This is a genomic window from Protofrankia sp. Cas8, assembly GCF_963555845.1.
Taxonomy (GTDB): Bacteria; Actinomycetota; Actinomycetes; order Frankiales; family Frankiaceae; genus Protofrankia.
This window is the reverse complement of record NZ_CAUVXI010000014.1, coordinates 1-44,052: the sequence shown is the minus strand read 5'-3', so window position 1 is coordinate 44,052 and position 44,052 is coordinate 1. Positions and strand designations below refer to the sequence as shown.

Sequence of the window (44,052 nt, the reverse complement as noted above, 5' to 3'; positions counted from 1 at the left end):
AGGCGCGTGCCATGGGAGCCACGTGAGAACCTTTCCAGGACGGCCAGGTTGTCACGCCGCCGCACCTCGTCCCGCACGATGTCGAGGAGATAGGTCTGCAGTGACTGACCGCGTGCCAGGGCAATCGCGGCCAGACGGTCGCGGATCTCTTCCGGAACATCACGAATCTGCAGAGCCACCATACATGCAAGTATGCATGCAATCGGAGAGCGCAGCCTCCTAACTGCAGCCGCTGGTGGAGCCGCACTGCTCGCAGACGTAACAGCTACCCGCCGGGCGCATGGTCACCCCGCAGGTGAAGCACAGCGGCGCGTCGACCACGTTCTGCGCCGACAGCGACTCCCCCGATGGGATCTCCGCGGCCTCGACGATGCCGGACCCGCCATGCTGTCCGGTGAGCTGCTGTGTCCGTTCCTGGGCGCTCAACACGCCGAGCTCCACCCGGGTCTCCTCGGGTAGGTAGTCCAGCGCCAGGCGGCGGAAGAGGTAGTCCATCACAGACTGGGCTATTCGGACATCAGGGTCATCGGTCATGCCAGCCGGCTCGAAACGCATGTTGATGAATTTGCGGACGTAGGTCTCCAGCGGGACTCCGTACTGGAGCGCGATCGAAATCGCGATGGAAAACGCGTCCATCACGCCGGACAGGGTCGAGCCCTGCTTCGACATCTTGATGAAGACCTCACCAAGACCGTCATCGGGGTAGGACCCGGCGGTCATGTAGCCTTCTGCGCCGCCGACCGAGAAGGACACGGTCTGCGACGGCCGGATCTTCGGCAGGCGACGGCGGACGGGCCGGTACTCTTCCTGCGCTGTGCCGGCTGTGCCCGCGGCCGCGGAGTCGAGGCCCGCGGCGGCACCCGCGGACCTCCGCGCGCCACGCAGGTCGGACAGCGGCTGGCCGACCTTGCAGTTGTCGCGGTAGATGGCCAGCGCCTTCAGCCCAAGCCGCCAACCCTCCAGATAGATCCCCTTGACATCCTCGACGGTCGCAGCCGCCGGCATGTTGACGGTCTTCGAAATGGCTCCGGACAGGAATGGCTGGACTGCCGCCATCATCCGGATGTGTCCCATCGGGCTGATCGCCCGTTCGCCGATCGCGCAGTCGAAGACCTCGTAATGCTCATGACGCAGGCCCGGCGCGTCGATGACATGGCCGTGCTCGGCTACGTACTCGACGATCGCCTCAACCGTCTCGTCGGTGTAGCCAAGCGCCCGCAGTGCGGCGGGAACCGTCTGGTTGACGATCCGCATGCTGGATCCGCCCACCATCTTCTTCATCTTCACCAGTGCGAGGTCGGGTTCGATGCCGGTGGTGTCGCAGTCCATCGCCAACCCGATCGTGCCGGTCGGGGCGAGCAGACTGACCTGCGCATTGCGCCACCCGTGCTTCTCGCCCACGGCGTGCCCGCGGGCCCATTCGCTGGCGGCCAGGGCGAGTATCCGGGCATCGTCCGCTCCGACCGTGCGGACCGTGTCGGCCGCGGCCGCGTGCTTACGGATCACCCGGCGATGGGCGTGGGCGTTGGCCGCGAAACCGTCGTAGGCCCCGACCGTGCCGGCGAGCTGCGCGGAGCGTCGGTAGGCCACGGCCGTCATCAGCGCGGTGATCGCGGCCGCCATCGCCCGGCCTCCCTCGGAGTCGTACGCGCGTCCCGTCGCCATGAGAAGCGCGCCGAGGTTGGCGTAGCCGATCCCGAGCTGGCGGAACGTCCGGGTCACCCGGGTGATCTCCGGGGTCGGGAAGTCAGCGAAACAGATCGAGATGTCCATCGCGGTGATGACCAGCTCGATGGCGGCGATGAACGCCTCACCATCGAAGGTCAAATCGTCGCGCAGGAACCGCATCAGGTTCAGCGAGGCCAGGTTGCAACTGGAGTTGTCCAGGTGCACGTACTCACTGCACGGGTTGCTGGCACTGATCCGGCCGGAGTCCGGGCAGGTGTGCCAGTCATTGATCGTGTCGTCGTACTGGATCCCCGGATCCGCGCAGTCCCACGCGGCGTGCGCGATCGTATGGAACAGCGACCGCGCCGGGACGGTCTCGATGATCCGTCCGTCGATCCGGGCCCGCAGGTGGAAGTCGGTGTCGTCGACGACCGCCCGCATGAACTCGTCCGTCACCCGGACCGAGTTGTTGGCGTTCTGGTACTGCACCGAGACGATGTCGCGGCCGCCGAGATCCATGTCGAAGCCGGCATCCCGCAATGCCCGGATCTTGCTTTCCTCACGTGCCTTGCTCTCGACGAAGTCGACGATGTCTGGATGGTCGACGTCGAGCACAACCATCTTCGCGGCCCGTCGGGTCGCACCACCCGACTTGATCGTCCCAGCCGAGGCGTCGGCTCCGCGCATGAAACTCACCGGTCCGGACGCGGTGCCGCCCGAGGACAACAGTTCCTTGGACGAGCGGATGCGCGACAGGTTCAGCCCGGCACCCGACCCGCCCTTGAAAATCAGCCCCTCTTCCCGGTACCAGTTGAGAATCGACTCCATCGTGTCGTCGACCGCGAGGATGAAACAGGCTGAGACCTGTTGCGGCGCCGCGGTGCCCACGTTGAACCACACGGGACTGTTGAAGCTGAAGACCTGGTGCAGCAGCATCCACGCCAGTTCATGCTCGAAGACCTCGGCGTCGGCCTCCGAGGCGAAGTACCCGTTCTCCAACCCGGCCGCCGCGTAGGTGCGCACGACCCGGTCGATGAGCTGGCGCAGGGACCATTCGCGGGTGGCGCTGCCCAACGCACCACGGAAGTACTTGCTCGTGACGATGTTCGTGGCGTTCACCGACCAGAAGTCGGGGAACTCCACCCCGCGCTGCTCGAAGTTGACCGAACCGTCCCGCCAGTTGGTCATGACGACGTCCCGCAGCTCCCAGGTGACCTCGTCGTAGGGATGCACGCCGGGCGACGTGTGGACACGTCCGACCGTCAGGCCGCTGGTCTTACCAGCGGGCCGGCTCGACTTCGTGCCACGGGTCTCGGTCATGGCGCTCCTCGTCTGGCGGGTACGGCGTCTGGCGGGTACGGCGTCTGGCGGGTACGGCAGGGACGACAACTCGCCGACCCGTGAACTATCTGGCCTGCGCCCGAAGGCCCGCGATCGCGGTCTCGAAGTCCGCCAGGGACTCGAAGGCCAGATACACCGAGGCGAACCTCAGGTAGGCGACCTCGTCAAGAACTTGCAGTGGGCCGAGAATCGCCCGGCCGATCTCGTCCGAGGGAATCTCGGCCGCTCCCGACGCACGCAACCTGTCCTCGACCAGCTGAGCGAGCTGGGCCAGCGCATCGGCCTCGACCGGTCGGCCCTGACATGCCCGGCGCACACCCGCGACCACCTTCGCGCGGCTGAACGGCTCGGTCACACCGCTGCGCTTAATCACCCTCAGCGATGCCTCCTCGATCGTCGTGAACCGACGGCCGCAGGACGAACATGATCGCCTACGGCGGATCGCGGCACCTTCCTCAGCCTCGCGGCTGTCGACAACCCTGCTGTCCGGGTGTCGACAGAACGGGCATCGCACGGACGATCCCCCAAGATCTTGATGACTTACAACTCCACAACTACCACATGTTGTGGTTAACCATAGGGCTCACCACCATGAACTGGCAAACCGTCGGCGCGTCCGACGGTCACGGCAGGCGAAGCGCCTGCCCGGGAACAAGATCGATGGTGGCAAGCTGATTCATACCGGCCAGCCGCGCCACGATCACCCGAGTGTCACCCTCAGGAGCCAGCGCACGCGCTATGCCCCATAAGGTCTCTCCGGACCGGACCACGTGAACACGACTGGAACCCGCACCGCCGCGCGGTGCGGCCAACGATGTGACCCGCGCGAGGGACAAGATCAGACAGAAGGCAATCGCGACGAGCGCAACCAGGACCATCCGGCCTCGCCGGGTCAATCTCAGTGGAGGCAGCGCCGGCCGCTCCACCACGCACCCCTTCAACACGGCCCTTCACCCCTTGAGATCACGAACTACGAACAACCGTTCGATCGAACGTCTGATCGAGTTTGTACCTCATGACTCCGACAGAATCGCCACGACACGCTCGAACAGACGTTTGAAAAATCCGGTCGCTGCGGTTACGGTCGTACCGATGAGATGTCGGTCGTGGCCACCGGCTCCGGTTCCTGGCGAAAACACCAGGTCTACCGGGAGCGGAGTCTGTCACGACCGCAAAACGAAGGAGAACGGCAGGTATGACCACCGACCCCAACCGCACCCGACGTGGCCGGCCACCGCGCGGTACCGTGCGCGACCTGCCGGATGGGCCGGCGGACGCGTCGGGCCTGACCCCCCGCCAACGCAAGGTGTTGGAGGTGATCCGCAATGCCGTCGAGCGCCGCGGATATCCGCCCAGTGTCCGCGAGATCGGCGAAGCGGTCGGGCTCACCAGCACGAGCAGCGTCGCGCATCAGCTCAAGATGCTGGAGGAGAAGGGCTTCCTGCGCCGTGACCCCCACCGTCCGCGGGCCATGGAAGTGCTCTCAGCGGACGCGCCGGTACGGCCGACGGCACGCGACAGCCTTCACCTCGGGCCGCCACTGGCCCTGACGGCCGGCACCGGGGAGTCCACCGCCGCGCCGGAAGCCCGCCGTGAAGCGGCCTACGTGCCCGTCCTCGGTCGTATCGCGGCGGGTGGGCCGATCCTTGCCGAGCAGGCGGTGGAGGACATCTTCCCGCTTCCCCGTGAGATCGTCGGTGAGGGCACGCTGTTCATGCTGAGAGTTGTCGGAGACTCCATGGTCAATGCCGCGATCTGCGACGGGGACTGGGTGGTCGTCCGCCAGCAGCCGGTCGCGGACAACGGCGAGATAGTCGCCGCGATGATCGACGGCGAGGCAACGGTCAAGACGTTGCGTCACCGTGACGGCCACGCATGGCTCCAGCCGCAGAACCCGGCCTATGCCGAAATTCCGGGCGACGAAGCGTCGATCCTCGGTCGGATCGTCGCGGTACTACGCCGGGTCTGAACATGGATGGTTGTGCCGACCGGGACAGGGCCGACCGCAAGCAGGCCGGGCGAGTGGTGGCGGTCGTCGGTCCGACCGCGGCCGGCAAGAGCGAGCTCGCGATCGATCTCGCCGCCACCCTCGGCGGTGAGATCGTCAATGCCGACTCCATGCAGCTCTACCGCGGCATGGACATCGGCACAGCCAAAGTGCCGCCACGGGACCGCAAGGGCATCCCGCACCATCTGCTTGACGTCTGGGACGTCACCCACACCGCCGACGTGGCGTCGTACCAGGCAAGGGCACGAACAGTCATCGACAATCTTCTGCTTGCCGGTCGGACCCCGGTACTCGTCGGCGGCTCCGGGCTCTATATCAGGGCTGTCATCGACGACCTCAGGTTTCCCGGCACCGACCCGGCGGTGCGAGCACGCCTTGAACGGGAGCTGTCCGAACGTGGGGCTGCCGCGTTACACGCCGACCTGACCGCACGCGCGCCGCAGGCAGCTGCGGCCATACTGGTCGGCAACGGTCGTCGCATCGTGCGCGCGCTGGAAGTGGTGGAGCTTACCGGCGGCTTCACCGCCTCCCTACCGGAGCACCGCGCGGTCTATGACGTTGTTCAGATCGGTCTCGATCATCCCCAGCTCGACGCCCGGGTCGCTGACCGCGTGGCGGAGATGTGGGCTGCCGGCATGGTCGAGGAGGTCCGGACGCTCGCCGACATGGGGCTTCGGAGCGGATGCACCGCTTCGCGGGCGCTGGGTTACGCCCAGATTCTGGCCTGGCTGGATGGCACGATCGAATCAGACGAATCCGCCCGACTTGCAACAATTGCCGCGACGCGCCGATTCGTCCGCCGACAACGGTCGTGGTTTCGCCGCGATCCCCGCATAATTTGGCTGGACCGTCCTGACGTCGAGCAGGTGGCGGGCATGGTCCGCTCAGCCTGACGGGCGATGGGTACCGGCGACCCGTTCATCCCGGCGTCTGGAGACATCTGTGACCGCGCTCGAGCTGAACCTCGTCCCGGCCCTGTGTGCCGCGTTTGACGACGGGTCGTTGCAGCTGCATTACCAGCCCGAGGTGGACCTGCGCAACGGGTCGGTTCCGGCGATGGAGGCGTTTCTGCGCTGGCAGCATCCCGACCGTGGCCTGCTGAGCCCGGCGCAGTTCATGCCGGTCGCCGAAGCCGCAGGCCTGTCCGAACAGGTCGGCCGCTGGGTGCTTCGAACCGCCGTTGCGGAGGCGCGGACGTGGCACGAGATGGCATCGGGGACCGCCATCCGCCCGCCCCGGCTGTGGGTGAACGTCACCGCCGACCAGCTGACCCGGCCGGACTTCGCCGTCGAGGTGGCAGGCCTCGTGTCTGGCCGCGGGCTGCCACCGGGAGCCCTCGGGCTGGAGTTCACCGAACAGACTCTTGGGCTCGCGCACATCGGGGTACCCCGTCTGTTGACCCACCTACGTTCGTTCGGACCAGCGATCGGCGTCGACGGCTTCGGCACCTGGTATGCTTCAATGTCGACTCTTGACGTCCTGCCACTGGACATGGTGAAGATCGACGGTCGCTTCCTCCACGCAATGCAGCGGGATCTGGAAGGTGAAGCCGTACTGGCCTCGATCATCACGCTGGCTCACCGACGTCGGCTGGTGGTGACAGCGGAGGGCGTTGACAGCATGGTCATCGCGTCCAGGTTGGCCGCGATGAGCTGTGACCGCGGCGCCGGCCGGTTGTTCTGCCCGCCCGTTCCCACTGACGACGCCCGGATGATCGCGCTCGGCCGTGGCCGACCGGACCGCCGGCATGGGCGCTCGGGTCCCACCTCCCACGCCACCTCCCACCCCCCCGCCACCGTACCGATACGCACCCCGGCCGGCGCCGGCTGATCAGGGATCGACCGCCGGCATCCAACCGCGTCAGAGAAGGGCGATATGACGCTTCCCGCCATTGAGGACTCCATCCGCGACCACGTCCGCAACCACTTCTTCGACGCCACCGGTGAGGGACACGATCTCGCCGACCGGGCGGCCCTGCGCCGGGTACCGGGTCTGACAACCGAACTGGATGACGTCACCGAGGTCGAGTACCGCCAGCTCAGGCTGGAACGGGTCGTCCTCATCGGCGTGTGGACCGCCGGGACCGCAACGGACGTCGCGACCTCCATGACCGAGCTCGCGGCCCTTGCGAACACGGCCGGCTCGGTCATCCTGGACGCACTCGTCCAGCGACGCGACACCCCCGACGCGGCCACGTACGTCGGTTCCGGCAAGGCACGGGAACTGTGCGAGGTCGTTGCCGCCGTCGGCGCCGACACCGTTGTCTGCGACGGTGAACTGACTCCCGGCCAGCTGCGCCAGCTGGAGGACGTCGTCAAGGTCAAGGTCATCGACCGGACCGCGCTGATCCTGGACATTTTCGCCCAACACGCGACATCCCGGGAAGGCAAGGCGCAGGTCGAGCTTGCCCAGCTGCAGTACATGCTGCCGCGGCTGCGTGGCTGGGGTGAGTCGATGTCGCGGTCCGGCGGTGGGATCGGGACCCGGGGCCCTGGCGAAACGAAGATCGAAACTGACCGGCGACGGCTGCGCGCGCGCATGGCCAGGCTCCGCCGCGAGCTCGCCGACATGAAGACGATCCGGGCGACGAAACGGTCGTCGCGCCAACGCAGCGGGGTCCCCGCGGTCACGATCGCCGGCTACACCAACGCCGGCAAGTCCTCGCTGCTCAACCGCCTGACGGGCGCGGGCGTACTCGTCGAGGATGCGCTGTTCGCCACGCTGGACCCGACGGTGCGACGGGCCACGCTCCCCGACGGTCGGACCTTCACCCTCGCTGACACCGTCGGTTTCGTCCGCCACCTGCCGCACCAGATCGTCGAGGCGTTCCGCTCGACGCTGGAGGAGGTCGCGGACGCCGATCTCCTCCTGCACGTGGTCGACGGTTCGCATCCCGATCCGCTGTCGCAGATTTCGGCTGTCCGCATGGTGGTCAACGACGTCGACGCCGGGGACGTCCCCGAGCTGGTCGTGGTCAACAAGATCGATACCGCCGACCCGGAGGTCCTGGCCGGGCTGCGCCGAAGCATCCCGAACGCGGTATTCGTGTCCGCACGCACGGGCGAGGGCCTGTCCACCCTGGTGGAGGCGCTGACCGAACGTGTGCCCCACCCGGCGGTGGAGGTATGCGTGCTCGTACCGTTCGCCCGCGGGGATCTGGTGTCACGGGTCTACGCCGACGGCGAGGTCCTCGATCTGCGGCACACCGCGGACGGCACCGAGGTGCGGGCCCGGGTACCGGTCGGCCTCGCCGCTGCGCTCGCCGTGTTTCAGCCAGAAATCGATCAACACAGCCTCGGTAGCCCGGGGACTCTCGGCCGCAGGTGAGTGCGCGGCCCCAGGGATCACTTCGTAGCGGGCACCGAGGCGCGCCGCCATGTCCGCCTGCAAATGCGGCGGCCAGGCGTCATCGGCGATGCCGTGTGCGACCAGAACAGGCGTGTCGACCGCGCCGGTCGCGGCGGCGAGATCGCCGACCCGGTCAGGCTCGTCGAGGAGCTGTTCGCTCATGACCCGTAGCCCGACATCGCTGCTGGCGAAGAAGCGATGCTCGAGGAACTCCCGGCCGCCGGGCGGGTAGACGGCGGTGTCCGCAGCGCGCACCGCGGCCCACACCGCGTCGCGACCGCTGCGGTCGTAGACGACCCGCATGGCTCGCAGCGCGATCCGGCGGGCGCCGACGATGCCGGCGGGGCCGGAGCAGAGCAGCACCAGGCTCGCCGCGGACGAGGGCCGGCTGATGACCGCGGCGCGGGCGACGAGACCGCCGAAGGAATGGCCCAGCAGATGCACCGGCTGGCCGATGTCGTCAACCACCCGTCCGACATCCTCGGCAAGAGCCGTGACCGTGCAGTCCCGTTCCGGATCGGCGGCAGACGACTCGTACTGGCCGCGCTGATCGACCGCGATGACGTTGAACCCGGCCTGCGCCAGCCCTGTCATGATCATCAGATAGTCCTCTTTGCTCCCGGTGTAGCCGGGCAGCAGGACGACCGGTGGGTCCGCCGGGGAACCGGCTCGCAGCGCCGCGAGACCCGCACAGGTCAGGCGCCGCACCCCTGGTGGCAGTTCCGTCGGCGTCGAGAGCATGGCTAGCGACTCCCCCATTCCCAGAAGGCGACCACGTACCCCACACCGTAGGGTGCATCAACGTACTCAGCGCGAGACACACATGACCGTACGTGCGTGTTGCTCGATCCGGCAACCAGGCTCGCGCCGGCCAGCACCTGCCACGACGCACGCCCCGCCGCCATCAGCTCACGGGAGAGGTCGGGCTCGAGCCGCAGCAGCGCGGACGCGTCGGCGGCGGCCAACGCCGCCGCCACCGTTGCGTCATGGGCCGCGGCGCGCTCGTCGAATCCCCCGGGTGCAGCGGCCGTCCGCCTGGCGCTGCCGTCCGCCATCACCAACAACGCGACCCGGGCCGCCCAGCGGGCCAACGCGACGCCGATCTGCACGGCATCCCGCACGGCGGTCATCGCGCTCACACCGAAGCCGGCGACGTCCCCCCGCCACGACGTCTGTTCGAGCAGCCAGGCTCCGACCGTCAACGACAACGACAACGACGATGTCGGCTGGCCACCGCATTGCCGACCATGGTGGGTCGTCCGCCCCAGCGTAACCGATCGTGGTACCCCGAAACCGGCCAGCGATCCCGACTGACCGGCCGCGTAGGCTGCGGTCCGTGGGGCGTCGCCGACAACGACGAGGACGTCCGGGTTCCACCCGACCAGCCGGCGGATGGCCCGGATCGCCGCCTCTCGCACCGCCACGGGTTCGCCTCGCGCAACCTCGGGGATGAGCAACGGTGGATGCGGGCAAACCGCCGCCGCGACCAGCGTCACCGGCGGCGCGTAGGCATGCCGAGGTCGGTCGACCGGCGAGTCATCCCGGCGTCGCCGTCGTGACTCGGCGAGCGCTGTGCGGCCTGCCAGACGTCACCCGCCCTGGTCCGCCGGTGGGTCAACGGCGGCCCGTCCGCCACCAGATGGTGCGGTGCGGCTCTGGTGATCACAGTCTCCATCACGTCGCCAGGCCGTATCCCGGGATCGGAGCTGCCGGACGACGCTGGTGGCCGGAGATGGACAAGGCGACCGTCGCGGGCCCGGCCGGATCGTCGCCCGGTGGCGGCGTCCTTGCGTCCCTCGCCCTCGACAACCAGAACCTCCGCCCGCTCACCGACGATCATACGGTTGGCCTCCCAGGAGATCTCCTCCTGAACAGCCACCAGCCGGTCATAGCGCTCCGCCACGACCGCCGGTTCGACCTGCCCGTCCATGGTCGCCGCCGGGGTGCCCGCTCGCCTGGAATACTGGAACGTGAAAGCACTGGCGAACCGCGCCTCGCGGACCACATGCAGGGTGTCGGCAAAATCTGCCTCGGTCTCCCCGGGGAAGCCGACGATGATGTCGGTGGTGATCGCGGCGTGGGGCATCGCCGCCCGTACCCGCTCGACGATCCCGAGGAAACGCTCCTGGCGGTAGGAACGGCGCATCCGCCGCAGCACCGCGTCCGATCCCGACTGCAACGGCATGTGCAGCTGCGGACACACGGCCTCCGTCACCGCCATCGCCTCGATCACGTCATCGGTGAAGTCGCGCGGATGCGGCGAGGTGAACCGGACCCGCTCCAGGCCGTCGATCGTCCCGCAGGCGCGCAGCAAGGTCGCGAACGCCCCCGGGTCGCCCAGCGACCGGCCATAGGAGTTCACGTTCTGGCCGAGCAGAGTGATCTCCAGAACGCCTTCGGCGACCAGCGCCTCGACCTCGGCGAGAATGTCCCCGGGGCGACGGTCGGTCTCCGTGCCGCGCAGGCTCGGCACGATGCAGAAGGTGCAGGTGTTGTCGCAGCCGACGCTGATACTCACCCAGGCCGAATGGTGCGCTACCCGCTTGGCGGGAAGCGCGCTGGGGAAGACCTCCAACACCTCGGCGATCTCGACCTCGGCCACCGCATTGTGCCGGGCCCGCTCCAGCAGGACGGGCAGCCTGTGTAGATTGTTGGTACCGAACACGACGTCCACCCAGGGGGCACGTTCGGTGATCAGCGAGCGGTCCTTCTGTGCGAGGCAGCCACCGACTGCGATCTGCATGCCCGGGTGGCGCTGCTTGGCCGGGTACATCTGGCCGAGATTGCCGTAGAGGCGGTTGTCAGCGTTCTCCCGGACCGCGCATGTGTTGAAGACCACCAGATCGGGCGTGACCTCGGCTCCGGTCTCGACCGGTACGTAGCCGGCAGCTTCAAGCATGCCGGCGATGCGTTCGGAGTCGTGGACGTTCATCTGACAGCCGAACGTCCGGACCTGATAGCTGCGGGGACTCACCCAGCCAGCCTACGGTGCGCAAGCCGGACGCTCCCAGCCCGCTAACGGGCGACTTCAACGGCGCGGGTCTCCCGGACGACGGTGACCCGGATCTGACCGGGGTAGGTCAGTTCGTCCTCAATCTGCTTGGCGACGTCCCGAGCCAGCATATGGGTGGCAATATCATCGACCTGATCCGATACGACCATCACCCGGACCTCGCGGCCGGCCTGCATCGCGAACACCTTCTCGACACCCGGGCGCTCGCCGGCAATCTGCTCGATGCGCTCGAGCCGTTTGACGTAGGACTCCAGGCTCTCCCGACGAGCGCCCGGTCGCCCACCGGAGATCTGGTCGGCGGCCTGGGTCAGCACGGCCTCGATCGACCGTGGCTCAACCTCGTTGTGATGCGCTTCGACAGCATGAACGACCTCCTCATCCTCACCGTAGCGCCGGGCGATCTCGGCACCGATGAGGGCGTGGCTGCCCTCCACCTCGTGGGTCAGGGCCTTGCCAAGATCATGCAGCAATGTTCCCCTCTTGGCCAGGGCTGGGGGCAGCCGCAGCTCAGCCGCCATGATCCCCGCCAGATGGGCACACTCGACCAGGTGCGCGAGAACGTTCTGCCCATAGCTGGTCCGATAGCGCAGGCGTCCGAGCAGGGCGATCAGCTCGGGGTGCATCTCCGCGATCCCGGTCTGCATGAGCGCGTCCTCACCGGCTCGGATACAGCGTGCCTCGACCTCACGCCGGGCTCTGTCGTACTCCTCCTCGATCCGGTGTGGGTGGATGCGCCCGTCTGAGACCAGCGCCTCCAAGGTGATCTTTCCAACCTCGCGGCGCACCGGGTCGAAGCAGCTGAGCAGGACCGCCTCCGGCGTGTCATCGATGATGACATTCACCCCGGTGACCGCCTCGAACGAGCGGATGTTGCGCCCCTCGCGGCCGATGATGCGGCCCTTCATCTCGTCGTTGGGCAGGTGCAGCACGGAAACAACCGACTCGGTGGTCGCCTCCGATGCGACGCGCTGAATAGCCAACGTCACGATCTTCCGAGCCCTGTCCTCGCCCTGCTCCCGTGCTTGTGCCTCGATGTCACGGATAAGCACGGCGGCATCTCGGCGGGCATCGGCCTCGACCACCTTGACAAGCTCGGCACGCGCCTGGGCAGCGGTGAGCCGGGCGACGGTCTCCAGCGTCTGGCGCCGTTCCTCCTCCAAGTCGACAAGTTCGGCCCGACGCCTGGCAACCTCGACCTCCCGAGCCGCGAGATCATGGTCTCGGGTCTCAAGCTGGCGTGCCTGTTCGTCAATCGCGGCCGTGCGAACCTCCAAGCGCTGTTCACGCTGGACGAGCCGGGCGTCCTGTGCGTGGAGCTCAGATCGCAGTTGCCGCACCTCCGCCTCGGCCTGCACCCGGAATGTCTCGGCCGACTTACGACCCAGTTCATGCGCCTGCGCCTCCGCAAGGGACGCTCGCAGCGCGGATTCGGACTCTGCCCTTTCCTGCACCGCCCGGGCGGTTTCCTCGGCTCGGCGGATAAGTTCGGCGGCCTCCAGTTCCGCCTGCTCGCGACGTTCAGCGGCCTGTTGGGTGTCGACAGGCTCGGTCGGCTGCTCGTCATCCGTGCCAGGCCGGGGCGCCGCCAACGCACCCGCGCCCAGCACACGCAGGAGCAGCACGGCTATGACCACCAAACCCATGAGCAGACAGGCCCCAAGCACAGCAAGGAGAACACCCATCGGTCCTCCTCCCGCTACCGGCCTTGGCCCGCAAGTAGCGGGCCGGAGCGGCGAAGGACCCACGAAACGGGCCGTTCCGGAACGTCAACCCGTGTCGCTACTGACAGGCGGGTTGAGCCCAAGCGGGCACGACAGCGCCCGCAGGCGCCACGATCCGGGTCAACCACTCTCATGTGAACGTGTTTCACGCTATCGGAACCGCGTCACCGCGGGAGCCCTCTCACCTTCGGTGAGCGTAGGTCTGCGCCTGTCGAACGGTCAAGAAATGCTAGTCCGCCGCACCACCCTCCAGTTCCTCCGTGACCACTCGCATCACAAGATCAGAAGGATAGCCGCGACGATCGAGCAACGCGGCCAGACGTCGGGCACGCACCTGCGCCGGCACATCGTCCATCGTGGCCAGCCTGCGTCGTACCAACGTTCGTGCGGTGGCCTCCTCGTCCTGGCCGTCCACGGCCTGCAGAGCCACCGAGGAGATCTCCGGGTCCACCCCCCGGCGCCGCAGTTCGTGGGCAAGACCGCGTCGACCGAGACCACGGTTCACGCGGGCGGAGGACACCAACGCGGCGGCGAACGCCTTGTCGTCCACCAGACCCACCGCGACCAGACGGTTCAGCACAATCTCCGCCGTTTCTGGATCAACTCCGCGGCGATCCAGCGTGGCGGCTAGTTCCGCGCGGCTTCGTGGGCGGGCTTCAAGCTGGCGCAGGCATATCTCCCGTGCCCGCTCCACCGGGTCCGTGCCCTCTTCTCGGCTACGATCCGACACCGGCATCACCGATCAACGCCTTCCGCCAGTCAGAGATCAACCGCTGGTGGGGATGGCTGATCGGCGTCGATCGACGGCACCAGGCCGAGAGTTTCCTTGATCCTCTTCTCGATCTCGTTGGCGATGTCGGGGTTGTCACGCATGAAGGATCGAGCGTTCTCCTTACCCTGACCCAACTGATCGCCGTCGTAGGTGTACCAGGCTCCGGACTTGCGGATGATCCCGTGCTCGACCCCCATGTCGATCAGGGAACCCTCACGGCTTATGCCAGCGCCATAAACGATGTCGAACTCCGCCGTCCGGAACGGAGGCGCCATCTTGTTCTTCACGACTTTCACCCGAGTGCGGTTACCCACGGCATCCGCACCGTCCTTCAGAGTCTCGATACGACGGACATCCAGCCGTACTGAGGCATAGAATTTCAGCGCCTTACCACCCGTGGTCGTCTCGGGCGAACCGAACATGACGCCGACCTTCTCGCGGAGCTGGTTGATGAAGACGGCGGTGGTGCCCGTGTTCGAAAGAGCACCGGTCAGCTTGCGCAGCGCCTGGGACATCAGCCTGGCCTGGAGGCCGACATGACTGTCGCCCATCTCACCTTCGATCTCGGCCCTGGGCACGAGAGCGGCCACCGAGTCGATGACGATGATGTCGATCGCCCCGGATCGGATGAGCATGTCCGCAATCTCCAGCGCCTGCTCACCGGTGTCGGGCTGGGAGACCAGCAGCGCATCGGTGTCGACCCCGAGCTTGCCCGCGTAGTCAGGGTCGAGTGCGTGCTCGGCGTCGATGAAGGCGGCGATCCCGCCGGCCGCCTGGGCGTTGGCGACCGCGTGGAGGGCAACCGTCGTCTTACCGGACGCTTCCGGGCCGTAGATCTCCACTACCCGCCCTCGTGGCAGCCCGCCGATGCCGAGTGCCACATCCAACGCGATGGAACCGGTCGGGATGACCTGGACCGGTGGGCGGGTTTCGTCGCCGAGCCGCATAACCGAGCCCTTGCCGAACTGCTTGTCGATCTGTGCGAGGGCGTTCTCCAACGCCTTCTCACGGTCGAGTCCTGCCATGGGAGTCACTCCAGGCTGAGGTCGTCGAGTCTTGGCCACGTTGGTGACGGTAGGGGGCAGGTCCGACAGTTTCGAGCGCCGGGCCGGACCTGTGGACAACCGACCAGTCGAGGATGAAACGATCATGTCCGTCCTCCCATCACCGGCGACCGCAGCAGACCTGGGCGCTCGCCATCCACAGTAGACGAACATTCGTTCGACCACGCGGGCGACACGCCGCAAATCCGGTCAACGGTCGCGCGCGGGTACCTCGAAGTCGTCACACACAGCCCGCCAGACATCCTTGACATCGTCGCCGCGGGCCAGGGCGTCGGACACCGTCACCCCGCCGAGCCGGGCCACCACATGGTCACGGGCGACCGATTCCGCGTACCCGGAACCGAACTGCTTGTTCATCCGCGCCCAGAACTCGGTCAGTCGCACGCTCCCCAGTGTGTCGGACCGGCGAGGCAGACTCGGAACATGTCCACCCGATCCCCCCTCGCGCGGTTCTGCGAGCCCACCCGGGCCTGGTTCGCCGCCGTGTTCCCGGCGCCCACGCCCGCGCAGGTGGGTGCCTGGCAGGCGATCGGTGACGCAGCCAACGTCCTGGTCGTCGCGCCGACCGGGTCGGGCAAGACGCTCGCGGCGTTTCTGTGGTCGTTGGACCGGCTCGTCCGCGCCGGTCCGAGCACCGGTCCGAGCGCCGAACCGGCCCGACGGTGCCGCGTGCTGTACGTGAGCCCGCTCAAGGCGCTGGCCGTGGACATCGAGCGCAATCTGCGCGCCCCGCTCGCCGGCATCCGGGCGGCCGCGGCACGCCTGGGCCTGCCCGAGCCCGACGTACGGGTCGGTATCCGGTCAGGCGACACGCCGGCCGGCGAACGGCGGGCCCTTGGCCGGCTACCACCGGATGTGCTCATCACCACGCCCGAGTCGTTGTTTCTGATCCTGACCAGCCAGGCCCGCGAGTCGCTGCGCGCGGTGGAAACAGTGATCGTGGACGAGGTGCACGCCGTGGCCGGCACCAAACGCGGCGCGCACCTCGCGCTCAGCCTGGAACGCCTCGACGCGCTGTTGGAACGCCCCGCCCAGCGGGTGGGCCTGTCGGCGACCGTTCGCCCGATCGAGGAGGTCGCGCGCCTGCTCGGCGGGGCTGGCCAGGTCACGGTCGTATGCCCACCGGCCGACAAGACGCTGCAGATCGACGTGGTCGTACCGGTGGCGGACATGACCAGCCTTGCGGACAGTCCCGCCGCCGTGGAGGAACGCATCCTCGATCTTGTACTCGCGCACCGCTCGACGATCGTCTTCGCCAATTCGCGGCGCCTCGCCGAACGACTGTGCGCCCACCTGAACGAGGCGTACACCGCGCGCACGCACACCGATCAGCCGCTGGCCCGGGCCCATCACGGCAGCGTCAGCCGGGAACAACGGGCGCTCATCGAGGACGATCTGAAGGCCGGCCGGCTGGCCGCGGTGGTGGCCACCTCCAGTCTGGAGCTCGGCATCGACATGGGAGCGGTGGACCTCGTCATCCAGGTCGAGTCGCCACCCAGCGTCGCCGCGGGCATGCAGCGGGTTGGGCGCGGCGGGCACCAGGTCGGAGCCGTCAGCCGCGGGGTGATTGTGCCCCGGCACCGTGGCGACCTCCCGGAGTGCGCCGTCGTGGCCGAACGGATGCGCGACGGTGCGATCGAGGAGCTGCGCTACCGACGCAACCCACTCGACGTCCTGGCCCAGCAGATCGTGGCGATGGTCGCCATGGAACCGTGGTCGGTCGACGACCTGGCCGCGTTGGTCCGGCGCGCCGCGCCGTTCGCGACCCTGCCACCGGCGATGTTGGATGCCGTCCTGGACATGCTCGCCGGTCGATACCCCTCCGACGACTTCGCCGAACTGCGCCCGCGGGTCGTCTGGGACCGCGCCACCGGCACGCTCACCGGCCGGCCCGGTTCCGGTCGTCTCGCGGTCACCAGCGGAGGCACCATCCCCGACCGGGGTCTGTTCGGTGTCTTCCTCGTCGGCGAGAAGGCAAGCCGGGTGGGCGAGCTGGACGAGGAGATGGTCTACGAGTCGCGGGTCGGTGACGTCGTCCTGCTCGGCTCGTCCAGTTGGCGCATCGAGGAGATCACCCCTGATCGGGTGCTGGTGACCCCGGCGCCGGGACAGCCGGGGCGGCTGCCGTTCTGGCACGGCGACACACCCGGGCGGCCGGCCGAGCTGGGTCGCGCGCTCGGCGCGTTCACCCGGGAACTCGCCCGTCTCGGGCCCGCAGGTGCGCGCCAACGCATCCAGGCGGCGGGTCTCGACGAGTGGGCCACCGACAACCTGCTCGCCTACCTCGTCGAGCAGCAGGAGGCAACCGGTCACCTGCCGGACGACCGGACGATCGTCGTCGAACGCTTTCGCGACGAGCTAGGTGACTGGCGGCTGGCGGTTCACGCTCCGTTCGGCGCCCTGGTGAACGCGCCGTGGGCGCTGGCCATCGGGGCACGCCTACGCGACCGTTACGGCACCGAAGTACAGATCATGCACTCCGACGACGGCATCGTGGCGCGGGTACCCGACGCCGACATCGCTCCCACCGCCGACGTCGTCGTGTTCGACCCGGACGAGATCGACGCGGTGGTCCGCACGGAGGTCAGCACGAGCGCGCTGTTCGCGAGTCGGTTCCGCGAGTGTGCCGCCCGGGCGCTGCTGCTGCCCCGACGTACCCCTGGCCGGCGAACGCCACTGTGGCAGCAGCGCCAGCGCAGCGCCCATCTGCTGGCGGTGACGGCACGCTTCGACAACTTCCCGATCGTGCTGGAGACCATGCGGGAATGCCTGCAGGACGTCTTCGACGTCCCCGCGCTGACGGGGCTGATGCGTGACGTGGCGTCACGAACCATGCGTGTGGTGGAGGTCGAGACCGCCACGCCGTCGCCCTTCGCCCGTTCGATGCTGTTCGGCTATGTCGCCGCGTTCATGTACGCCGGTGACACGCCACTGGCCGAACGCCGGGCCCAGGTACTGGCGTTGGACAGTTCCCTGCTCGCGCAGCTGCTCGGTCAGGCGGATCTGCGCGAACTGATCGACACGGCTGTGCTGGCACAGCTCGAGGCCGAGCTCCAACAGCTGGCGCCCGACCGCCGTGCGCACGACGTCGAGGGCACAGCCGATCTGCTGCGGGTGGTCGGCGACCTCACCACCGCCGAGGCACTGGCTCGGGGAGCGACCACGGCCTGGCTCGCCGAACTTGCCGACACACACCGCGCGCTGCGGGTGCGCATCGCTGGTACGCAACGTTGGGTGGCGATCGAGGACGCCGGGCGACTGCGCGACGCCCTCGGCGTACCGGTTCCCCTCGGTGTTCCCGGGACCTTCACCGCGACCGTCGTCGATCCCCTGGGGGACCTGCTGTCGCGATATGCCCGCACGCACGGGCCGTTCGACACCGAAGCGGTGGCGCACCGGTTCGGTCTGGGCGTCGGGGTGGTCAGCGCCGGTCTGGAACGGATGGTCGGCACCGGCCGGCTCGTGCGCGGCGAGCTCCGCCCGGGCGGCACCGGCGAACAGTGGTGTGACGAAGGCGTCCTACGGGCACTTCGCCGGCGCAGCCTCGCGGCGTCGCGGCGTGCTGTCGAGCCGGTACCCGTCCAGGTGTTCGCCCGGTTTCTGCCAGGCTGGCAGGGGGTCTCTCCCGGGGGCGGCGGTACGGGCTCGCACGGCATCGACGCGGTGGCCCGGACCGTCGAACAACTTCAGGGTGCGCTTGTCCCGGCCAGCGCCTGGGAACAGTTCGTCCTGCCGAGCCGGGTGTCGGGCTACAGCCCGGCACTGCTTGATGAGCTGTGCGTGTCTGGCGAGGTACTGTGGGCAGGGGCCGGCGGCCTGCCCGGCAACGACGGCTGGGTGACCCTGGTGCCAGCGGACGCCGCGGCCCTGCTGCTGCCCCCGGCGGTACCGGACGCCGCCAGCACCCCGCTGCACGGCGCGGTGCTGGCGGCCCTCGACGGACAGGCTGCGCTGTTCTTCCGGACCTTGTCCGACCGGGTCACCAGTCTCGACGACACCGCGCTCGCAAGCGCCCTGTGGGACCTGGTGTGGGCGGGCCTGGTCACCAACGACACCTTCGCCCCATTGCGAGCCGCGCTGAGCGGTGGGCGCGGTACCCACCGGAGCAACCAGCGCATCCCGCGTCCGGCCATGCCGCGCCGCGGCGGCCCACCGACGGTCGCCGGCCGCTGGTCCCTGCTGCCCGAACGTGATCCGGATCCGACGCTGCGAGCCCACGCACAGGCCGAAGCGATGCTCGAACGGTATGGGATCGTCACCCGCGGTGCGGTCGGCGCCGAACGGATCCCAGGCGGCTTCGCCGGGATGTACCGCGTCCTGTCGGCATTCGAAGATTCCGGCCGATGCCGGCGCGGCTACTTCGTGGAGTCCCTCGGGGCGGCTCAGTTCGCCGTCACCGGCGCGGTCGACCGGCTGCGGGCCACCACGCCACCGTCGGGTGCGGTCGTGCTGGCCGCGGCCGATCCCGCCAACCCCTACGGCGCGGCATTGCCATGGCCCGCACCGGCCGGCGGTGGGCACCGACCAGGGCGCACGCCCGGCGCGCTGGTCGTCCTGGTCGACGGCGAGTTAATCATGTATGTCGAACGCGGTGGCAGGACCGTGTTGACCTGGACGGACGAGTTCACGGTCCTGGCACCGGCGGCGGACGCCCTCGTGGACACCGTCCGCAGGGCCGGCGGCCAGCTGCGGCTTGCTCATGACCTGCTCGGCGGCGAACTCGGCCGTGCGCTGGAACGCGCGGGCTTCCAGCACACTCCGGGCGGCCTGCGGCTGCGCGCCTGAGGTCAGCCCCTGAGATCAGCGCCTGAGGTCACGCAAGCCCTCGGCAAAGGCCCGCAGGGTGGCCGTCTGGCGGTCAAGACCGTCGAGCTGCCCCGGCGTCAACGGCGTTGAGACGGTCGAGACCGTTGAGGCGAGCAGGTCGGTGGCGGCGGCCAGCATGGCGTCCAACGCCTGCACCGCGGCGTTCATCGCGCTCACCAGGTCCGAGACCGTCGAAATGATCTCGGCACGGCGGCTGGCGTCGGCAACCGCCCGAGCCGCCGACTCGCAGGCCAGGACGTGCTGGGCCCGATTCCGCAGGCTGTCCACCACCTCCGCGGCCGATGCCATCGCCGCGCGGACCGCCTCGGCGGCCGGTCCCGGCGGCGACGCCCGCATGATCGCCGCAAGCGCGGCAATTGCCGCCTCACCGCGCTGCAACGGGTCCGCCGCGGCCGACCCGTACAGGCGTACCCGCGACGGTAGGGGTGCGCTCGGCAGCGGCAGGACCACGGGCGACAACGACGCGGCACCCTGTGCCTGGTGCCAGGCCAGGCCTGCCCGGGCCAACGCGCCGGCCGCCACGACCAGCCACCCCCAGCTGCCCTCCACCGCCGCGATCGCCGGGGCGAGGACGGCCACCCCGATCCACAGCCGGGTGGACCGCTCGGCCCGCCGCCGGCGGCGAGCGTGCCCCCGGACGAGCCGCCGCTCACCGCGTACCAGGCTCCGGCGTTCAACGTCGGCGCGCAGCCACTCCGGTAGGTAATTCACCAGCATCGGGTCACCAGCATCGGGTCAGGATTCCAACTGGTCCGGGGAGCGCTTGTCGGCGGACAGCGCTGTGCGGATCTCGGTCAGCCGATTGGACGCCTTCGCGTCCATGGTCGCCCTGCGGATCTCCAACATCCGGGCCTCCACGCCCTGGGAGGCAAGTTCATGGCGTCCCAGGGATACCGCGTAGCGCTGCTCGACCTTGTCGCGGACCTCCGCCAGCGTGGGGGTGTCACCCGGCGGAGTCAGCTGGGACATTCCATCAAGGGCCTTGCTCAGCTGCTCCTGCATGGCGGCATGCTCGATCTGGGTCAGCAGGCGCGCGCGCTCGGCAAGCTGCCCCTGCAACCGCGCGGTGTTGTCCTCGACGGCACGACGGGCCTGCTCTGCCGAGAAGGTGGCCTGTTGGTGCAGGGCCTTGAGCTCCTCCAGAGAACCCTCCACGGCCACGAGCTGGCCGGCGAAAGCCCGTGCGGTCTGCTCGTACCGTTCGCCGCCGGTCGCATCGCCGTTCGCATTGGCCGCATCGGCGAGTATGACGGCCTGACGCGCGGATGCGGCCAGGCTTTCCGCCTCGTCGATCTGACGTGCCATCCGCATCTCCAGCTGCCGCTGGTTACCCACCACGGCGGCGGCCTGCCCGACGAGTGCCTGATGCTGGCGCTGGGCCTCAGTAATCGCCTGGTCGATCTGGACCCGCGGATCAGCCCGGTCGTCCAGCTTCCGGTTCGCCGATGCAGACAGGTAGCGGTAGAACTTGCGGACGACGTTCGCCATGCACCGATCGTCCCACGCCGGCGCTGCGCCGCGAAGCTAAGCTGCGCGCTCCACCACGGCGGTGGATGTGCCGCCCCCGCGTGCCGCCATGGCCGCCATGGGCGCCATGGGCGCCATACCCGCCATCGGGCCGCCAACCCGCGCCGACCCACCGGCGGCGAACTCGGCGAGCTCCAGGTCGTCGCTCACCTCACGGAGCAGATCGGCCAGCCGGACACCGAGCGCCGCACAGATCGCGGCGAGCAGCTCCGAACTCGCCTCCTTCTGCCCACGTTCGATCTCGGAGAGGTATCCGAGCGATACCCTCGCGGCGGAGGACACCTCACGGAGGGTTCGATGTTGATCTTGACGGCGGCGGCGCAATGCCTCGCCGAGCATGCGTCGGAGCAGGACCATCGTGCCTCCTCCTTCGTCCTCGGGCTGGGCCTTACCGTATACCTGCCGTCCACCGGGATGGCCGACCGTTGATGCGAATGTAACTATGTAAGCAACCCGCGTCCGCGATTCATCCCGGCTGGCACGTATGAACTGCCAGGGTACGCCGAAGAGCGTCCAATGCCTGGACAACGGCGTAGGTACGGTTCTGCGGCCGGTCTCCGGGCAGGCGGGCAGACCTGGTCACCACGCCGAACGGCCCCGCGATACCGATGTGCAACGTCCCGACCGGCTTGCCCTCCAGCTCGTCGGGACCGGCCACGCCGGTCACCGCGAGCCCGTGGGTCGCCCCGAGCAGGTCCCGGACGCCGGTGGCCATCGCCGCGGCCGCCTCGGTCGACACCGCGCCGCTGGTGGCCAGCAGCCCCGCGTCGACGCCCAGCACCGACACCTTGGCGTCGGTTGCGTAGGTGACCACGCCGCCGTGGAACACCGCGCTCGCGCCCGGGACGTCGGTGAGGCGCCCCGCGAGTAGACCGCCCGTCAACGACTCGGCGACCGCGAGGGTCTCGCCCCGGTCTGCGAGCAGGCCCAGGACGGTTCCCTCCAACGTGTCGTCGTCGACGCCGTAGAGCGCACTGCCCAGGGCTGCCCGCGCCGCCGCCTCGACCGGCTCGATGAGCGTGTAGGCCTGCGCCCGGTCACCGGCCCGGGCGCTGATCCGGACCCGGGTCTGACCGCCGCTGGCGAGAAAGGCGATCGTCGGGTTGCCGATCGGGGCGAGCCGGTCGATCTCCTCGGCGAGGGCGTGGGCGACCACCGACTCCCAGACCCCGGCGGTCCGCAGCACCCGGTGCACCACGACCGCGGGCTCGCCCGCCCGGCGGAGCAGATCCGGCAGGACCGACCCGGTGAACATCGGGTACATCTCGTGCGGCACCCCGGGCATCGCATATACCACCCCACCCGCCATCTCCAGCTGGATGCCGGGTGCCGTACCGACCTCGTTGGGTAACGGCTCGCCACCCTCGGGTATGTCCGCCTGGCGGTAGTTCATCTCCGGCGCCACGACGCCGCCGGCGGCCGGGCCCTCCCGCCCGAGCGCACGAAAACGCCTACGCAGCATCGCCTCCAGGAAGGCGTCCCGGCGCAGCCCCACCCCGGCGGCCCGGGCGATCCCCTCGCGGGTCACATCGTCCTGGGTCGGCCCCAGCCCACCGGTCATGATGACGGCGTCCGCCCGACCGAGGCCCTCGGCAATCCTGGCCGCGATCATCTCGACGTCGTCACCCACCACCGTGGAGGTCTTCAGCACGACACCCACGTCCGCGAGCTGCCGCCCGAGCCATGCGGCGTTGCCGTTGACAATGTCTCCGAAAAGCAGTTCGTCTCCCACGGCCAGCAGTTCAACTCGCATCGCTGTCCTCCAGCGCTCTTTCGGTAACCTGCGTCGCCGCCCGCCGCAAGGCCAGTGCCCGCCCCACATAATCCAGACCCGTGACGACCGCGACCAGCACACCGGCAGCCAGAATGACCGCCCTGGCTGACGCGCCCACCCCGTCCAGCGGTAGAACATAGAGACCGAGCGCACAGTTGAGCAACAGGGTCTTGAGCTTGCCACCGCGGCTGGCCGCCATGACCCCACGCCGGATCACCCACAACCGCAGCAGCGTCACACCGACCTCCCGGACCGCGACGACGACGGTCACCGGCCACGGCAGGTCACCCAGGAGGGAGAGGGACACCAGCGCGGCGCCGGTCAGTGCCTTGTCCGCGATCGGGTCGAGGATGATCCCGAAATCGGTGACGAGGCTCCGGCTGCGGGCAACATACCCGTCAATCTGATCGGTCAGCGCCGCGACCGCGTACGCGACACATGCGGCCACCCGCCAGCCCGTGACGTGACCACCGGCTACGAACATCAACGCCACGAACACCGGCACGAGCGCGAGCCGCAGGACGGTGAGTGCGTTGGCCAGGTTCATCCGGCTGACGGCAGTACCCGGCCCGGGTGCACTCACCTCGACACGGAATCAACGACATTGACGAACTCGGCGAACTCGGCGATCAGATCAACGCCCTCGGTCGCAACCACCGTGGCGCTCACCAGATCCCCCACCCGGACCTCCGCGACCGATCCGGCCGGCAACGCAACGGTGCATGCGCCGTCAACCTCGGGCTGCTGATGGGCCGCCCGCCCATGCGCCAGCCCGCCGACGACCTCTTCCACGAGAACCTCGACGACCGAGGAGATCCGCCGCTGTGCCCGCTCGGCGGTCAGCTGCTCGACCAGGTCGGTAACCCGTTGCTGACGCCGGCGCACGGTTGCCGGGGTGACCTTGTCGGGCAGGCTGGCCGCCTCGGTGCCATCCTCGTCGGAATAGCCGAAGACCCCGACGGCATCAAGATCGGCATCGGCGAGAAAACGCTCGAGAATCGCGACGTCCGCCGAGGTCTCGCCCGGAAAACCGAGGATCACGTTCGAACGTGCCCCGAGCTCCGGGGCGAAGGCGCGCGCCCGGGCCAGTAGGTCACCGAAGGCGTCAGCGCCGCCGAAGCGGCGCATCCGCCGAAGTACCGACGGGCTCGCATGCTGGAACGACAGATCGAGATAAGGGGCGACCCCGGATGTCGTCAGTAGCGTCTCCAGCAAGGACGGCCGCACCTCCGCCGGCTGAAGGTACACGGCCCGGACGCGCACGACACCTGCGATCGCGGCCAGCTGGGGAAGGAGCTTCTCCAGCGCCCGCAGGTCCCCCAGGTCCTTGCCGTAGGAGGTCGAGTTCTCACTGACCAGGACCAGTTCCCGCACGCCCTGACCGGCCAGCCACTCTGCCTCGGCCATGACCTCCTGCGGTGGACGGGAGACATGCGAGCCGCGGAACGTCGGAATCGAACAGAACGCACAGCGACGGTCGCATCCACTGGAGATCTTCAATGGCGCGACCGGACCGCCGACCAGGCGTTTCCGCAGGACTTCCGGTGCCGGGCGGTCGACCCGCTGCCGGTCCACGGGAGTGATCGGAAGCAGGGTCCGCCGGTCACGCGGGGTGTGTGCGCGTGGCGTCTCACCGCGCAGCACGGCATCCAGATGTCGCCCCAGCGCCGGGTAGGCATCAAAACCCAGTACCGCGTCCGCCTCCGGCAGGCTGTCCGCCAGTTCCCGGCCGTACCGCTCAGCCAGGCACCCCACGGCGACCACCGCCCGCGGGCCCCCGTCACTGTCACGCAGGTCGGCGGCGGCGAGCACGGTGTCGATCGAGTCCTTCTTTGCGACCTCGATGAAACCGCAGGTGTTCACAACCACGGCGTCGGCGCCACTCGGATCGTCGACCACCGTCCAGCCGTCGACACCGAGCCGCGCTGCCAGCTCTTCGGAGTCCACATCGTTACGGGAACATCCCAATGTGATCAGGGCGACGCTGCGAACGGGGCGATCGGGCACGACGTCAGGCTACCGGGGCGCCGCACCACCAACGATGCAGTCTCCCGAGGTACCGAGACCGACGCGGACGGTGACAACCTGGCCAGGGTTCCCACTCGGCCCCAGATTCCGCCCATTACAGGACACGTCAACGGCCCCCGCATTCCCCATTTTGATCTCCATGGAACGATCGGCCGTGACTGTGCGGCTGTCACCGGGCTGCAGGATCTGCTGTAGCAGAACCCGGGCACTCTCGTCGCGGACCTCCAGCCAGCTCGGATCACCACGAACCGCCACGAGGACGTTCACCCCGGCCGGCGGCGGTGTCGTCGGCCGGGGTGTGGTGGCGGGCTGGGCCGGCGCGGCCCCACCCTGCAACGACGGCGCAACGACAGCGGCGGTGGCGCCCTGCGCGACTCCGGCAGTCCCGCCTGACCCGCCCGGAGTCAGCACGACGGCGAGGCCGACCAGCACGCACACCGATGCCAGCGAGATGGCTACCGCCGGCATCCGGGCGAAACCCTGACGTCGCGGCCCGCCGCCGGCGATAAGCGGGTCGAACTCCCGGGGCAGATGCACAGGCGCCTCCGGCACCCGGCCGTGCACCCGGTCGTAGTCGGCGATCAAAGGTTCCGGATCGATCTCCAACATACGAGCGATACTCCGAATGTGACCACGTGCGTACACCACGCCGCCGCAACCGGCGAAGTCTTCGTTCTCCATCTGCTTGATCAACGTCACACGGATACGGGTCCGCTCACTGACCTCGGCAACGGACATGCCCCGCGCGCCACGGGCCGCGGCAAGCGCCGCACCCACGCCAGCATCGGACCGCATGGCCAACCTCCGCACCGGTCAGATCAGTGGACTTGAGTCTACGGTCGTCGGCCACCAGCCGAAAGCCGATCCTCAGGACCACCAGGACGCTTGCTATCCATTACGCAGGGTTGTCAGGAGACCCTCAAGTTCGTCGAGCATGACCAGCACGTCCCGCGCCTTCGAGCCCTCGCTGGGCCCGACGATTCCGCGGCTTTCCATGAGGTCCATCAACCGGCCGGCCTTGGCGAAACCCACCCGCAGCTTGCGCTGGAGCATCGACGTCGACCCGAACTGGGTGGACACCACCAGCTCCACCGCCTGCAGGAACAAAGCAAGATCGTCGCCGATGTCCTCGTCGACGTCCTTCTTGGACTCGCCCTGACCGACGAACACATCCTCGCGGAACGCCGGAGTCGCCTGTTCCTTGGTATGGGCGACGATCGCCGCTATCTCCTCCTCGGAAACAAAGGCGCCCTGGATACGAGCCGGCTTGCCCGCACCCATCGGCAGGAAGAGTGCGTCACCGAGCCCGACCAGCTTCTCGGCACCGGCCTGGTCGAGGATGACCCGGCTGTCCGCCAGGGACGAGGTCGCAAACGCCAACCGCGACGGCACGTTCGCTTTGATCAGACCGGTCACCACGTCCACCGACGGGCGCTGGGTCGCCAGCACAAGATGGATGCCGACGGCTCGTGCCATGGCCGTGATCCGGCAGATCGCGTCCTCCACGTCCCGTGGCGCCACCATCATCAGATCGGCGAGCTCATCGACGATCGTCAGGATGTACGGATACGGCACGTACACCCGCTCCGAGCCCGGCGGCGCCACGATCTCTCCCGCTCTGACCTTGCGGTTGAAGTCGTCGACGTGGCGAACCCCGCAGGCGGCAAGATCCTCGTACCGGTTCTCCATCTCCTTGACAACCCAGGCCAGCGCGTCCGCGGCCTTCTTCGGATTCGTGATGATCGGCGTGATCAGATGTGGGATGCCCTCGTAGTTGGTCAGTTCGACCCGTTTCGGGTCGACCAGCACCAACCGCACCTGGTCAGGGCTGGCCCGCGCCAGCACACTTGTGATCAGCGTGTTGATACAGGTCGACTTACCGGCGCCGGTGGCGCCCGCGATGAGGATGTGGGGCATCTTCGCCAGGTTCGCGACGACATACCCCCCCTCGATGTCCTTGCCCAGCCCCACCATCAGCGGATGTGGGTTACCGGTCGCCTCGGTGCTGCGCAGGACGTCACCGAGGGAGACCAGCTCCCGGTCGGTGTTGGGGATCTCGACACCGACCGCGCTCTTGCCCGGGATCGGACTGATGATCCTGACATCGGCGCTCTTGACGGCATACGCGATGTTCTTGGCCAGCTGGGTGATCCGCTCCACCTTCACGGCCGAACCGAGCTCCACCTCGTAGCGGGTCACCGTCGGCCCGCGGGTGAAGCCAGTCACCCGGGCGTCGACCCGGAACTGGGAGAACACATCCGTCAGTGAGGCGATCACCGTGTCCGTCGCGGCCGACCGCACCTTCGGCGGCGTTCCCCGTTGCAGCAGGGTCGGCGACGGCAGCACGTAGGTGCTGTCCACACCGCCACCCGCGCTGGGCGCCACGAAGTGCATCACCGGGGCCGGGTCGGGCACCTTCGGCGTTCTGCGCCGGGCTCTCGGCACGGGCGCCCGCTCTTCAGCCGTCGGCTCTTCAGCCGCCAGCGCGTCACTCGCCGGCTCTTCAGCCGCCGGCGCGTCACTCGCCGGCGCGTCGATGTCGAAGACGTCTGCCGAGGTGATTCCCAGCAGATCGTCAACGAGCTGCCGTCCTTCGACCGACGCAGCTTGATCCCTGCCCCGCCTGTCGTCCGGTTCGTCATCCCGGTCGACGTCATCCCGGTCATCGGCGGCGAGGATGCCCACCAGGAGCTTGTCCTGCAGGTCTCGCAGCCGGTCAGGAACCGCGCGGATCGGCGTCTTCGTGATCACGAGAACGCCGAACAGGCTGAGCAGAATCAGGAGCGGGGCGGCCAGGTAGGCCGTCACGGCACCAGTCAACGGCGAGCTGACGAGGAACCCGGCAAGCCCACCCGCCCTCCCCATCGCGTGCTGGCCGGCGGCGAAGTCGGGAACTCCGCGCGCCAGGTGCACGATCCCCAGCGCGCCCAACGCGAACGCGGTCCAGCCGATCACCACCCGACCGCGGCTGTCTGGATCGCTGGGACTGCGGACAAGTCTCCAGGTCGCGCCCAAGCCGAACAGCGGCAGCGCCACCGCGCCCACGCCGACCAGGAAGTGCAGCACCACGGAGACAACCCGTCCGACCGGCCCGGCGGCGTGAAACCAGACTGCCGCCGCCGTGAGGACGGTGGCACCAAGCGCGGCGAGCGCCACACCGTCCCGCTGGTGGGTCCCGTCGATGTGAAGGTCACGAGCGCCGCGGCCGATTCGGCGTAGCAGACTGCCCAACAGCGTGGCCGCAGCGAGCCAGAAACGCACCGTCAACCGGATGACGCTCCGGGCGATCAGCAGCGTGAAGGGCACGCTGGGCTTGCGTGGCGGCGCCTTTGCGCGACCGCCCTTCTGTCCCTTCGACTGTGCATTCGACCGGGGTTTCGCCGGCGGGCGCCGCGCGGGCGCGGCTCGGGAGCTCGCCGTCCCGCCCTGGGCACGCGTACGCGTGCCACCTGCCCGCGTGGCCACGCGCCGAGGGTACAGGTCCGCGGCGCTGACATCGGGCAACCGCGACCTTCCGGGCGCGTCGCCCCGGGCCGGATCAGACCTCGACGACAACCGGAATAATCATCGGACGACGTCGATAGGTGTCACTGACCCAGCGCCCGACCGTGCGACGTACCAGCTGCTGGAGCGCGCCGACGTCGATCATCCCCGACCGCATCGCTTCCGCCAACGTGTCGGTGACCAGTCCGCGAACCTGCTCGAAAGCATCGTGGGTGTCGGAAAAGCCCCGTGTCGACAGTTCCGGACCACCCACGACCTTTCCGGACGCCGCGTCAACGACAACCATGATCGTGATGAAGCCCTCCTCGCCCAGGATGCGGCGATCCTTCAGGCTTGGTTCGCCGACGTCGCCGACCGCGAGCCCGTCGACGTAGACATAGCCGCACGGGACCACACCGGTGATGTTCGCCTGCCCGTCGACGAGGTCGACGACCATGCCGTCGTCGGCCAGCACCACCCTGTCGGCGGGTACACCACTGGCCTCGGCGAGCGCGCCGTGTGCCCGCAGGTGTCGCCATTCGCCGTGCACCGGCATCACGTTGGACGGCCGGGTAGCGTTGAGGACGTAGAGCAGCTCGCCTGCTGGGGCGTGGCCGGAGGTGTGGACCTTTGCCACCCCCTTGTGAACGACCTTCGCGCCCCAGCGAGCCAAACCGTTGATCACCCGGTAGACCGCGTTCTCGTTGCCGGGTATCAGGCTGGAGGCCAGCACCACCGTGTCGCCGGCCTGGATCTGGATGGCGTGGTCGCGGTTGGCCATCCGCGACAGCGCCGACAATGGCTCGCCCTGGGACCCGGTCGAGACCAGGCAGATGTTGCGGTCGGGCAACGCACCGACATCCCGCAGATCGATCACAAGGCCGGTCGGCACCCTGAGCAGCCCGAGATCGCGGGCCACCCCCATGTTACGGACCATCGACCGCCCGACGAAGCACACCGAGCGACCGTGAGCTTCCGCCGCGTCAAGAACCTGCTGAACCCGGTGCACATGGCTGGCAAAGCACGCGACGATGATCCGCTTCTTGGCATCCCGGAACACGCCGTCGAGCACCGGGGCAATCTCCCGCTCGGATGTGACAAAACCCGGTACCTCGGCATTGGTGGAGTCGGACAGAAGCAGATCGACGCCTTCCCGGCCGAGCCGGGCGAAACCACCGAGGTCGGTCAGGCGGCCGTCAAGGGGTAGTTGATCCATCTTGAAGTCGCCGGTGTGCAGCACAAGGCCCGCCGGAGTGCGGATCGCGACAGCCAAAGCGTCCGGAATGGAGTGGTTGACCGCGAAGAACTCGCAGTTGAACGGGCCGAAGCTCTGGGTCTGTTCCTCCCGGACCTCGATCGTGACCGGGCTGATGCGATGCTCGGCGAGCTTGGCCACCATCAGCGCAAGGGTCAGCCGGGAACCGACCAACGGAATGTCCGCACGCTCACGTAGCAGGTAGGGCACGGCGCCGATGTGGTCCTCGTGCGCGTGGGTGAGCACGACCGCATCGATCGCGTCGAGCCTGTCCCGAATCGCAGTGAAGTCGGGAAGGATCAGGTCGACGCCCGGCTGGTCCGTCTCGGGAAACAGGACCCCACAGTCGACGATGAGCAGCCGGCCGTCGAACTCGAACACGGTCATGTTGCGGCCGATCTCGCCCAGGCCGCCGAGCGCGACGATGCGCAGACCGTCCGGGGGCAGCGGCGGTGGCGTTCCCAACCCGGGATGGGGATGGCTCACGCGGACCCCACCGTCGCGCTCGCGTCCACGCAGAGATCGACCCCGGCCGCGGCGAGGTCGACACGCAGTCGCTCGCGTTCATCGTCCGTCGCGTCGACCAGTGGCGGGCGGACACCGCCAGCGGGCAGTCCTGCCATATTGAGAGCAGCCTTTGTCATGATCACACCTTGGTTCCTGAATAGGCCCTCGTACGCCGGAAGCAGACTCATGTGCAGAGCACGGGCACGGACCGCGTCACCTGCGTCGAAAGCGTCGATCATCGAGCGGATCCGGCTGGTGGCGACATGCCCGACGACGCTTACCACCCCGACGGCACCTACCGACAACAACGGGAGGTTGAGCATGTCCGTCCCGGAGTAGTACGCAAGACCCGTGCGGGCAAGGACCCACGATGACGCTCCAAGGTCGTCCTTGGCGTCCTTGACCGCCACGATCCGCGGATGCTCGGCGAGTCGCACCAGCGTATCTGTTGCCACCGACACACTGCTACGGCCAGGTATGTCGTAAATCATCACCGGGAGGCCGGTTGCGTCGGCGGCGGCGGTGAAGTGCACGAGGAGCCCCGCCTGCGGGGGCTTGTTGTAGTAGGGGCTCACCACCAGCAGACCGCACGCGCCGGCCTTCTCCGCAGCCCTGGCCAACTCCACGGTGTGACGAGTGTCATTGGTGCCCACCCCGGCGATCACCGCGGCGCGGGCACCAACCGTCTCGACCACCACGCGCAGCAGCTCTTCCTTTTCCGCATCCGAGGTGGTAGGCGATTCCCCGGTGGTGCCGTTGACGACCAAGCCTTCGTTCCCGGCGTCCACCAGATGCTCGGCGAGCCCAGCGGCACCATCAAGATCAAGTTTGCCACCCGCGGCGAACGGGGTGACCATCGCAGTGATCATGCGACCGAAGGGCGCTCGGGACAACACTGACATGTCGGTCACCTTAGTGCCTTGTCAGGCAACGTCCGCCTGGGGAACCTCGACCATACGGCTACGCCAAGTCGTCGGCATCCCGATGATGACGGCGACGTGATGATGATGCTCCCGCGGCGGGAGCATCATCGGGCGGTCGCAGCATGTTGCGATCCAGCCTCGTCCACAGTTCGATCCGGCCGAGCCGGACAAGGCCCTGCAGACCACCAGCACGCCAGGAGTCAACGCCCACGCCCTGGCCGTAGTTCTTCGGCATGCCAACCATCCCGTCCTCGGGTGTCGACGATCAGTTTACTCTCTCGGTCGCTACGCGGAGGTGTGCCAGTCAAACGCGGCCCGTGCGCCAGCAGTGACCGCCAAGGCCACCAGCAGGACAAGCAGGGCGAGCTTGAAAGGCTCAAGGACCCATGCCGCCAGGCTGCTGCGCTCCCGGGTCAGCAGCAAGGTGGCCGCGAACGACGACGGTACGGTGACCACGGTCACCGCATTGACATTCAACTGGAAAGGCAACACCGACAGCCCCACCGTGAAGATCATCAGAGTCAGGATCGCCAGGTTCACCCGCCAGATGTCGCGCGAGACGCTGAGCCCCACAAGCAGCTTCGCACGCACCGGACGGCGCGCGTCGGTCGTGTAGTACGCATACACCTCACGGTTTCGCTGAAGGTCTTCTACGAACATACGTTCGACTGGCCGATTATACAAGTCAATCACGGCCGGATGGCGAATCTCAATGCTCGTGTCGTCGGTCCCCACACTGACGTGGTAGCTTCCCGGACCCCCCGGATCAAGATCCACCAGCGCGGTCGGATTGACGAGCCAGCTCCACAGCGACTGGTCACCACCACGCAACGGGCTCCACCGGTCCAGGACCGTCCGGCGCTCCTCCTGCATCTTGATCAGAGCTGGCCGGTAGGGATCAAGCGTCACCGCCGCGAGCGCCTCCCAACGCCGGCCGTACTCTGCGACCGTGGACAGCACCGGAACCGCCTCGGCGCCGGCCCCACCGAGCGCATCGATCCACGCCACGAAGTCGAGCAGATACGCCTCGATACCGGCCTCGTCGATGTCGACGGGTACGCGAAGATCGCGACACAGCTCCCCCACGGCCAACAGCAGATTGTCTGCGCTGCTCAGCGGGTCGGGCGGTTCGGCCAGCGCCTGGCTCAGGATGGCCTCGGTGTCGGCGACGAGGGCGGCCCACGACCGGACCGTCGCCTCCGACACAGCCAGCTCCGCCTCCTTGTTGAGATATTCACGTATCGCCCGCACACCGAGCGACGCACCGCGTCGTGGAACGAGCCCCGGATGGTTACCGCTGAACCGGCCAGGCCGGAACCGGGAGATCGCATCGACGACGAAGCGTGATGCCTCCGACGGCGGATAACCGATGTGCTCCGCCAGCCGCACAATGAGGTTACCCTGAGTTGTCACACTTGCCGGATAGGGCATCAGATGGGCGTCCGACCCGCCCGGCCCGACCAGATTGAACGCGACCAACGCCCGCTTCGGCATCGTCGAGATCGGCAGTAACAGCGAAACCTCGTCGGGTAACCGACCACCGGTGCGGGTCAGCAGGCCATGCCGACGGGCGACGGCGGTGAGTAACGGATCCAGTGGACCCCAGTTGACCGATCGCTGGAGCTGGCACCGGTTCGCGCTCAGGAGAGTGAACTGGTCCACCACCCGGCGCCGGAGACCCGCGTATTCCGGTGGCGGAGCCAACAGCGTCGCGGTGATGTCATCGATATCGGTGATGTCGAGGAACCTCGCGGTCTCCCGACCGTCACGGCCGCTCCACCGCCGCCAACGCCCGGCGTTGCCCGGAGCTGCGTTGCCCGGACCGAGGGGCGGCAATGTGACCACAGCGAGCGACAATACCCGTACCGGACAGACAGGCATGAAAGCGCCGGGGCAGAGATTGTGTTCCGCGGAGCGCAACGTCCGGGCCCTGCGCGCGCAACCCCTTGCGGAACAGCTGGAACCGACCCATAATCGAATACATGTTCGAAATCGATGTGGAGTCTGCCCCCTCCACCAGCTCGAATCCGAGATCTGCGCCTGGGCCGGGCGGATCTCGGCGGCCATGTGCGCCTGGCTGCTGACCGTGGCTGCGTTCGACCGCCGCGAAGGCTGGAGCGGGGTCGGCATCCGCTCATGCGCACATTGGCTGTCCTGGAAATGCGGCGTCGGCCTGCGCACCGGCTACGAACATCTGCGCGTCGGGCATGCCCTCGAACAGCTCCCCGCGTTGCGGGAGGCGTTCGCTGCCGGTCGGCTGTCCTACGCCAAGGTCCGTGCCATCAGCCGCGTCGCAGACGTCGACACCGAGGCCGAATGGGTCCGCCAGGCCACGCACGCCACGGCTGGCCAGCTTGAGCGACTCGTCGCCGCCTACACCCGTCTACGCGGCGCCGACGGGCTGGAGCAAGTCGCCGCCCGACGCGCCCGACGCGCCTGCTTCTGGCGATGGGACGACGACGGCAGCCTCGTCGTCCACGCCCGCCTCGAACCTGAGGACGGCGCGCTCCTGATCAAAGCGATCGACGCCGCTCACACCAGCCTCACCGAAGGAGAAACGACGGAGACGCCTCCTCCCCGCGACCGGGCTGGAAACGCTGACGCGCTCACAGCCGTGGCTGCCGGCTTCCTCAGCAACGAGGCACCCCAGTTGGTCGACCCCGCCCGCTGGACCGTCAACATCCACGTCGACCAAGCCCTCCTGACCGGCGAAACCCCGCCCGAGGATGCGCGCGGCGACGTCGAACCCGGCATCGCGCTGCACCCGGAAACCATCCGGCGCCTCGCCTGCGACGCCACTGTGGCCAATCCGAACGCCGGCCGCCGCCACCGCACCGTCCCGAAAACGCTGCGTCGCCTGCTGGAAGCTCGCGATCGCAGCACCTGCCAGTTCCCCGGCTGCGACCACACCAGATGGCTGCACGCCCACCACGCCATCCACTGGGCCGACGGCGGCCGGACTGACCTTGACAACCTCGTCCTGATCTGCAGCCACCACCACCATGCCCTACACGAAGCAGGGCTCACCATCATCATCAATCCCGACCAAACCATCACCGTACGTAAACCCGATGGAACCGTCATTCCATCCCAACACCCCACCACTGCCGGTTGTGAACCTCTCACCCGACTCAAGGAAGCCACCACGCACATCCACCCCACCTCGATCACTCCACAGTGGGCCGGCGAACCCCTTCACCTTCAGGACTCCATCACGGCGGTCCTCAACGTTGACCAGCGGCAAGACACGCACGGACGCCGCGAGCGATCTCCAGATCTTCGCGAGCCTCGACGATCAACGTCCGGACCGACGAGCCGGCGGCGGTGACGTCGGAGTCGGGGCCGGTATGGGCCTCGTTGCGCTCGGGGTCGACAGCCACGCCGAGAAAGCCGAGCCCGGCCACCGCGCCGGCACGCACCACCGGGGAGCGCTCCCCCACGCCGCCGGTGAAGATCAGCGTGTCGAGTCCGCCGAGGGCTGCGGCCATCGCCGCGATCTGCGCGCGCAGCCGGTGCAGGTAGACCGCCAGGGCCAGCGAGCCGTCAGGCTCGCCTGCGGCGGCACGGTCGACGACGGTACGCATGTCGGCGGTGCCGGCGAGCGCGAACAGGCCCGACCGATGGAACAGGGCGTCGGTGAGATCATCCGCGGACATGCCGACCGACGTCTGCAACCACAGCAACAGGCCCGGGTCGACCGTGCCGGAACGGGTGGACATCACCAGACCTTCCAACGGGGTGAACCCCATGGTCGTATCGATACCGACACCGTCGCAGACGGCGGCCAGCGATGCCCCCGACCCGAGGTGAGCCGTGACCACCCGACGTCCGCCGGTCAACGCCACCGCCCGCCGGGCCGCATACGCGTGGGACAGGCCGTGGAAGCCGTAGCGGCGCACGCCGAGATGATCACGCCAGTGCGCCGGCACCGCGTAGGTGGTCGCGGCGGGTGGCATCCGGGCGTGAAAGGCGGTGTCGAAGCAGGCAACCTGCACGACGTCGGGCACCGCGGCTCGCACCTGGGCCAGCGCCGCCAGCGCCGCCGGCTGGTGCAGCGGCGCCAGTGCGGTCAGCGCGGTCAGCTCCCTGGTCACCCGGTCGGTGACGACGACCGGATCGACGAACGCTGTTCCGCCGTGCACGATCCGGTGCCCGACTGCGCGCAGTGTGCCCAGCCGGGTCAGGTCACCGAGCGCCGTGCGGACCTCGTCCGGGTCCGGGCGGCCCACACGGGCACCGAGGTCGACCGCAGCCAGCACGGCGTCATCCGGCCCGAGGAGGCGAAGTTTCAGGCTGGACGACCCCGCGTTGACCACCAGGACGTTCACGGCACCGGCCAGTCTCAACGGGTCAGTCTCAACGGGTCAGTACGGCCAGGTCCAGTCGGAGATCTCAGGCATGTCCTCGCCGACGTCGCGGGTGTACGCCCGGGCCGCGATACGCGCGTCCACCATCTTCTGCCGGACGTGCGCGGCGCGGGCGCCCAGGGCCGGAACCCGGTCGATGACGTCCATAACCAGATGGAAGCGGTCGAGATTGTTCATCATCGCCATGTCGAACGGCGTGGTGGTCGTGCCCTCTTCGATATACCCGCGGACGTGCAGGTTCCGGTGATTCATCCGCCTGTACGTCAGGCGGTGGATCAGCCAGGGGTAACCGTGGTAGGCGAAGATGACCGGGCGGTCGGCGGTGAAGAGCGCATCGAACCGGGCGTGGGACATGCCGTGCGGATGCTCGTACTCATCCTGCAGACGCATCAGGTCGACGACGTTGACGACCCGGACCTTCAGCTCGGGGAAATCCTGCCGGAGGATGTCGACCGCGGCCAACGTCTCCAGGGTCGGAATGTCACCGGCGCAGGCCATGACGACATCCGGCATATCGGTGTCATCATTGCTGGCCCAGTCCCAGATACCGATGCCGCGGGTACAGTGGGCGACCGCTGCATCCATCGACAGGTAGTTCAATGCCGGCTGCTTTCCAGCGACGATGACGTTGATGTAATGCCGGCTGCGTAGGCAGTGATCCGCGACGCATAACAGCGTGTTCGCATCCGGCGGGAGATACACGCGGATTATCTCCGCCTTCTTGTTGACCACATGATCGATGAAGCCCGGGTCCTGATGGGAGAAGCCGTTGTGGTCCTGCCGCCAGACGTGGCTGGTGAGGAGGTAGTTCAGGGACGCGATGGGGCGCCGCCACGGGATGTCACGGGTCGTCTTCAGCCATTTCGCGTGCTGGTTCACCATCGAGTCGACAATGTGGATGAACGCCTCGTAACACGAGAAGAAGCCGTGCCGTCCGGTGAGGAGATATCCCTCCAGCCAGCCCTGGCACAGGTGCTCGGACAGCACCTCCATGACCCGGCCGTCCGGTGCGAGATCGTCGTCACCGTCGACGATCTCGGCATTCCAGGCGCGGGATGTGACCTGGAACAGCGCTCCGAGACGGTTGGACGCCGTCTCATCCGGACCCATCACCCGAAACGTCGTCGAGTTCGCCGCCATCACGTCCCGCAGGAATCCACCGAGGACCCGGGTGGCTTCACTGGACGCCTTCGCGGGCACCGTCACATCCACGGCGTAGGTGCGGAAGTCCGGCAGCGCGAGGTCGCGCAGCAGCTCGCCACCGTTGGTGTGCGGGTTGGCGCTCATCCGCCGGTCGCCCACCGGGGCGAGGTCGGCAAGCTCGGCGACAAGCCGGCCCGCTGCGTCGAACAGCTCCTCGGGCCGGTAGCTGCGCAGCCACTCCCCCAGCACCGCGAGGTGCTCGGGGTTGTCGTGGACGTGGGAGACCGGCACCTGGTGGGCACGCCAGGTGCCCTCGACCGGGACACCGTCCACGACACCGGGGCCGGTCCAGCCCTTCGGTGTGCGCAAAACGATCATCGGCCACAGCGGACGGGTGGAATCGCCGTGCGCCCGGGCCCGCTCCTGGATCTCCTCGATCTCCGCGACCACCGTGTCGAGGACGGCGGCGAACCGCTGGTGGACCTCGGCGGGGTCCCCGCCGTTGATATGGTATGGATGATATCCGTACCCACGCATGAGCTGGTCGAGCTCGGCCTCGGGAATGCGCGCGAGCACGGCCGGCTGGGCAATCTTGTAGCCGTTGAGATGCAGGATCGGCAGCACTGCGCCGTCCCGGGCCGGGTTCAGGAACTTGTTCGAGTGCCAGCTCGCCGCCAGCGGCCCGGTCTCGGCTTCGCCGTCCCCGACGACCGCGCAGACCAGCAGGTCCGGATTGTCGAACGCCGCGCCGAAGGCATGGGTGAGGACGTATCCGAGCTCGCCGCCTTCGTGGATCGAACCGGGAGTCTCGGGCGCGACATGACTCGGGATACCACCGGGAAAGGAGAACTGGCGGAACAGCCTGCGCATTCCGTCGGCATCCCGGCTGATCGAGGGGTAGACGTCGGAGTACGTGCCCTCCAGGTACGCGTTCGCCACGATGGCCGGACCGCCGTGGCCCGGCCCGATAACGTAGATCGCATTAAGATCGTTCGCCTTGATCACACGGTTCATGTGCGCGTAGATCAGGTTGAGCCCCGGGGTCGTACCCCAGTGGCCGAGCAGCCGGCGCTTGACGTGCTCGGGCAGCAGCGGCTCGCGCAGCAGCGGGTTGTCCAGCAGGTAGATCTGGCCGACCGACAGATAGTTCGCCGCCCGCCAGTAGGCGTGTATACGCCGGAGCTCATCGGGGGACATGTGTTATGCGTCGTCTCCTTCGGCCAGCGGGCTGAGGGCTATCTCGGTTCCATCGTCGAGGCTGGTCACCCCGAAGTCGCTGAAAACATTGGGTGCCAGCTGCTGAAGCTCACGCAACACGGCAATGGCCAGTGCCCGAATCTCGGTGTCGGCGGCCTCGCTCGCCCGCATAGCGATGAAGTGCCGCCACGCCCGGTAGTTCCCGGTCACCACGATCCGGGTCTCGGTGGCGTTGGGCAGGACGGCCCGGGCGGCTTGGCGGGCCTGCTTACGCCGGGACGTCGGTACCGCCACGTCGGCGAAGTGCTTCGCCAGCCCCTCCAGGAGCTTTCCGTAGGCGTCCAGAGCCGTGGCGGTGGCCTCGGTGAACAGCTCGTGCAACCGCGGATCCTCGGCGATGACATCGGGCTCGACCACCGCGGTGCCATGCGCGGGCACATAACGCTGCGACAGCTGGCTGTAGGAGAAGTGGCGGTGCCGGACGAGCTCGTGGGTGAGGCTACGGGAAACCCCGGTGATGTACATCGTCACGGTGGCGTGCTCCAGCACCGACAGGTGCCCGACATCAAGGATGTGCCGCAGGTAGCCGGCGTTCGTCGCCGTGGCCGGGTTCGGCTTCGACCAACTCTGGTAGCAGGCCCGGCCGGCGAACTCCGCCAACGCCTGGCCGCCGTCGACGTCGGTGCTCCAGTCGACGTCGGCCGGCGGGGTGAACTGCGTCTGGGCGATGACCTGCACGCGCATGCCCACACCGTACCGACCCTCGCTCGTGCCCGGTCAGCTCTACCGCCGACGCAAGCGGGCCACCGCGTCGCGTTCCCGGGCGACATCGGCCTGGCTCAGGGCCGCGGTGGTCTCCACCCGCACGGTCAGGCGACGGTCGGCCAGACCTTCGTGCAACGCGGTCACATCGAGAACACCGTCGAATCCCATCCGAAAAATGATCTCGATGGGGGTGCCGGCCGGGAAGCCGGGGGGGATCCCGGTGATCTCCGCCCGGGAAACAATCATGGAATCCTCGATCCGAGTCGACTCGGCGCCGCTGCCCTGTTCGACCACCTGCAGCATGACGGTATCCTGATCATCACGGACGGTACCGAAGTTGCGCCGGACCACCACAGGTAGCCGGTCGTTGCGGTGGACGAGGAATACCGCGCAGCGTTCACCGAAACGGTCGAGCGCCAACACTCCGAAGCCGCGGGAGACCACGTTGACCAGCTGGACCTCGACGGTACGCCGGACCCGTTCGGCAGTGATCCCGAAGGCTGCCGCAAGACGCCTGCAGGCCGCGGCCAGGTCCGCGGGCGCGGCGGCATCCGACGCCGCGCCGTCGGCGAGCTGCCCCCGTGACACCAGGTCCGCGAGGACCAGGCGCTCGATGGCCTTCTTCTCCCCGTAGAGAGCCGCGCCCTTGGCCACCGCGAGGTCGGGGTCACACAGCTCGACCGGCACGCCGAGTTCCGCGCCGAGTCGGCGGGCCACCGCCGGCATCCGGGCGGAACCTCCGACCAGCAGCACGCGGTCCAGCCGGGAGACGCCCCGCGCCCTGGCCGCGGCGAGTACCGAGCGGGTGAGGGTCACGGTCCGCTCCAGCAGCCCGGCCGTCAACCGTTCAAGATCTTCCCGCGTCACCACCGCCTTCAGCACGCGTCCATCGTGCTCGACGGCAACCGTGGTCTCCATCCGGTCGCCGAGCTCGCGTTTGGTCCGTTCAGCGGCCAATAGCAGGACCTGGGCGGCCGCTGCGTCGGCCAGCGGGTCCGCGGCGCCCGGATGCGCGTCCAGGAACTGCCTGGACAGGTACCGGGCGAGCGCTTCGTCCCAGTCGGCCCCGCCGAGTCGGTGGTCGCCGTCGATGGCGACCACCGAGATCCGGCGGTCGGCGAGCTCGACCACGGTCACGTCGAACGTGGCGCCGCCGAGGTCGTAGACGAGCGCCACCTCCTCCTGGGCCGTGCGACCGGCGAAGGTCGCGTCGGAGTCGAAACGGGCGAAACCGTAGGAGAGCGCCGCCGCCGTCGGTTCGTTGATGACGTCAACGACCGACAGGCCCGCGTACTGCCCGGCGAGGACCGTGGCCCGCCGTTCCTCGTCGCCGAAGTACGCCGGCACGGTGATGACCGCGTCACGGATGGGCTCGCCACCGGCGAAGGCTGCGTCGCTGACGAGCGCCCGCAGAATGAGGCTGCTCACCGCCGGCGCGGACCACGCCCGCCCGGACGTCACAAAGCGCCAGTCACCATCGCCCATCCGGCGTTTGACCAGCGCGCAGACGTCATCCGCGCGGGCGCGGGCGAGCTGGCGGGCGGGTTCACCGGTGACATAGTCATCGGGACCGACGAAGAGCACAACGCTCGGCATCGTGGTCACCCCGCCGGACAGCGCAATCGCCTCGGGATCGCCCGATCTGTTCACCCGGGCAACGCAGCTGTAGGTGGTCCCAAGATCAATTCCGTAGATGACGCCCGCGCTCATCCCCGAAACGTATCGAGATCACACGGCAGATTGGATACGTTCCAGAGCGATTGCGTGGCGCATCGCAGCGCGCCCCCGACGGGTGTCGCCGGCATCGCCGTAGGCGACCGCGAGCCGGTACCAGGTCCGCCAATCCCGTGGTTGCGCCTCGACGTCCGCGCGCCGACGGTCGAAGGCCTCGTCAGCCGCGGTCCGGTCGATCCGGCCGGACGGACGCCGTGGCAACGGGGACAGCGCGTCGCTCGACTGATCGTCCTGCGGCAGGTGGCGCCCCAGCCGTTCGGTCGCCCGCCCGAACGCCAGCTCGCGCAGGATGACGACCACCCCGACCACAGGCAGCGCCAGCACGCCGACGCCGAGCCCACGGGCCGTCCAGCTGGACTGGGTGAGCAGCTGGACACCTCGCCAGCCGATCAGGCCGAGATAGAAGACGACCGCGGCGACCACGACACCGACAACGACACGAACCTTCACAGTTCGAGCAGGGCCTCCAGGCCCACGGTCAGGCCGGGACGTCCCGGAGTCCGGCGCACGCCGAGCAGCACACCTGGCATGAACGAGGTCCGATCGAAGGAGTCGTGACGCAGGGTCAGGGTCTCGGCCGCGCCACCAAAAAGCACTTCCTGGTGGGCGACCAAGCCGGAAAGCCGGATACTGTGCACGGGAACCCCGCTGATCCGCGCGCCGCGGGCGCCGGCATATGCGGACTCGGTGGCATCCGGTCCGGCCGGTTCGCCACCGGCCTGGACCCGTGCCTGTGCCACCAGTTCCGCGGTGTGCAGCGCTGTCCCGCTGGGGGCGTCCACCTTGCCGGGATGATGCATTTCGATGATCTCCACCGACTCGAAGAAACGCGCCGCCTGGACCGCGAAATGCATCATCAGCACGGCGCCGACACTGAAATTCGGGGCCACCAGCACGCCGAGCTCCGGCGTGCCGGCCAGCCAACCGCGCAACGTCTCCAGCCGGTCGCCGTCAAAACCCGAGGTGCCGACGACCACGTGAAGGCCCGCGTCCAGGCACCATCGCAGGTTCTCCATGACGGCGTCCGGCCGGGTGAAGTCGATGACCACGTCGGCCTCGCGCAGGCTGGCGAAGTCGTCCCCGAGATCTACCGCCGCCACCAGGGTGAGATCGTCGGCGGCGTCGACGGCCGCGCGGACCGTCGACCCCATCCGCCCCCGGGCGCCGAGCACACCGACCCGGATCGTTTCGGTCACCCGGCGACCACGGACGCGAAGTCGTGATCGTCAAAGGGACCGATCACGCCCAGAGCGAGCGGCCGGGCCAGCAGGTCGGTGGCGACACCCTTGACGTCATCCAGGGTCACCGCCTCCACCCGGGCGAGCACCTCGTCCACGGACAGAAGCTCACCGTGCATGAGCTCGCTCTTGCCGATCCTGCTCATCCGCGAGCCGGTGTCCTCCATACCCAGTACCAGCGAGCCTCGGCTCTGGCCCTTGGCCCGGGAGAGCTCCTCGTCGGTGATTCCCGCTGCCGCGATCAACTCCAGCTGCTCGCGGCAGAGCGCGAGAACCTCGTCCGCACGCCGGGGCGCACACCCCGCATAGACGCCGAACAGCCCGGCATCGGCGAAATGGGACGCGAACGAGTAGACGGAGTAGGCAAGGCCCCGCTTCTCCCGGATCTCCTGGAACAGGCGTGAGCTCATTCCCCCGCCGAGCGCCGAGGACATGATTCCCATGGCGAACCGACGGGGGTCCCGGCGTGCCATCCCCACGGTTCCGAGCACGACATGTGCCTGCTCGGTGGGACGCTGGCTGACCACGACGCCCCGGGCCTGCGGGTAGGCGTAGGAGCCCCCCCGCACCGGGGCGGGGACGTCCGGCCCACCCAGGCGGTCGGCGAACGCCGCCGCGACAAGGGCGAGCGTCCGCTCGTGATCGATGTTGCCGGCGATCGCGATCACCGTGTCCGACGGGGTGTACCGGGACCGGTAGTAGTCGGCGATGGTGTCGCGGCCCAGGCCCTCAATGGAGTCGATCGTGCCCAGCACGGGACGGCCGAGCTCGGTGTCACCCAGCACGGCCGCGGTGAAGACATCGTGCACGACGTCGCTCGGGTCGTCGTCGTGCATGGCGATCTCCTCAAGGATCACGCCCCGCTCCGCCGCGACGTCGGCAGCGGTGATCAGTGAGTTACAGACCATGTCGCAGAGCACGTCAACCGCATCGACGAGATCGCCGTCGAGTACCCGTGCGTAGTAGCACGTGTACTCCTTGGTCGTGAAGGCGTTGAGCTCCCCGCCGACCGCCTCGATCGCGGAACTGATCGTGAGTGCGTCCCGGGACGGCGTGCCCTTGAACAGCAGGTGCTCAAGGTAGTGGGAACAGCCGGCCGTCAACGGATCCTCGTCCCGGGAACCCACGCCGACCCAGATCCCGATAGCCACCGACCGGACCGCGGGCACCTTCTCGGTCAGCACCCGCAGCCCGCCCGGCAACACGGCTCGCCGGACGGCGCCGGACAGCAGCTCCTCGCGAAGCGTGCCATCTGGCACCAGACCTGCCCCGGTCGTAGTACCTGTCCCGCTCACGGGATGCCGGTCAGGACCCGGCCGGGACGCTGTCGGCGTCCTCGGCCACAGGAGAAAGGCTGATCTTCCCGCGGCTGTCGATTTCAGTGATCTCGACCTGGAGCTTCTGGCCGACCTGAACCACCTCTTCCACCTTCTCCACCCGCTTCCCACCGGAAAGCTGCTTGAGCTTGCTGACGTGGAGCAGCCCGTCCTTGCCCGGCGTGAGGGAGACGAACGCACCAAAGGTTGTGATCTTCACAATGGTGCCGAGATAGCGCTCCCCGACCTCCGGCATCTGCGGGTTGGCGATCGCGTTGATCGCCGACCGGGCACTCTCCGCGGAGGTGCCGTCCTGCGCACCGATGTAGATGGTGCCATCGTCCTCGACCGTGATCTCAGCGCCGCTGTCAGCCTGGATCTGATTGATCATCTTGCCCTTCGGGCCGATGATCTCACCGATCTTGTCTACCGGGATCTTGACAGAGATCACCCGGGGGGCGTGCGTCGACATCTCGTCCGGGCCGTCGATCGCTTCGGCCATGACGTCGAGGATCGCCAGCCGCGCGGCCTTGGCCTGGCCCAGCGCGTCAGCGAGGACCGACGCGGGGATGCCGTCCAGCTTCGTGTCGAGCTGGAGGGCGGTGACGAACTCCCGCGTGCCCGCGACCTTGAAGTCCATGTCGCCGTAGGCGTCCTCGGCACCGAGGATGTCGGTGAGCGTGACGAAGTCGTCACCCTCGTGGATCAGACCCATGGCGATCCCGGCAACCGGGGCCTTGAGTGGAACACCGGCATTCAGTAACGACAACGTGCTGGCACAGACCGAGCCCATACTCGTCGACCCGTTGGAGCTCAGCGCCTCGGAGACCTGCCGGATGGCGTACGGGAAGTCTTCCCGGCTGGGCAGCACCGGCAGCAGTGCCCGCTCAGCCAGTGCGCCGTGGCCGATCTCGCGGCGTTTCGGTGAACCGACCCGACCGGTCTCGCCGGTGGAATAGGGCGGAAAGTTGTAGTTGTGCATGTAACGCTTGGTGCGGTCGGGATTGAGCGTGTCGACCGTCTGCTCCCTCCG

At 68.3% G+C, this 44,052-nt stretch carries 35 protein-coding genes and 1 pseudogene; 6 read left to right on the top strand and 30 right to left on the bottom strand.

All coding sequences use genetic code 11. The annotated features are described in order from the left end of the window. From U9977_RS26830 to U9977_RS04450, 4 genes are all read right to left on the bottom strand, one after another. Positions 1–182 (bottom strand): hypothetical protein (locus U9977_RS26830; RefSeq protein ID WP_416210470.1); only part of this gene is annotated, 182 nt, incomplete at its 3' end. A gap of 37 nt (positions 183–219) precedes the next feature. Next, positions 220–2,988: a vitamin B12-dependent ribonucleotide reductase gene (locus tag U9977_RS04460; RefSeq protein WP_322747877.1), complete on the bottom strand. Its 2,769-nt coding sequence runs from the start codon at positions 2,986–2,988 to the stop codon at positions 220–222. 85 nt (positions 2,989–3,073) lie between these two features. After that, positions 3,074–3,523, bottom strand: a complete 450-nt coding sequence (nrdR, locus tag U9977_RS04455) for a transcriptional regulator NrdR (RefSeq protein WP_322747876.1) — start codon at positions 3,521–3,523, stop codon at positions 3,074–3,076. A 109-nt stretch (positions 3,524–3,632) separates the two neighbouring features. Beyond that, positions 3,633–3,887 carry a LysM peptidoglycan-binding domain-containing protein gene (locus tag U9977_RS04450; RefSeq protein WP_322747875.1) on the bottom strand — a complete coding sequence of 85 codons (255 nt, stop codon included), beginning with the start codon at positions 3,885–3,887 and terminating at the stop codon, positions 3,633–3,635. A gap of 317 nt (positions 3,888–4,204) precedes the next feature. On the opposite strand from U9977_RS04450, the gene lexA reads away from it, so the two are divergent. From lexA to hflX, 4 genes are read left to right on the top strand one after another with little or no spacing between them, the layout of a single operon-like run. Next, on the top strand, positions 4,205–4,978 hold the full coding sequence (gene lexA / locus U9977_RS04445; RefSeq protein WP_322747874.1) for a transcriptional repressor LexA: 774 nt from the start codon (positions 4,205–4,207) through the stop codon (positions 4,976–4,978). Positions 4,979–4,980: 2 nt separating this feature from the next. Beyond that, positions 4,981–5,910, top strand: a complete 930-nt coding sequence (gene miaA, locus U9977_RS04440) for a tRNA (adenosine(37)-N6)-dimethylallyltransferase MiaA (RefSeq protein WP_322747873.1) — start codon at positions 4,981–4,983, stop codon at positions 5,908–5,910. A 49-nt stretch (positions 5,911–5,959) separates the two neighbouring features. Then, positions 5,960–6,847 carry an EAL domain-containing protein gene (locus U9977_RS04435; protein ID WP_322747872.1) on the top strand — a complete coding sequence of 296 codons (888 nt, stop codon included), beginning with the start codon at positions 5,960–5,962 and terminating at the stop codon, positions 6,845–6,847. 45 nt (positions 6,848–6,892) lie between these two features. Next, the gene (gene hflX / locus U9977_RS04430) at positions 6,893–8,344 is read left to right on the top strand and encodes a GTPase HflX (protein ID WP_322747871.1); all 1,452 of its coding nucleotides are present in this window, start codon (positions 6,893–6,895) and stop codon (positions 8,342–8,344) included. Between the two features lie 27 nt (positions 8,345–8,371). On the opposite strand, the pseudogene U9977_RS04425 reads toward hflX, so the two are convergent. From U9977_RS04425 to U9977_RS04395, 7 genes and pseudogenes are all read right to left on the bottom strand, one after another. After that, a pseudogene (locus U9977_RS04425) lies at positions 8,372–9,106 on the bottom strand (alpha/beta fold hydrolase); the annotation flags it as partial. A gap of 2 nt (positions 9,107–9,108) precedes the next feature. Further along, a complete protein-coding gene (locus tag U9977_RS04420; RefSeq protein ID WP_322747870.1) occupies positions 9,109–9,861 on the bottom strand; it encodes a hypothetical protein in 753 nt (250 codons plus the stop codon). Further along, positions 9,858–11,339 (bottom strand): tRNA (N6-isopentenyl adenosine(37)-C2)-methylthiotransferase MiaB, encoded by a 1,482-nt coding sequence (miaB, locus tag U9977_RS04415; RefSeq protein WP_322747869.1) that lies wholly within the window; start codon positions 11,337–11,339, stop codon positions 9,858–9,860. Before miaB ends, U9977_RS04420 begins: the two co-directional genes overlap by 4 nt. Before the next feature lie 41 nt (positions 11,340–11,380). After that, positions 11,381–13,060: a ribonuclease Y gene (rny, locus tag U9977_RS04410; protein WP_322747868.1), complete on the bottom strand. Its 1,680-nt coding sequence runs from the start codon at positions 13,058–13,060 to the stop codon at positions 11,381–11,383. A 268-nt stretch (positions 13,061–13,328) separates the two neighbouring features. Next, complete coding sequence (locus U9977_RS04405) at positions 13,329–13,835, bottom strand: regulatory protein RecX (protein ID WP_322747867.1); 507 nt, start codon at positions 13,833–13,835, stop codon at positions 13,329–13,331. Positions 13,836–13,858: 23 nt separating this feature from the next. Beyond that, positions 13,859–14,896 (bottom strand): recombinase RecA, encoded by a 1,038-nt coding sequence (recA, locus tag U9977_RS04400; protein ID WP_322747866.1) that lies wholly within the window; start codon positions 14,894–14,896, stop codon positions 13,859–13,861. 228 nt (positions 14,897–15,124) lie between these two features. After that, positions 15,125–15,319 carry a DUF3046 domain-containing protein gene (locus tag U9977_RS04395; protein ID WP_322747865.1) on the bottom strand — a complete coding sequence of 65 codons (195 nt, stop codon included), beginning with the start codon at positions 15,317–15,319 and terminating at the stop codon, positions 15,125–15,127. A gap of 39 nt (positions 15,320–15,358) precedes the next feature. Between U9977_RS04395 and U9977_RS04390 the strand changes: the two genes are divergently transcribed. Beyond that, positions 15,359–19,720 (top strand): DEAD/DEAH box helicase, encoded by a 4,362-nt coding sequence (locus U9977_RS04390; RefSeq protein WP_322747864.1) that lies wholly within the window; start codon positions 15,359–15,361, stop codon positions 19,718–19,720. A gap of 15 nt (positions 19,721–19,735) precedes the next feature. Here U9977_RS04390 and pspM read toward each other — a convergent pair whose 3' ends face one another. From pspM to U9977_RS04335, 11 genes are all read right to left on the bottom strand, one after another. Continuing rightward, complete coding sequence (pspM, locus tag U9977_RS04385) at positions 19,736–20,479, bottom strand: phage shock envelope stress response protein PspM (RefSeq protein ID WP_322747863.1); 744 nt, start codon at positions 20,477–20,479, stop codon at positions 19,736–19,738. Between the two features lie 18 nt (positions 20,480–20,497). Then, positions 20,498–21,250 carry a PspA/IM30 family protein gene (locus tag U9977_RS04380; RefSeq protein WP_322747862.1) on the bottom strand — a complete coding sequence of 251 codons (753 nt, stop codon included), beginning with the start codon at positions 21,248–21,250 and terminating at the stop codon, positions 20,498–20,500. Positions 21,251–21,286: 36 nt separating this feature from the next. After that, positions 21,287–21,646, bottom strand: a complete 360-nt coding sequence (locus U9977_RS04375) for a helix-turn-helix transcriptional regulator (protein WP_322747861.1) — start codon at positions 21,644–21,646, stop codon at positions 21,287–21,289. A 109-nt stretch (positions 21,647–21,755) separates the two neighbouring features. Beyond that, a complete protein-coding gene (locus U9977_RS04370; protein ID WP_322747860.1) occupies positions 21,756–23,042 on the bottom strand; it encodes a competence/damage-inducible protein A in 1,287 nt (428 codons plus the stop codon). Continuing rightward, positions 23,032–23,610, bottom strand: coding sequence for a CDP-alcohol phosphatidyltransferase family protein (locus U9977_RS04365; RefSeq protein ID WP_322747880.1), 579 nt, complete (start codon positions 23,608–23,610; stop codon positions 23,032–23,034). The genes U9977_RS04370 and U9977_RS04365 overlap by 11 nt, the downstream gene beginning before the upstream one ends. A gap of 32 nt (positions 23,611–23,642) precedes the next feature. Further along, a complete protein-coding gene (locus U9977_RS04360) occupies positions 23,643–25,070 on the bottom strand; it encodes a MiaB/RimO family radical SAM methylthiotransferase (protein ID WP_322747859.1) in 1,428 nt (475 codons plus the stop codon). A gap of 9 nt (positions 25,071–25,079) precedes the next feature. Next, on the bottom strand, positions 25,080–25,886 hold the full coding sequence (locus tag U9977_RS04355) for a helix-turn-helix domain-containing protein (RefSeq protein ID WP_322747858.1): 807 nt from the start codon (positions 25,884–25,886) through the stop codon (positions 25,080–25,082). 93 nt (positions 25,887–25,979) lie between these two features. Next, the gene (locus tag U9977_RS04350) at positions 25,980–28,397 is read right to left on the bottom strand and encodes an FtsK/SpoIIIE family DNA translocase (protein WP_322747857.1); all 2,418 of its coding nucleotides are present in this window, start codon (positions 28,395–28,397) and stop codon (positions 25,980–25,982) included. Positions 28,398–28,629: 232 nt separating this feature from the next. After that, positions 28,630–30,315 (bottom strand): ribonuclease J, encoded by a 1,686-nt coding sequence (locus U9977_RS04345; protein WP_322747856.1) that lies wholly within the window; start codon positions 30,313–30,315, stop codon positions 28,630–28,632. Further along, positions 30,312–31,238: a 4-hydroxy-tetrahydrodipicolinate synthase gene (gene dapA, locus U9977_RS04340; protein ID WP_322747855.1), complete on the bottom strand. Its 927-nt coding sequence runs from the start codon at positions 31,236–31,238 to the stop codon at positions 30,312–30,314. Before dapA ends, U9977_RS04345 begins: the two co-directional genes overlap by 4 nt. A 306-nt stretch (positions 31,239–31,544) precedes the next feature. Beyond that, the gene (locus tag U9977_RS04335; RefSeq protein ID WP_322747854.1) at positions 31,545–33,104 is read right to left on the bottom strand and encodes a hypothetical protein; all 1,560 of its coding nucleotides are present in this window, start codon (positions 33,102–33,104) and stop codon (positions 31,545–31,547) included. On the opposite strand from U9977_RS04335, the gene U9977_RS04330 reads away from it, so the two are divergent. Beyond that, the gene (locus tag U9977_RS04330) at positions 32,995–34,587 is read left to right on the top strand and encodes an HNH endonuclease (RefSeq protein WP_322747853.1); all 1,593 of its coding nucleotides are present in this window, start codon (positions 32,995–32,997) and stop codon (positions 34,585–34,587) included. The genes U9977_RS04335 and U9977_RS04330 overlap by 110 nt on opposite strands. On the opposite strand, the gene U9977_RS04325 is transcribed toward U9977_RS04330, so the two are convergent. The 8 genes from U9977_RS04325 to U9977_RS04290 all read right to left on the bottom strand — a co-directional run. Then, the gene (locus U9977_RS04325; RefSeq protein WP_322747852.1) at positions 34,484–35,605 is read right to left on the bottom strand and encodes an acetate/propionate family kinase; all 1,122 of its coding nucleotides are present in this window, start codon (positions 35,603–35,605) and stop codon (positions 34,484–34,486) included. The genes U9977_RS04330 and U9977_RS04325 overlap by 104 nt on opposite strands. Positions 35,606–35,623: 18 nt before the next feature. After that, positions 35,624–37,966, bottom strand: coding sequence for a phosphoketolase family protein (locus tag U9977_RS04320; RefSeq protein WP_322747851.1), 2,343 nt, complete (start codon positions 37,964–37,966; stop codon positions 35,624–35,626). A 3-nt stretch (positions 37,967–37,969) separates the two neighbouring features. Next, positions 37,970–38,710 carry an FAD-dependent thymidylate synthase gene (gene thyX, locus U9977_RS04315; protein WP_322747850.1) on the bottom strand — a complete coding sequence of 247 codons (741 nt, stop codon included), beginning with the start codon at positions 38,708–38,710 and terminating at the stop codon, positions 37,970–37,972. A gap of 39 nt (positions 38,711–38,749) precedes the next feature. Then, on the bottom strand, positions 38,750–40,441 hold the full coding sequence (locus U9977_RS04310; RefSeq protein WP_322747849.1) for an Hsp70 family protein: 1,692 nt from the start codon (positions 40,439–40,441) through the stop codon (positions 38,750–38,752). Positions 40,442–40,459: 18 nt separating this feature from the next. Then, on the bottom strand, positions 40,460–40,915 hold the full coding sequence (locus U9977_RS04305; RefSeq protein ID WP_322747848.1) for a hypothetical protein: 456 nt from the start codon (positions 40,913–40,915) through the stop codon (positions 40,460–40,462). After that, the gene (gene dapB / locus U9977_RS04300) at positions 40,912–41,661 is read right to left on the bottom strand and encodes a 4-hydroxy-tetrahydrodipicolinate reductase (protein ID WP_322747847.1); all 750 of its coding nucleotides are present in this window, start codon (positions 41,659–41,661) and stop codon (positions 40,912–40,914) included. The genes U9977_RS04305 and dapB overlap by 4 nt, the downstream gene beginning before the upstream one ends. Beyond that, a complete protein-coding gene (locus U9977_RS04295; protein ID WP_416210469.1) occupies positions 41,658–42,998 on the bottom strand; it encodes a M16 family metallopeptidase in 1,341 nt (446 codons plus the stop codon). Before U9977_RS04295 ends, dapB begins: the two co-directional genes overlap by 4 nt. A gap of 10 nt (positions 42,999–43,008) precedes the next feature. Next, on the bottom strand, positions 43,009–44,052 hold a 1,044-nt coding region (locus U9977_RS04290), incomplete at its 5' end, for a polyribonucleotide nucleotidyltransferase (protein WP_322747845.1).

Bases quoted from the DNA above. Each gene is read 5' to 3' on its own strand.
- U9977_RS04460 (WP_322747877.1), bottom strand. From the start codon at position 2,988: ATGACCGAGACCCGTGGCACGAAGTCGAGCCGGCCCGCTGGTAAGACC.
- U9977_RS04450 (WP_322747875.1), bottom strand. From the start codon at position 3,887: ATGGTCCTGGTTGCGCTCGTCGCGATTGCCTTCTGTCTGATCTTGTCC.
- lexA (WP_322747874.1), top strand. From the start codon at position 4,205: ATGACCACCGACCCCAACCGCACCCGACGTGGCCGGCCACCGCGCGGT.
- miaA (WP_322747873.1), top strand. From the start codon at position 4,981: ATGGATGGTTGTGCCGACCGGGACAGGGCCGACCGCAAGCAGGCCGGG.
- hflX (WP_322747871.1), top strand. From the start codon at position 6,893: ATGACGCTTCCCGCCATTGAGGACTCCATCCGCGACCACGTCCGCAAC.
- rny (WP_322747868.1), bottom strand. From the start codon at position 13,060: ATGGGTGTTCTCCTTGCTGTGCTTGGGGCCTGTCTGCTCATGGGTTTG.
- U9977_RS04405 (WP_322747867.1), bottom strand. From the start codon at position 13,835: ATGCCGGTGTCGGATCGTAGCCGAGAAGAGGGCACGGACCCGGTGGAG.
- recA (WP_322747866.1), bottom strand. From the start codon at position 14,896: ATGGCAGGACTCGACCGTGAGAAGGCGTTGGAGAACGCCCTCGCACAG.
- U9977_RS04390 (WP_322747864.1), top strand. From the start codon at position 15,359: ATGTCCACCCGATCCCCCCTCGCGCGGTTCTGCGAGCCCACCCGGGCC.
- pspM (WP_322747863.1), bottom strand. From the start codon at position 20,479: ATGCTGGTGAATTACCTACCGGAGTGGCTGCGCGCCGACGTTGAACGC.
- U9977_RS04380 (WP_322747862.1), bottom strand. From the start codon at position 21,250: ATGGCGAACGTCGTCCGCAAGTTCTACCGCTACCTGTCTGCATCGGCG.
- U9977_RS04375 (WP_322747861.1), bottom strand. From the start codon at position 21,646: ATGGTCCTGCTCCGACGCATGCTCGGCGAGGCATTGCGCCGCCGCCGT.
- U9977_RS04370 (WP_322747860.1), bottom strand. From the start codon at position 23,042: ATGCGAGTTGAACTGCTGGCCGTGGGAGACGAACTGCTTTTCGGAGAC.
- U9977_RS04365 (WP_322747880.1), bottom strand. From the start codon at position 23,610: ATGAACCTGGCCAACGCACTCACCGTCCTGCGGCTCGCGCTCGTGCCG.
- U9977_RS04355 (WP_322747858.1), bottom strand. From the start codon at position 25,886: ATGCGGTCCGATGCTGGCGTGGGTGCGGCGCTTGCCGCGGCCCGTGGC.
- dapA (WP_322747855.1), bottom strand. From the start codon at position 31,238: ATGTCAGTGTTGTCCCGAGCGCCCTTCGGTCGCATGATCACTGCGATG.
- U9977_RS04330 (WP_322747853.1), top strand. From the start codon at position 32,995: ATGTCGAGGAACCTCGCGGTCTCCCGACCGTCACGGCCGCTCCACCGC.
- U9977_RS04320 (WP_322747851.1), bottom strand. From the start codon at position 37,966: ATGTCCCCCGATGAGCTCCGGCGTATACACGCCTACTGGCGGGCGGCG.
- thyX (WP_322747850.1), bottom strand. From the start codon at position 38,710: ATGCGCGTGCAGGTCATCGCCCAGACGCAGTTCACCCCGCCGGCCGAC.
- U9977_RS04310 (WP_322747849.1), bottom strand. From the start codon at position 40,441: ATGAGCGCGGGCGTCATCTACGGAATTGATCTTGGGACCACCTACAGC.